The sequence below is a fragment of the Phenylobacterium sp. genome (assembly GCF_004297125.1).
Lineage (GTDB): Bacteria > Pseudomonadota > Alphaproteobacteria > Caulobacterales > Caulobacteraceae > Phenylobacterium.
The window spans coordinates 279,360-332,721 of sequence record NZ_SCVD01000039.1 but is presented as its reverse complement, the minus strand read 5'-3'; the positions used below and the strand labels follow the sequence as shown (position 1 = coordinate 332,721).

Below are 53,362 nucleotides of genomic sequence, written 5' to 3'. Positions count from 1 at the left end.
GACCACCTTGCCCATCGGGCGGATCCAGGCCCCGTCCTCGGCGAAGCGGCGGCAGAGGCCGCCCACGTCGACGGCCCGGTCGAACTCCACCACGCCGATGGCGCCCATGACGCGCACGTCGACGACGCCTGGGGCGCCGCGGCAGGGCTCCAGCCCGGCGCGCAGGCCCTGCTCGATCCGCGCCACGTCGACCTTCCACGCGCCGGTCTCGAAGAGGTCCAGGGAGGCGTTGGCGGCGGCGCAGGCCAGGGGGTTGGCCATGTAGGTGGGCCCGTGCATCAGGGCCGCGCCCGGATCGTCCGACCAGAAGGCCTCGAACACCTTGGCGCTGGCGACGGCGGCGGAGAGCGGCAGGGTCCCGCCGGTCAGGGCCTTCGACAGGGTGACGATGTCCGGGACCACGCCCGCGCCTTCGCAGGCGAACAGGTCGCCGGTCCGGCCGAAGCCCGTGAAGATCTCGTCGAAGATCAGCAGCACTTCGTGCCGGTCGGCCAGCCGCCGCAGGCGGCGGAGCACCTCGTCGTCGTGGAACAGCAAGCCGCCCGCCCCCTGCACCCGAGGCTCCACGACGATGGCGGCGATCTCGTGCGCGTGCCCGGCCAGCAGGGCGTCCAGCGCCGCCTCGGCCTCGGCGTCCACGGGCAGGCCGGCGATGTGCTGGGCCGGCATGACCCCGGCGAACAGGCTGTGCATGCCCTCCTCGGGATCGCAGACCGTCATCGTGGCCAGGGTGTCGCCGTGATAGCCGCCGCGGAAGGCCAGGAACCGGGTGCGCCCCGGCACGCCGCGATTGATCCAGAACTGCAGCGCCATCTTCATGGCGATCTCGACCGAGACCGAACCCGACTCCGCGAAGAAGACGTGGTCCAGGTCGCCCGGAAGCAGGGCCGCGAGCCGGGCCGCCAGCCGGTAGGCGGGTTCGTGCGCCAGGCCGCCGAACATCATGTGCGGCGCGGCGGCGAGCTGCGCCTCCACCGCCTGGCGGATATGCGGGTGGTTGTAGCCGTGGCAGGCGGTCCACCACGAGGCGATACCGTCGATCAGCTCGCGGCCGTCCGCCAGGATCAGACGCACCCCGTCGGTCCGCGCGACCGCCAGCGGCGGCGGGGCGGTCTTCATCTGGCAATAGGGACGCCACACGTGGGCGGCGCCGGCGGCGAACCAGGAGGGTTGAGCGGTCATGCCGCTCCCCTATCGGGACTCCCTTAGCGGCGCCTAGCGGCTCCCGCCGCGCTGGGGCATACGGCCCGCCGTGACCGACACCCTGACCGCCTTCGCCCGAGCCAAGACCGATCGGCTCGACGCCGAGCGACTGTTGCGGACGCTCATCCCCACCCGTCGCCTGGACGGCGTCCGGGTCGAGCGCGGCGGCCGGCGGCTGATCTCGTTCTCCTGCAACGACTATCTGGGCCTGACCCACCATCCGGCGGTGAAGGCCGCGGCGAAGGCGGCCATAGAGGTCCACGGCGCCGGCGCGGGCGCCTCGCGGCTGGTCACCGGCGACACGCCGCTGGTCTCCGAACTGGAGCGCCGGCTGGCGGCGAAGAAGGGCGCGGAGGCCGCCTGTGTCTTCGGGTCGGGCTATCTCGCCAACGCCGGCATCGTCCCCACCTTCGCCGGCCCCGGCGACCTGGTCCTTGTCGACGAGCTGGCGCATTCCTGCATCTGGGCCGGCGCGAAGCTCTCGGGCGCGCAGGTCCTGGCCTTCCGTCACAACGACCTGGCCGACCTGGAATCGAAGCTCGCCGCGGCCCGCGCCGGGGCCCGCCACGCGCTGGTCGCCACCGACGGCGTCTTCTCCATGGACGGCGACATCGCGCCGGTGGGCGACCTCAGCCGCCTCTGCCGCGCCCACGACGCCTGGCTGCTGGTGGACGACGCCCACGGCTTCGGGGTGGTGGGCGAGGGCGGGCTGGGTGTCCGCGGCCTGTTCCCCGACGCCCGGATCGACCTGCAGATGGGCACTCTGTCCAAGGCGCTCGGAGGTTACGGCGCCTATGTCTGCGCCACCGCGCCGGTGATCGCGCTGCTGAAGAGCCGCGCCCGGACCTTCGTCTACACCACGGGCTTGCCGCCCGCGAACGTCGCCGCCGCCCTCGCCGCGCTGGACGTGATCGAGGCCGAGCCCGAGCGGGTCGCGGCGCCCCTGGCCAAGGCCCGTCGGCTCACCCGCGCCCTGAACCTGCCGGAGGCCCGGAGCGCCATCGTCCCCATCGTCATCGGCCCGGCGGCGAAGGCCCTGGAGGCCGCCGCGGCGCTGGAGGCGCAGGGCCTGCTCGCCGTGCCGATCCGCCCGCCCACCGTGCCGGACGGCACGGCGCGGCTGCGGCTCGCCTTCACCGCCGGCCACCCCGACGAGGCGGTCGACCGCCTGGCCGCGGCCGTGCGGCCCTGGCTGGCCCCATGAACGCGGTCTTCGTCGCCGGCGCCCACACCGACGTGGGCAAGACCCATGTCGCCTGCGCCCTGATCGAAGCCGCGCGCGCCGGCGGGCGCTCGGTCGAGGCGTTGAAACCGGTGGTGAGCGGCTTCGATCCCGCGGACTGGGGCGGGAGCGATCCGGGGCGGCTGCTGGCCGCGCTCGGCCGTGCGCCGACCGAGGCGGCGCTCGCCGCGATCAGCCCCTGGCGCTTCGTGGCCCCGCTGGCTCCCCCGATGGCGGCCCGGCGCGAGGGCCGCGCGCTCGTGCTCGCTGGGATCGCCGCCTTCTGCCGGCGGCGGCTGGCGGAGGTCTCGGCCGACTTCGCGCTCGTGGAAGGCGTCGGCGGCCTGATGTCGCCGATCGCCGACGACGCCACGGGGCTCGAGCTGATGACGGCTCTGGGCCTGCCGGCCATCCTCGTCGGCGGCTCCTACCTGGGCGCCATCAGCCACACGCTGACCGCCCTCGACTCCGCGCGCGGCCGCGGCCTCGCCGTCCAGGCAGTGGTCGTCAGCCAGAGCGCCGAGCGGGAGGCGCCGGACTTCGCGGAGACCATGGCCGACGTGCGTCGCTTCGCGGCCGGCGTCCCGGTCATCGGCGCGCCGCGCACGGGCGCCGCCGATGGCTGGGCGGCGGCGACCCTCGCCCTTTTACGAGCGTGAGGGCCTAACGGCGCAGGCCGTGAATCTGGGCGGACTCTTCCGCCAGGCTCTTGATTTCCTTTATGGCCTCTTCGGTGGGGCCTTTCAGGGCGTTGAGCTGCTCCTCGCCCAGCGGACCGGTGGTCACGTTCAGCCAGGTCCGGTCTTCCTTCGCCACGATCTCGAAGGTGTCGGGGAAGGACCCGCCTTCGTCCGACGCGTATTCGAACTTGAGCAGCTTCTGCGGCTTGAAAGCGGCGACCCTGCCTTCGGCGCGGGTGTCGCCCTCCTGGGTCCTCCAGGCCACGGGCTCGCCCTCGCGCCACGAGGTGCGGATGTGCAGGCCATCCTGGTAGGCGGCCGCCCATTCGCGGACCAGTTCCGGCGAGGTCAGGACTCGCCAGACCTCGATCGCCGGGGCGTCGATCTCCAGGGAGCTTTTCAGGACCGGCATTTTTGGCATGGGCTCAACGACAACCCCCTGGGTTAAGCGATGTTCCCTACGTGCAGGCGCGTCATCGCCTTAGCGCAGAGGTTGAGCTGATTCTTTGTCGCTGCTGAAGAATTGCCCATCCGGAAGCGCGAGAACTCAACTCTCAGGGACATTGGGGCCGAACAAGGCGGGATTGCGGCAAAGGTTGCGGGTGCGACAGAATGCGCCTGACTGCAATTGATTCTAAGAAGCATTCGCAATATGGACGATCCAGCTTTGCCTTTGGAGATCGTCCCCCATGCGTCTGGCCCTGTTCGGCGTCGCTTCCGTCCTGACCCTCGCCGCGGCCGGTCCCGCCCTGGCGGAGGACGACGCGGCGCTCGCCACCGTCGATCCGGTGACGGTGCTGGGGTCGCGCACCGAGAAGGCGGCCAGCGAAGTCCCGGCCACGGTCAGCGTGATCACCGCCGAGGAGCTGGAGGACCGCCTGGCCGCCGACATCGAGGACGTGGTCAAGTTCGAGCCGGGCGTTTCGGTTCGGTCCAGCCCGACTCGGTTCGGTGCGGCTCTCGGCACGACGGGGCGCGACGGGAACGCCGGGTTCAACATCCGCGGCCTGGAGGGAAATCGCGTGCTGATCCAGGTGGACGGGGTGCGCGTCCCCGACGGCTTCACCTTCGGCGCCCAGTCGGTGGGCCGCGGCGACTACCAGGATCTGGACCTGATGAAGTCGGTGGAGATCCTGCGCGGCCCGGCCTCGGCCCTGTACGGCTCGGACGGTGTGGCGGGCGCGGTCAGCTTCACCACCAAGGACCCGGTGGACTTCCTGCGCGACGGCAAGGCCTATGGCGGGCGGGTGCGCGGCTTCCACGGCTCGGCCGACGACAGCGTGGGGACGACGGCGGTGGCGGCGGGCCGGCAGGGGCGGCTTTCCGGGATGGTCGCCTACACCTACCGCCAGGGCCACGAGACCGAGACGCAGGGGGCCAACGATGCGGCCAACTCCGACCGGACGACGGCCAATCCGCAAGACATCCTGACCCGCTCGGTGCTGGGCAAGCTGGTGTTCGACGTCTCCGACGCCAACCGGGTGCGGCTGACCGCCGAGCACTACGACCGCGACATCAAGGCCAATGTCCTGTCGGGTATCGCCAAGCCACCGTTGGCGGCGACCAGCGTGATCGGCCTCCGCGCCGCTGACGACATCGAGCGCGACCGGGTGATGCTGGACCAGAGGCTGAGCTTCGACGGCGGGCCCGTCGACCGCATCCTGTGGTCGGCCTACTGGCAGAGGAGCCGGACGGTCCAGTACACCGCCGAGGACCGCAACACCGCCGCCGACCGGACGCGGCGCAACACCTTCGACAACCGCGTCTACGGCGTGTCCGCCCAGCTGGAGAGCGGGTTCGGCCTGGCGGGCGTGGAGCACAGGCTGATCTACGGCTTCGACGCCTCGCGCACCCGCCAGACGGGGGTGCGGGACGGCACGGTTCCGCCGGCCGGCGAGGCGTTCCCGATGCGGGCGTTCCCGACCACCGACTACACCCTGGTGGGCGCGTTCGTGCAGGACGAGATCGCGCTGCTGGATGGCCGGCTGACGCTGTTCCCGGCCCTGCGGTTCGACCATTACAAGCTGTCGCCGAAGGCCGACGGCTTGTTGGGAGCGTTCGTCCCCACCTCGTCGGACGACAGCCGCGTGTCGCCGAAACTGGGCGTGGTGTTCAAGCCGGCGGAACAGGCGCGGCTGTTCCTCAACTACGCCCAGGGGTTCAAGGCGCCGTCGCCTTCCCAGGTGAACAACGCCTTCGCCAACCCGATCCAGAACTACCGCTCGATCTCCAACCCCGACCTGAAGGCCGAGACCAGCGAAGCCTTCGAGGGCGGGGCGCGGTGGGTGACGCCGGTCTGGAGCGCCGAGGTCGTGGCGTTTGCCGGCGAGTACGAGAACTTCATTGAGCAGGTCCAGGTGGCCGGGACCTTCACGCCCACCGACCCCGGCGTCTTCCAGTTCGTGAACCTGTCGAAGGTGAAGATCCGCGGGATCGAGGCCCGGGCGCGGGTGAAGCTGGACAACGGCTTCGCGGGCTTCGCCTCGGCGTCGTACGCCAAGGGGAACAGCTACACGCCGGCCAAGGCGCCGCTGGACAGCGTCGATCCCGTGAAGCTCAGCGCCGGGGTCAGCTATCGCGAGGCCCAGGGCCGCTGGGGCGGCGAGCTCACCGTGGTCCATTACGAGAGGAAGGACGCCGACCGGGTCGCCCAGGCCTGCACGCCCGCCTGCCACCGGTCGGGCGCCTCGACGGTGCTGGACCTCACCGCCTTCTGGCGCGTGGCCGACGGGCTGACCGCGCGCGGGGGTGTGTTCAACCTGACGGATGAGACGTACGCTTACTGGAACGACGTGCGGGGGCTTTCGGCCACCGCCGTCAGCCGGGACGCCTATACGCAACCGGGACGCAACGTCTCGCTTTCGCTCACCTACGACTTCTAACGATGACGGACAGCGCCATGACCACTCGCCGCAACTGCCTCGCAATCGCACTCACCCTCAGCGTCGCGCCCGCCCTGGCGCTCGCCGCCGAGAAGGCGCCGGAGAAGGACCGGGCCTCGATCCTGGCCATGGCGGGCGACTACCGGGTGCATTTCGACATGCGCGAGACCGTGCCGTTCGTGGCCGACTACAAGCCGCTGGAGGAGAAGCACAGCGGCGGCTACGAGGCCGTCCGCGTGGTCGAGGACCGCGGCGACTTCATCAGCCTGCAGCACCTGCTGGTGGTGGACGACGACGGCAAGCCGATGATCGTCAAGCACTGGCGGCAGGACTGGACCTACCAGCCGGCCAAGGTGCTGACCTACGAGACCGCGAACCGCTGGGTGCTGAAGGACGTGCCCGCCGAGGCGCGCAGGGGGGCCTGGTCCCAGACCGTCTGGCAGACCGACGACAGCCCGCGGTACGGCGGGGTCGGCAAGTGGGTCTACGAGGGCGGCGTGGCGAGCTGGCAGAGCGACAGGACGCTGCGCCCGCTGGCCCGGCGCGACGCGGTGCGCAAGCCGGTCTACGCCTGGTACGCCGGCGTGAACCGCCACGCGCTGACGCCCGACGGCTGGGTGCATGAGCAGGACAACGCCAAGCTGGGCCTGAAGGACGGCAAGCCGGTCACCTATGTCCACGAGGTGGTGCTGAACACCTATTCGAAGTCGGATAAGTTCCAGGTGAAGGCGGCCGACGACTACTGGAACGCCACCAAGGGCTACTGGGCCGAGGTGCGGACCGCCTGGGACCGGGCCATCGACAAGGACCGCGGCGTGACGGTCACCGAAGAGGCCCAGAACGGCTCGATCGTCGGGCCGAAGCTGATGGGCCTGGCCGACGAGATCGCCGAGGGCAAGACGGCCCCGGCAGCCGCCATCGCCGAGGCCAGGACCCTGATCGCCGGCCCGGCGAAGGCCCGCCCGCTGGCGTCGCTGAAGTAGTCACTCGGCCGCGATCGCCGGCCGCTCGGCGTCGGCCGGGGCCCGCCTGCGGAGCATGCCGGTGGCTTCCGGCGCCATCAGGGTCAGGGCCAGGGCGGCCAGGGCGACGTCCACGCCCCATGCGGCGGGGTCGATGTCGCGCCCGCTCCAGGCGACCACGTGCGCGCCGGCGGTGGCCGCGAGGGCCGCGGCGCCGGCCGATCGCAGGCCGCGCGAAATCCGCACGGGGGCGAGGACCGCCGCCGCGCCCAGCGCCGCCAGGGTCGCACCACCCCAGACCGCCACGGGCGGGAGGCCGGCGGCGACGACGCCGAGCATAGCCGCACCATAGGCGAAGGGTTGGCTCCAGACCGTGGCGATCCAGACGCGCTCCCAGCGCGGGGCCGGGCGGCCCTTGGCGCGGCGGCGGGCCAGCCAGATGGCGACCCCGCTGGAGGTCACGGCGGTGAGGCCTATGCCCAACAGGCCATAGGCGATCTTGGTCGGCCAGCCGCCGAACCAGCCGAAGTGCGCCGGGCCGATGGCGCTGTAGAGGCTCTCGCCGACATTGCGGGCGCCGTAGCCGGAGCCGCCGAGCAGCGCGCCGGTGCGGTCGAAGCTGTAGATCTCCCGCGCCAGCCGGCCCGGCGTCCGGGTCCCGAAGCTGATGTGCTGCTGGGCCTGGCGGGGGTCCTCGACGACGGCGTAGGTGACCGCCGCGTCCGGCGCGATCCGCTTGAGCGTCGCCAGCATGGCCGTGAGGTCCGGGGGCGGCGCGGCCCGCTGGTCGTGCGCCGGCTCGGGGGTGGCGAAGAGGGCGTAGGCCTTCTCGGTGTCGCCCTTGAAGACCACCATCGCCAGCACGCCCACGATCACCGTCGAGAGGCCCAGCAGGGCGCCGGTCAGCGACAGGGTCACATGGAAGGGCAGGGCCCAGATGCCGATGCGGTTGTGCAGATCGGCTTCCTGCAGGCGCTTGGAGCCGCCCCAGCGCAGGTGGAAGGCGTCGCGGAACACGCGGGGATGCGCCAGGATGCCGGAGACCAGCGAGGACAGCAGCGCCACCCCCGTTAGGCCGACGACGAAGATCCCCCAACTGCGCGGCAGGTGGAGGTAGATGTGCAGGTCCTGAACGAAGTCGGTCCATGGCTTGTCGAGGCGTTCGCCCGCGCGGCCCTGGGCGTCCAGCGCCCACATCTTGTAATCCTCGCCTGTCCAGGTGGTCAGGACGAAGCGGGGCAGGCCCTCGCCCGGCAGGTTGATCACCACGCGGTTGGTGTCGGGGGTCAGCCGCAGGCCCGTCTCGAACGCGGTCTGCAGGACGCTGGCGGTGGGGGCGACCACGACCGGGTCCTGCGGCCGTTCCCAGCGCTGGAACTCCTGGATGAAGACCGCCGCGGTCCCGGAGAAGCAGACGAGGAAGATCAGCGCCGCGAAGGCCAGGCCCAGGGCGGAGTGTCCGGCCAGGACCGCGCGGACGAAGCTGGCGGGGACCTTGGGCCAGATCGGCCGGCCGGAACGCGTGGCGGTGCGGCTCATACGGCGAACCCCTTCAGGGCGGAGGCTGCGAAGGTGACCAGGGCCACGCCCACGAGGACGGCGGTGGCGCGGAGGATCCTGTCGTCGGCGAGGGTCCAGGCCATGCCGGCCGCCCACAGGACGGGCACGAGCATGCCGCCCAGCACCATGCGGGTCTGAGGCGCGCCCGGAACCCAGACCACGAAGGCCAGGCCCACGCCCATGGCCGCGACGCCGCCGATGGGCCCGGCCAGCAGGCCGCGCAGCCAGCCGCGCCAGGCCTTGGACGCCCGGTCGGACGGCTCCAACGCCAGCTCGCGCGGCGCCCTGGTCCTGGCGTCGCGGACCTTCACGCCGGCGGTGACGAGGGCGAGCACGGCCACCGGGATCAGGGCCAGGGCCAGGAACGTTCCCGGCGCGGCGCCCGCCGACGCCACGGCGACGGCCACCGCCGCCGCGGCCACGCCCCAGCCGGTGATGATCAGCCAAGGCCGCCGTGCGCCGCCCGCGCGCCAGGCGTGGCGCAGGGCCACGCCGGCCGCCGCGCCGCCGGCCAGGACCAGGGCCACGGTCGCCCCGCTCACGACGCCGTCTCCGTCAGATTCGCACGCATAGAAGCCCACGCTCTCCCCAAGTCATGCAGATTGATAATGAGATTGACTCGCAATTGCAACACAACTAGCGACCGCGCCACCACCTCAGGGGAGCTTGTCCGATGCCTGTCCGCCGTCCCGCCTTGTTTGCGCTGCTGTTAGCCTCCGCAGCCTCGGGCGCCCTCGGGGCGGAGACGGAGGCGCCGGCCGCGCAACTGGACGAGCTGGTGGTCACCGGGGAGAAGACGGACCGCTCGATCCAGGACACCCCCACCAGCGTCGCGGTGGTGACCGGCAAGGAGATCGCCGAGCAGAACCTGGTCGACGTCTACGACCTCATCAACCGCACCGCGAACCTCAACTCGATCTTCGGGAAGCAGGGCTTCACGATCCGCGGCATCGCCAACAGCAACGTCACGGGCGTCGGCACGGGCGACCTGGCGACGGTCTACCTGGACGGCTCGCCGCTGCCGCGGGCGGCGGTCAACGGCGGCCCGCTGGACCTCTGGGACCTGGCGCAGGTGGAGATCCTGCGCGGGCCGCAGTCGACGCTGCAGGGCCGCAACGCGCTGGCCGGGGCGATCGTCCTCAAGACCGCCGACCCCACCTACGAATGGACCGGCAAGGCCCGGGCGATCCTCACCGACCAGGACGAGCAGCGCCGGTTCGCCGCGGCCATCGGCGGCCCGATCGTTGCCGACCAGCTGGCGTTTCGCCTGGCCGCCGAGCGGTCGCGGGCCGATGGCCTGATCGAGAATCCGAACCGGAACGACGACCGCGCCGGGTTCCGTGATTCCGACGCCGTGCGGGCGAAGCTCCTGTTCACCCCCACCGACCTTCCCGGGCTGCGCGTGGTCGCCGCCTACCTGCACGACGAGCACAGCAACGGCTCGACCTATTCGTTCACCGACACGCCCGACAGTTGGAAGAACCGTACGGTCCTTGGCGACCGCGCCACCGTCGACAAGGTCCGCAGCGACATCGGCACGCTGGACGTCGGCTACAGGCTGTCGCCGCACCTGACCCTGGCGGCGGTCACGACCTACAGCCAAATCCGCGCCAGCACCGTCTACGACGGCGACAACCTGCCCATCGACAGCGCCTACGGCGACTTCACCCAGGACCAGAAGACCTTCAGCGAGGAGCTGCGGCTGAACTTCGAGCGAGGCCCGTTCAAGGGCCTGGTCGGTGGCTATTATTCGCACCTGGACAACAAGCACGACCGTTCGCACAGCGTCTTCAAGTTGAGCCCGGTGGACGACCTGGGCCTGCCGGCGGCGATCAGCGGCTTCTATCCGGCGGCGCTGACCATCGACACGAGCCAGTTCTATCCACAGACCGTCGAGACCGCGGCGATCTTCGGGGACGCCACCTGGCAGGTCGCGCCGCGCATCAAGCTGCACGGCGGCTTCCGCTACGACTACGAGCATCAGGTCCGGGCCAACGAGAACACGGTCGTCCTCGCCACGCCCCTGCCGAACCCCGCCGACTTCGGCGCGCTCGGCCCCACGGTGGCGGCCGTCAACGCGCTGATCAACGCCCAACTCCTGGCGGCCAACTCGTCGTCGCCTCCGGCCAAGACCACCTACAAGGCGTTCCTGCCGAAGGTCGGCGTCACCTTCGAGGTGACCGACGACGCCTCGCTGAGCGCCACCGTGCAGCGAGGCTATCGCTCGGGCGGCTCGGGCGTGAACCCCGGCCGCGGGGGGCTCTACGCCTACGACCCGGAATACACCTGGAACTATGAGCTGGCGTTGCGCTCGCTATGGCTGGACCGCCGCCTGTCGCTGAACGCCAACGCCTTCTACGTCGATTGGAAGGACCAGCAGGTGAACGTCCAGCTCAGCAGCAACGTCTACGACTACGAAACCCGGAACGCCGGGTCGTCGCGGATCTACGGCTTTGAGGTCGAGAGCCGCTTCCAGGCGACGGCGGAGATCAGCGCCTATGCCTCGCTGGGCTACGCCAACACCCGCTTCAAGGAGTTCATGGTGACCGGCGCGACCGTCGCGGACCTGTCCGGGAACGAGTTCGCGAACGCGCCGCGCGTGACCTTCGCGGCCGGCGGCACGTGGAAGAGCGAGGCGGGCTGGTTCGTGAACCTCAACGCCAGCCACCGGTCGGCCGCTTACCAGGCGGTCCTGGACCAGAGCCGCCGAGAGCTGAAGGCGCGCACGCTGGTGAACGCCAAGGCCGGCTGGCGGAACGACCGCTACGGCGCCTACCTCACGGCCGCCAACATCTTCAACACCCACCACTTCGACTACCAGTACCTGAACGGCGGTCGTCGTCAGGCCCTGCTGGGCGAGCCGCGGCTGGTGGGCCTGACGCTGGAGGCAAGCCTCTAGGACCAGGGCCCCGTCCGGCGCGCCCGGGTGATCGGGACCGCCGTGCCGCGCGCGGGGCCGCGGACCTGGCCGGTCATGCCCAGCAGGGCCTCCACGCGGTTGTGCGTGGCCGGGTGGGTGGAGAACAGGCTGTCCCCCTTGCCGCCCGCCAGGGGATTGATGATGAACATGTGGGCGGTGGCCGGATTGCGCTCGGCGTCGGGATTGAAGTAGCCGCCCTTGGCGTAGGCCTCGATCTTCTGCAGGGCCGAGGCCAGGGCCTGCGGGTCGCCCGAGATCTCGGCGCCCGCGCGATCGGCCTCGTACTCTCGGCCGCGGCTGATGGCCATCTGCACCAGGCCCGCGGCGATCGGGCCGATGACGGCGATGACGATGGCGCCGATCAGGCCGGTGGGACGGCCCGCCTCGTCGCGGCCGCCGAAGAAGAAGGCGAAGTTGGCGAGCGCCCCGATCGCGCCGGCGATGGTGGCGGTGATGGTCATGGTGAGCGTGTCACGGTTCTTCACGTGCGCCAGCTCATGGGCCATGACGCCGCGGATCTCGCGGCGGTCCAGCATGGAGAGCAGGCCGCGAGTGGCCGCGACGGCGGCGTGCTGGGGGTCGCGGCCGGTGGCGAAGGCGTTCGGCTGGTCCTGGTCGATGACATAGACCCTGGGCGCGGGGATGTTCGCCCGCCCGGCCAGCTCCAGCACGTCGGCGACGTAATTCCGGATCAGCGGCTCGGGGTGCGAGGCGTCGACCTCGACCGCCCGGTACATGGAGAGCACGATCCTGTCGGCGTTCCAGTAGCTGACCAGGTTCATCGCGCCGGCGAACAGCAGGGCGATCAGCATGCCGGTGGGGCCGCCGACCATGTAGCCGGCGCCCACGAAGAGCGCGGTCAGGACGGCGAGCAGGGTGAAGGTGCGAAGGTGGTTGCGCATGGTTCCCATGTTGACGTTCGGAGGGCCCTGAAAGGACCCTTCCGCCATATGGGGACAGTTATACGCGTATGGAAGATCAGCCGACGGCGGCGAGGCGCGGAGCCGGGACGTTCTGCTCGCGAAGGATCGCCTCCATCGCGTCCGCCGGCATCGGGCGGGCGAAGAAATAGCCCTGCATGCGCTCGCAGCCGGCCGAACGCAGGAACAGCGCCTGGCCCTCGGTCTCGACGCCCTCGGCGACGATGCGCACGCCTAGCGAACGGGCCGCGTGCAGCAGCGAGGCCACCAGCTTCGAGACGCGGCTGTCGCGCCCCACGTCGTCGATCAGCGAGCGGTCCAGCTTCACCGTCTGGATCGGCAGGTGCATCAGCGCGCGCAGGTTGGAGTAGCCGGTGCCGAAGTCGTCGAGGGCGACGTTCACGCCCTTGGCGGCCAGCCGCTCGATGTGGCGGCGGGAGAGCGCCAGGTCCTGGAGCAGGAAGGTCTCGGTGATCTCGACGGTCAGGGCGGTGGCGGGCAGGGCGGTCTTCGCCAGCCGTCCGATCAGCTTGCGGGAGAAGGCGGGGTCCAGCAGGTCGCGGGGCGAGACGTTGCAGGCTACGGATTCGATCAGGCCCTCGGCGACCCAGGGCGCGGTGCGGGCGCAGGCGGCCTCGAACACCGCCTCGTCGATCACGCGGATCAGCCCCAGCTCTTCGGCCATCGGCACGAAGGCGGCGGGGGCGAGGAGGCCCTTCTCGGGATGGTTCCAGCGGGCGAGCACTTCCACGCCGACCATGCGGCCGGTCATGGAGTCGATGATCGGCTGAAACCAGGGCTCGATCTCGCCGGCGGGGATGGCGCGGCGCAGCTCGTCTTCCAGGGTCCGGCGCCGCTCGCTCTCCTCGCGGAGCCGGGCGTCGAAGCGCGACCAGCGACGGCCGCCGCCGGACTTGGCCCGGTAGAGCGCCATGTCGGCGAAGTGCTGCAGGTCGGCGGCGTCCTGGGCGTCGTCGGGGAACACCGCCACGCCCACCGAACCGCCGGGCGAAACGGCGCGGCCGTAGATGAAGTGCTGCTGGCCCAGCGCCGAGACCAGGCGTTCGGCGCGGGCGGCGGGATCGGGATCGTCGGACACCAGGGCGAATTCGTCGCCGCCCAGGCGGGCGATCAGCTCGCCGGGGGCGGCGTCGTCGCGCAGGCGCCGGCCCAGCTCGGCCAGCAGCAGGTCGCCGGCGTGGTGGCCCAGACTGTCGTTCAGGTGCTTGAAGCGGTCCAGGTCGATGACGAAGAGGGCGACCTTGGCGCCGGTCTCGCGCGCGGCATCCATCCGCTCGCAGAGGCCGGACGAGAAGGCGCCGCGGTTCACCAGGCCGGTCAGGGAATCCGTCTGCGCCAGCCGCAGGACCATGGCCCGCTCGGCTTCGAGCTCGGCCACGCGGGCGGCGAGTTCGGCATGGCTTTTCGGCGATTGCGGCACGGGCGTTCTGCGTGGGTCCTGGGTTGGACCACACCATCCCCCATACGAGGCGAACGCCGGGTTAAGCGATAGGGTTAGCGGACGTTAGGACGCAGGCTCGATAGCCCGCGTCCATGCCCCGGCCTCAGGCCTTGGCCGCTTCCGCCTCGGCCGGCGGTTCTTCGATCTGGTTCTCCCACTTGGCGACCACGGCGGCGGCCACCGAATTGCCGACCACGTTGGTGGCCGAACGGCCCATGTCGAGCAGGTGGTCGACGGCCAGGATCAGCAGCAGGCCGGCCTCGGGCAGGTCGAAGTAGGTGAGGGTGGCGGCGATCACCACCAGCGAGGCGCGAGGCACCCCGGCCATGCCCTTGGACGTGATCATCAGGAGCGCCAGCATGGTGATCTGCTGGGCGATGCTGAGTTCGATCCCATAGACCTGCGCGATGAACAGCGTCGCGAAGGTGCAGTACATCATCGAACCGTCGAGGTTGAACGAGTAGCCCAGGGGCAGCACGAAGCTGGCCACCTTGCGCGACACGCCCCACTTCTGGAGCTCTTCCAGGGTCCGGGGATAGGCCGCCTCGGACGAGGCGGTGGAGAAGGCCAGCAGGACCGGGCTGCGCAGCCGGCCGATCAGCTTGATCGCGCGGGGGCCGACGATCAGGACGGCCACCCCGATCAGCAGGGCCCAGAGGATGCCCAGCGACAGGTAGAAGCCGCCGACGAACTTGGCGTAGGTGGCCAGCACGTCGAGACCCTGGGTGGCGACGCTGGCGCAGAGCGCCGCGAAGATCGCCAGCGGGGCGGTCTTCATCACGTAGCCGGTCACCTTCAGCATGATGGTGGCGCCCTGCTCGACCAGGTTCAGCACCGCCGGCGCCTTGTCGTCGATGGCCGAGACGGCCGTGCCCACCAGAACCGAGAACACCACGATCTGCAGGATCTCGTTCCTGGCCATGGCGTCGACGATCGACGAGGGCACCAGATGGGTGACGAACTCGCGGAGCGTGAACTTGGTCGTCTCGATCCCCGCGGCGGCGTCGATCGGCGGCGCCACCAGCGACAGGCCCGAGCCCGGCTGGATCAGGTGGACCATCAGGAGGCCGATGGTGAGCGACGTGATCGAGGCCAGGATGAACCAGCCGATGGTCTTCACGCCGACCCGGCCCACTTCCGAGGCGTCGCCCATGTGCGCGATCCCGGCCACCAGGGTGGTGAAGACCAGGGGCGCGATGATCATCTTGATCAGGCGCAGGAAGAGGTCGGTGACGATCGAGAGGTTGGAGGCGATCTCTTTCGCGCCCTCGGCCGACATCGACTGGTTGATGACGTAGCCGACGAGGACGCCGAGCACCATGGCGCCCACGACGAAGGCGGTGAAGAGACGATTCATGCAGACCCCGAGGATATTCGGGGGCCTTTGTCGCCGGGATGAAGCCGTCCGTCCAGCACGCCGGATTCGCAAGCGTCACGGACCGGCGCTATAAGGCGGCGGATGAAGAAACAAGAAGCAGCCGGCATCGTCGATCGGCTCGAGAGCGAATATCGCCAAAGCGTCGAGGCTCTCCGCACCGCCCTAAAATCCTTCCTGTCCGGCGGACCGCCGCCCGAACCCGCCGTCCGGCGGAACGGCGCCTATGTCTATCCGGAGCTGCGGCTGACCTGGCCGCCGGGACAGCCGTATCCGCGCACCAGCCGCGCCTTCGCCCGCCTGCCGTCGGCGGGGCGCTATGCGATCACGGTGACCCGGCCCGAGCTCTACCGCGACTATCTGATCGAGCAGCTCAGCCTGCTGCAGGAGGACTTCGACATCACGCTGGAGGTGGGCCGCTCCAGCCAGGAGATCCCGTTCCCCTACGTGCTGGACCCGGCCGACATGGCCATGGCCGACATCAGCTCGGTGGAGATCGCCCGACACTTCCCGACCACGGAGCTTGCCGACATCGGCGACGAGATCGCCGACGGGTCCTGGATGGCCAAGGGCGACGCGCCGCGGCCGCTGGCGCTGTTCGACGGCCTGCGCACCGACTTCTCCCTCGCGCGCCTGGCGCACTACACGGGGGCGCCCGCCGAGCACACCCAGCAGTTCATCCTGTTCACCAACTACCATCGCTACGTGGACGAGTTCGTGGCCTGGGGCTGCCGCCAGCTCCAGGCGGGCGGACCCTACACGGCGCTGTCTGCGGCGGGCCATGTCTACGTCACGCCCGACACCCCCAATCCGGAGGCGGCCGTGGCCGCCGGGACCTGGCGCAAGCACCAGATGCCGGCCTATCACCTGATCGCGCCGGGCCGGGCGGGCATCACCCTGGTCAACATCGGCGTCGGTCCGTCCAACGCTAAGACGGTCTGTGACCATCTTGCGGTGCTCAGGCCCCAAGCCTGGCTGATGATCGGCCACTGCGGCGGCCTGCGCGGCAGCCAGAAGATCGGCGACTATGTCCTGGCCCACGCGTACCTGCGCGACGACCACGTCCTGGACAAGGTGCTGCCGCCCGAGATCCCGATCCCGCCGCTGGCGGAAATCCAGCTCGCGCTCAACGCCGCCGCCGAGCAGGTGACCGGCGAGACGGGCGACATCCTGAAACGGCGCCTGCGCACCGGCACGGTGGTCTCCACCGACGACCGGAACTGGGAGCTGAAGTATTCCTCCAGCGCGCTCAGGTTCAACCAGAGCCGGGCCGTCGCCATCGACATGGAAAGCGCCACCATCGCCGCCCAGGGCTATCGGTTCCGGGTCCCGTACGGGACGCTGCTCTGCGTGTCGGACAAGCCGCTGCACGGCGAGATCAAGCTGCCCGGCCAGGCCAACGCCTTCTACGACCGGGCCATCGGCCAGCACCTGCAGATCGGCCTGGCGGCCATCGACCTGCTCAAGCAGGAAGGCAACCGCCTGCACTCGCGCAAGCTGCGCAGCTTCGACGAGCCGCCGTTCCGGTAGGCCGCGACTCGCGAGATCGTGGCGCGATGACTCGGCACATCGACTTCGACGCCATCGAGAACTTCCGCGACTTCGGCGGCTATGCGACCGCCTGTGGGCGGGGGCTGGTTTCCGGGCGGCTGTACCGTTCGGGGCATCACGCGCATGCGACGGACGCGGACCTGGCCAAGCTCCAGGCCCTGGGCCTGGCGGCGATCGTCGACCTGCGCCAGCCGAACGAGCGGGAGCGGGAGCCGTCGCGGCGGTGGGCGGGGTTCGATGGCCTGGTCGTGGAGAACGACATCCTGTCGGGCCAGGACTGGGTGCGCGAGCTTGAGGGTTCGCCGCTGACGGCCGAGTCGCTCGTCGCCGACACCCTCCGGCACTATCGCGCGAACGTCTTCGAGCCCCGGCTGGTCGACCTGTTCGGGCGGTTCCTGCGTTCCGTGGGCGAGGCGGACGGCGCCGTCGTGGTCCACTGCGCGGCCGGCAAGGACCGCACCGGCCTGGCCTGCGCGTTCCTGCATCAGATCGCAGGGGTCCACCACGACGACATGATCGCCGACTATCTGATGACCAACGACGAGAGCCGGCTGGAGCGGAAGATGGCGCAGGCGGGTGGGTTCGTGGAGCGGCTGGTCGGACGGCGGCCGTCGGACGAGGCGCTCCGGGCCTGGGTGCAGGTCTATCCCGAGTTCCTGGACGCCGCCTTCGACGAGATCCGCGGCCGGTGCGGCTCGGTCGACCGCTACCTGGAAGAGGTGCTCGGCGTGGACGCGGCGCTGCGCGAGCGGATCCACGCCCGCATGTTGGGCGGTTGACGCCGCGGCCGCCTCGAATTCTTCGCGGAAGGTGGCTAGAACACGCGGAATGACCCGACATCTCCCCTTCGACGCCATCGAGAACTTCCGCGACTTCGGAGACTATGCGGCCGGGCAGAAGCGGCTGAAGCGGGGCCTGCTCTACCGCTCGGCGGGGCAGTCCAAGGCCACGGACGCCGACCTCGAGAAGCTGGCGGGCCTGGGCCTTTCGGTGATCGTCGACCTGCGGCGCGCCAACGAGCGCGAAAAGGAGCCGTCGCGGCGCTGGAACGGCTTCTCCGCCGAGGTGATCCAGAACGACATCGGCCAGGACACCGCCGACGAGTGGTCGACCTTCATCCAGAGCTCGGACCTGACGCCGGCCTCGTTCCACGCCTACATGATGGACTATTACCGCCACGCCCCGTTCCAGCAGCGCCACATCGACCTGTACGCACGCTACTTCCGCGCCCTGGCCGGCACGGAAGGCCCGATCCTGGTCCACTGCGCGGCGGGCAAGGACCGCACCGGCATCATCTGCGCGCTGACCCACCACGTGGCCGGCGTCCACGACGACGACATCCAGGCCGACTACCTGCTGACCAATGACCCGGCGCGGATGGAGAAGCGGCTGCCGATGATCCGCGAGGTGGTCCGGGAAGCCACCGGCCGCATCGCCTCGGACGAGGCGCTGATGACGGCCATGCGGGTGGAGGCCGAATATCTCGCCGAGGCGTTCCGGGTGATGCGCGAGGCGCACGGCTCGCTGGACGGCTACCTGGGCGAGGCCCTGGGCCTCGACGCGGCCCTGCGCGCCGCCATCCACGACCGCCTGCTGGCCTAGGTCCCGGCCGCTCAAGTAACCATCGACAACCTATCTCCGCGGTTTACGGTGGACCCAAGGCCGTCCCCGAGTGCGGCTATGCGGGATGCCAGAGTGAAAGACACCGACGCCGCCGACACCCGTGGCTCGTTCGCCGCCGACAACGGCCGATTGGACCGCGGCGGCGTGGCCTGGTCGATCTTCGAGGGCGGCCGCGACCCCTTCGTCATCCTGATCACGATCTATATCTTCATGCCCTACGTGGCCTCGTCGATGATCGGCGACCCGGTGCGGGGCCAGGAGGTCATCAGCCACGCCCAGCAACTGGCCGGCTGGACGGTAATGGCCACCGCGCCGTTCATCGGCGCCTCGATCGACAAGCTGGGACAGCGCAAGGGCTGGCTGGGCCTGATCGTCGCGCTGATGATCCCGCTGTGCGCCGCGCTGTGGTGGGCCAAGCCGGACGGCACGGGCCTGTCGGTCGGCATGACCATGCTGTTCGCCATGACGGTGCAGGTGCTGTTCGCCTACAACGAGATCTTCCACAACTCGCTGCTGGTCCGCGCGGCGGGATTGCAGGGCGCGCACAAGGCCTCGGGCCTGGCGCTGTCGCTGGGCAACCTGTTCTCGGTGCTGGCCCTGGTGTTCACCGCCTGGGCCTTCGCCCTGCCGGGCAAGGTGGATTGGAGCTGGGTGCCGTCGGCGCCGCTGTTCGGCCTGGACCCGGCGACGCACGAGCCGGAGCGGGTGGTCGCCCTGCTGGCCGCGGGCCTGTTGTTCTTTGGCTCGATCCCGCTGTTCCTCTGGACGCCCGATGCGCCGCGGACGGGTACGCCGGTGGGCCGCGCCTTCGCCCAGGGCGCGGCCGAACTCTGGCGGATGCTGAAGACCATCAGCCACTTCAAGGACGCGGCGGTCTACATCGGCTCGCGGATGTTCTTCGTCGACGGGATGAACGGGGTGCTGGTCTACGCCGGGGTCTATGCGGTGGGCGTGATGAAGTGGGGCGGGCTGGAGATGCTGGCCTATGGCATCCTGCTCTCCATCGTCGCCGTGCTGGGCGGGTTTGTCGGCCGCTGGCTGGACGCCGGGATAGGGCCGAAGAACGCGCTGCGGCTTGAGATCGTGATGACCATGGTGGCGATGACCGGCTTCCTGGGCATGCGACCGGACCTGATCCTGTTCTTCTGGCCGTACGATGCGGGGACGGCGGCGCCGGTGTGGGGCGGGCCGGTGTTCACGCACCTGCCGGACGTGGTCTTCGTGTTGGTGGGCTTCATCAGCGCCATCTTCATCACCGCCCAATACGCCTCCAGCCGCACCCTGCTGACGCGCATCACACCGCCGGCCCAGACCGGCGCGTTCTTCGGGGTCTACGCCCTGTCGGGAGTCGCCACGGCGTGGCTGGCGCCGACCCTGGTCAACCTCGGAACCCGCGCCACGGGCACGCAGCAGGGGGGCTTCGCCACCTTGCTGCTGCTGCTGGCGGTCGGCCTCGTCGGCTTGGCCTTCGTGCGCGGCGGCGGCCGCGGCTCAGCTTACGCGGCGTGACGACAGGTTGATTCCCTTGGGGAATCCGAAGCTTTGCCGGCATATGGTTTACGGATATCAACCTTTAACGCCCGGTAATCGTATACGGATATTAGGCATCCGGATTCATGCGCTCTTAAACGCGGTGGGGGACATTGGTCGTGTTCTTCGGGGCGAGCAGGCGAGAGCTTGGAGCCCCCCACAGTCTGCTCGCTGAATCTAGGAGAGAATTAAAATGACCAAGTTCATGACCCGCTTCCTGAAAGACGAATCCGGCGCGACCGCCATCGAGTATGGCCTGATCGCCGCCCTGATCGCCGTCGTCCTCGTGGGCGCCCTCGGCGCCCTGGGCACCGAGCTCAACACCACCTTCAAAACGATTGAGACCGCGCTCAAGGACGCGAACACCTAAGCGCTCGTCCAGATCGAGACAAAGGCCTCCGGCGGAAACGCCGGGGGCCTTTTTTCTTTTCAAGCTATGCTGCAACGGTCCGTTCATTCGCTGGAAGGCATAAGGACGATCAGAGAGGTCATGCCCCCGATGCTCGCGTTGCTCGCCGCCGTTCTTGTGCTGCTTTTTCCGGCCCTGGTCCTGGCCGCAGCCTTCAGCGACGCGATCTCGTTCACGATCCCCAACTGGATCTCGCTGGCGCTGCTGGCCCTGTTCCCTGTCGCCGGCCTCGCCGTGGGCCTGCCGCTTTCGACGCTGGGGCTGCACCTGGCCATCGGCGTCGCGGCCCTGCTGGCCGGCATGGTCATGTTCGCCCTGCGCTGGATGGGCGGGGGCGACGCCAAGCTGATCGCCGCCGCGGCGCTCTGGCTGGGCTGGCCGGCGCTCACCACATTCGTGCTTGGCACCGCCGTAGCGGGCGGCGGCCTGGCGATCCTGCTGCTGTCGCTGCGTTCCGCGAACCTGCGCCCGATCGTCGCGCTGGGCCCCCGCTGGGTGAACCGCCTGGCCGACGGGGAGCAGGGCATCCCCTATGGCCTGGCGATCGCCATCGGCGCCCTCACCGCCTTCGCGAGCTCCCCCTTCGCCGCAGCCGTGGGGCTCTGACCATGAGCGAGACGATCCTCGAGGCCTGGGACGGGCCGGTCACGCCGATCCACGCGATGACCGAGGCCGAAACGACCGCGGCCCTGGAGGCCGATGCGTTCGCCGCGGCGCTCGCCCGCACCGCCGAGTTCAAAGGCAAGCCGGGCCAGGTCCTGCTGATCCCCGACGCCACGGGCGCGCTCGATCGCGTCCTGTTCGGCGCGGGCGACGCCTGGACGACCTTCCGCGCCTTGCCCGCCAAGCTGCCGGGCGGCGTCTATCGGATCGCCCGCAAGCCCGACGCCGTCGGCGCCGACCAGGCCGCCCTGGCCTTCGCGCTGGGGGGCTACCGCTTCGACCGCTACAAGACACGAGAAGGCGAACGGCCCCGCCTGCTGGCGGAGGGCGCCGACGTCACCGAGGTCCGGCAGGTGGCCCACGCCTGCGCCCTGGCCCGCGACATGGTCAACACGCCGGCCAACGACATGGGGCCGCTGCAGATCGAGACCATCGCCCGCGAGATCGCCGAGCAGCACGGCGCCACGATCACGGTGATCGAGGGCGAGGGCCTGCTGGAGGCCAACTACCCGGCCATCCACGCCGTCGGCCGCGCGGCCGACCCCGCCCGCAGCCCGCGGTTCATCGAGATGAGCTGGGGCAAGCCGGGCAAGCCGCTGGTCTGCATCGTCGGCAAGGGCGTGGTGTTCGACACCGGCGGCCTGGACATCAAACCGTCGGCCGGCATGCGGCTGATGAAGAAGGACATGGGCGGCGCCGCCCACGCCCTCGCGCTGGGCCGCATGGTCATGGCCGCCGGCCTGCCGGTGCGCCTGGCGGTGCTGGTGCCGGCGGTGGAGAACGCCATCTCGGGCGACGCCATGCGGCCGGGCGACGTGCTGGCCTCCCGCAAGGGGCTCTCCATCGAGGTGGGCAACACCGACGCCGAGGGCCGCCTGATCCTGGCCGACGCCCTGACGCGGGCCGGCGAGCTGGAACCGGCCCTGACCATCGACATGGCCACCCTGACCGGCGCGGCCCGGATCGCGCTCGGACCGCAGCTTCCGCCGTTCTACACGGACGACGAGGAGCTGGCGGCGCAGATCGACTCGGCAGCCAAGGCGGAATCGGATCCCCTGTGGCGGATGCCGCTCTGGAAGCCCTACGCCGACGCGCTGGACAGCGACGTGGCCGAGATCAAGAACGACCCCGACGGCTGGGCCCAGGCGGGTTCGGTCACGGCGGCCCTGTTCCTGCAGCGGTTTGCGCCGCCGGGCCCGTGGGTCCATCTAGACATATTCGCGTGGAACCCCCGCGCCCGTCCCGGATTCCCCGGCGGCGGTGAAGCCCAGGCCATCCGTGGCCTCTACCGCATGATCCGCGAGCGTTTCGCATGAAGCATGATCCGCGCATCACGCCCTGGCGCGACGGCATCGCCGCCCGCAGCCTGGAAGGCGTGCTGGAAGCCGAGGTGTACCTCGATCCCAAGGCCATGGGCTGCATGGCGCCCGCCGCGGCGATCCGCTCGGCGCCCGACGCCAATTCCGAACAGATGGACCAGATTCTGTTCGGCGAGCGGTTCGAGGTCCTGGAGGAAGAGGGCGCGTGGCTGTTCGGCCAGGCCGCCCGCGACGGCTATGTGGGCTTCGTGGAGGCGGCGGCCCTGGCCCTTGCCGGCCCGATGCCCACGCACCGCGTCGCGGCCCTGCGCACCTACGCCTTCGCCGAAGCCAGCATCAAGTCGCGCGCGCTCGGCCCCTATTCGATCAACAGCCTGGTCACGGTGGAAGCCGTCGAGGGCAGGCTGGCCAAGGTCGCCGGCGCCGGCTGGATGACCGCGGCGCACCTGTCGCCCATCGGCCAGTTCGAGGACGATTGGGCCGCGGTGGCGGAGCGCTTCGTGGGCGCGCCCTACCTCTGGGGCGGCCGCGAGAGCCTGGGCCTCGACTGCTCGGGGCTGATCCAGCAGGCGCTGTTCGCCTGCGGCCGGGCCTGCCCGCGCGACACCGACCAGCAACAGGCGATCGGTGCGCCGATCGAGGCGGCCGACTTCGGCCGCGGCGACCTGGTGTTCTGGAAAGGCCATGTGGCGCTGGGGATCGGCGAGGGACGCATCGTCCACGCCAACGGCCATCACATGGCGACGGTCGTCGAAACGCTCGCCGAGGCCATCGCCCGCATCGACGGCGCGGGATCCGGCCAGCCGACAGGCTATCGGCGGGTCTGAAACGAAAATGGCCGGGACTGAGCCCGGCCATTCCGTAATCCAATTTTCCGCCGCCGCTATTTCTTCGCGGGGGCCGCAGCCGGCGCGCCGGGGGCGGCGGGAGCCTGGCCGGCCGGACCGCCGCTGGTGGAGGCCGGAGCGGCCGTCGTGGCGGTGGGCTGGCCTTCGGCGGCCACCGGAGCCGCGGCGCCTTCCGCGGCCGGAGCCGCGCCGGCCGCCGGGGCCGCCGCGCCGGGCGCACGCGACGGATCGGGCGCGGGGACGGCCAGGGTGCCGCCCTGCGACTTGAGGTAGGCGATCAGGTTGATGCGGTCTTCCGGCTTCTTGATGCCGACGAAGGTCATCTTGGTGCCGGGGATGTACTTCTGCGGGCCCTTGATGAACTCGTAGAGGTGATCGTAGTCCCAGGCCGGCTGCTTGCCGCCGAAGTCGGTCATGCCCGCCGAATAGGCGAAGCCGCCGTGCGTGCCGGGCTTGCGGCCCACGACGCCCCACAGGTCCGGGCCGGTGCCGTTCGGGCCGCCTTGCTGGATCGAGTGGCAGGACTTGCACTTGGCGAAGGTGGCTTCGCCCGCCGCCACATTGGCCGTCGGCAGGACCGTGCCCCAGTCCGGCGGCGTGTCCGCGACGGCGCCGCCTTCACCGCCCTCTTCGGCGACTTCGACCATGTAGCCGGGCTTGGAAGGATGCTCGGGGGTGAAGACACCCGCCGAAAGCTCACGAAGGCCGACAATGGCCAGACCCGTCGCCAGGACGGCGCCGGCGATCTTGTTGAACGTAAGGTCGCTCATAATCCCCTAGTCACGCCTCTATTCGGCCGTAGAGCAGAGCCCCCGGACGCGCGGGAATCCCGCCCCTTATTGCGTGCGGCTCTCTTACACGCTACCGGCGCTCGCGCAACCGCCCAAGACGTCCCAGCCCATACGGCATGAACCCGATTGTCCTCATCCCCGCGCGCATGGCCGCGACACGCCTGCCGGGGAAACCCCTGGCGGACATCGATGGCGTACCCATGATCGTGCGCGTCCTGCGCCAGGCGCAGGCGGCGAACGCCGGTCCGGTGGCCGTGGCGGCGGGCGATCCCGAGATCGTGGAGGCGGTGGCGAAGGCGGGCGGGACCGCGGTGCTCACCGATCCGGACCTGCCGTCGGGCTCGGACCGCATCCTGGCGGCGCTGGCGCAGCTCGACCCCGGGCGCGAGCATGACGTGGTGATCAACCTGCAGGGCGACATGCCGTTCGTTTCGCCGGCGGTGCTGGCCGCGTGCGCCGGCCTGCTGGAGCGGGAGGCGTCCTGCGACATCGCCACCGTGGTGGCGCCCGAAGCGTCGCCCCATGACCGGAGCAATCCGGACGTGGTGAAGGCGGTGCTGTCGATGCAGGCGGACGGCCGCAGCGGCCGGGCGCTCTACTTCACCCGCTCCACCCTGCATGGCGATCAGCCGGTGTGGCGGCATATCGGCATCTATGGCTACCGCCGCGCGGCCCTGGAGCGGTTCAACGCCGCGCCGCCGTCGCCGCTGGAGACCCGCGAGAAGCTGGAACAGCTCCGCGCCCTGGAACTGGGACTTTCGATCTGGGCCGCCGTGGCCGACGACGCGCCGATCTCCGTGGACAACCCGTCCGACCTGGAGCGCGCGCGACAGTATGCAAGGACACTCCATGAGTAAGGGACGCATCGCCTTCCAGGGCGAGCTGGGCGCCAACAGCCATGAGGCCTGCATGGCGGCGTTTCCCGAGATGGAGCCGGTTCCCAACGCCACCTTCGAGGAGGCGTTCGAGGCCGTGCAGTCCGGCGGCTGCCAACTGGGCATGATCCCGGTGGAGAATTCGATCGCCGGCCGGGTGGCCGACGTGCATCACCTGCTGCCGTCGTCGGGCCTGAAGATCATCGGCGAGCGGTTCAAGCCGATCCATTTCCAGCTGATGGCCAATCCGGGCACGAAGCTGGAGGACGTGGCCACGGTGCTGTCCATGCCGTTCGCCCTGGGCCAGTGCCGCAAGACGCTTAAACGCCTGAACCCGAACCTGAAGAGCGAGCCTACCGGCGACACGGCCGCATCCGCGAAGCTGCTGGCCGAGCACCCCGATCCGACCAAGGCGGCGCTGGCGCCGGCCCTGGCCGCCGAGATCTATGGCCTCGATATCCTGGCGCGCGACGTCGAGGACGAGCGCAACAACACGACCCGGTTCCTGATCATGACGGCGGACGCCAATCCGCCGCCGCCGCCGTTCACCGAGCCCTGCGTGACCAGCTTCATCTTCCGGGTCCGCAACCTGCCGGCGGCGCTCTACAAGGCGCTGGGCGGCTTCGCCACCAACGGCGTCAACATGACCAAGCTCGAGAGCTACATGGAGAACGGCGCCTTCACGGCCACCTTCTTCTACGCCGAGGTCGACGGGCGGCCCGAGGATAAGGGCCTGGCCCGCGCCTTCGAGGAACTTCGGTTCTTCTCCGAGCGGTTCGAGATCCTGGGCGTCTATCCGGCCGATCCGTTCCGCAGCCGCTAGACAAGGGGCGCCCCTCCCGGCGTCGGGGAGGGGCGCGATAGGCGGCGTCAGGCCAGAGCGGCCTGTCGGCGGCGCAGCATGGCTCCCGCGCCAAGGAAGCCCACGAGCATGATGGCCCAGGTGGAGGGCTCGGGCGCCGCAGAGACGGCCTTCTGCGTGCCTGTGGCGAGGATGTTGTCGAAGGTCACGCCCGAGGCGGTGATGCTGTGGTCGCTCGCAAAGCGCAGGCGCAGGTTGACCACCTCGCCGGCAAACGGCGTGAGGTCGTAGGTGGCCCGGCCGGAGGCGACGCCCGTCACGCCTGGGGCGAGGAGGGCCTGCACGACGCGGTTGTGGACGTTCGGCTGGGCGATGAGCGGAGCGCCCGGGTCGAAGGGCGAGCCTTCGGCGGCGCCCAGAAGGTTCCACCCGTCGAAGCCGAGCTCGGCGGAGCCGGCGAAGTCGAAGCTGAACAGGGCGTCGATCATGCCGGTGAGGTCGAGACTCACGTCGTAATAGGAATATTCGAGGTTCGAGTAGTAGCCAGCGACGTGGCCCATGCGGCCCCCGCCCACCGAGAAGTTTCCGAACAGCCGCTCGTTGGCGCCGAGTCCGCCGCTGAAGTTCTGGCTGAGCAGGACCGTCGTGGCGGCTTGGGCGGGAGCGGTGGCGAGGAGCGCAGCGGCGAGCGCGCCGAGTGCAAGGGTCTTAACGGGCATCGTCATCGAAGGTCCTTTCAGGGATTGGCCGGAGCCGGGGAGGCGGCAGCTGCCGTCGGGTGGGAATCGAGGTGGGCCAGGGCGACGGCGAGGGCGTCGTCGGCCGGGGCGGCGACGTCGGGCGCGACGCCACGTCCCTCCCAGCCCAGGCCGGTGTCGGGGTCGTAGGTGCGGCCGATCGGGACGAAGGCCGCGAAGCCGTGGGGCAGGTCCACGAAGCCGCCGAAGCGGCCGGCCCCGGCGGTGGTTTCGCCCACCACCACGGCGCGGTGCGTCCGTTTCAGGCCGAGCACCAGATGTTCGGCGGCCGAGGCCGTGCGGCGCGAGGTCAGCACGTAGAGGGGCGCATCGCGAAGCCGGGTCTCCGCCGGATCGGGCTGGATCACGTGGTCGCGCCGGATGATCCCGTCCGGACCGGGCTGGCGCACCATGGTGGGGCCGACCTCCAGCGGGGCCTCGGCCTCGGCCTCGGCGCGGGTGTCCATGCGCAGCAGCGTCGCGGGCTGGGCGTAGAAGAGCGGCAGGACGACGTCCATCGTCGCCTGCCCGCCGCCCCGGTGGGGGCGCAGGTCGAGGATCACCGCCCGGGCGTCGGCGTGGGCGAGAAGGAATGCCCGGGCGGCCTCGCCGGTGCGGGTGTCCTGGGGAAACTCGTTGAAGCGCAGGTAGGCGACGTCGCCGATCATCCGCGCCTCCTCCAGGCCGGGCGGACCGCTGGCGCGGGTGCTGGCGGGCAGGTCGGCCGGTGCGGGCCGGCGCACCTGCGGCCTGGCCTTGGGTGCGAGCCGCAGGTGCCCGTCGGGCGCGACGGCCTGCAGGTCGGCCGTCACCGCCTCCCCGAAGGCGACCGGGTCGCTCAGCTTGGCGTAGGCGCGGCGGGCCGCCTGCTCGCGCAGACGCGCGGCGTAGCGGCGGCCGGTGTCGGCGTCGGCGAACCGCCGGGCCAGCACGTCGGCGAACCGCTCGAGCACGTCGTGCTGATCGCGGGGCGACAGCGTGGCGGCCGAGGATCGGGCGGCCGCCGGGACGGTGGCGGGCGCCTCGGCGCCGATGGCCGGGGCGGCAATGGCGGCGAGGGCAAGGGAGGCGGCTAGCGCGGGGCGGCGGATGGACATCGAAGCTTCCAGGGAATGGCGGGGCCGCTGCGATCCCGCGCCGAGGCCCCGCCGTCGCGCCGTCTGCGACCAGGCGATGGCGGTGCGACGAAGCTGCGACGAAGCCCGGCGCCTGCCGCGGGCCGGGCGGCTATGCTATGGCCGCACACCCCCCGGAGGTCCTTTTTGGTCGCCACGTCTCCGTCGTCCGCCAGGCTCCCCAGATCGCCTCCGTCCTCGGTGTTGCGGCTGGCGGCGGGGCTGTGGGCCCTGGGTTTCTGCGCGATGGTGGCCAGCAGCATCGCCAACCGCTTCGAGCCCCTGACCGCCAACCTCCTGCGGGCCCTGCTGATGGCGCTGGCCGGCTGGGTGTTCAGCCTCGCGCTGTGGCGCCTCTCAACCCTGGCCGCGCGGCCGCGATGGGCGATCCTCAGCCTCGGCCTCGGCGTTCTGGCGGCCACCACGGCGCACACCCTGCTGGACCTGCAGGTCGAAGGTCGTCTGCAGGCCTGGCTGGATCCGGGTCCGCACGTGCGACGGATCGTGTCCGACAGCGTCCTGCGCGCGTGGGTGATGTCGCTGATCGCCGAGAGCCACGTGGTGATCTTCGCGACCCTCTACGCCTTCTTCGGCATGGCCTCGACGATCCTGCGATCCGCCGCGGAGACCCGCGAGCGCGAGGCGCAGCTGGCGGCCGCCCGGACGCTGGCGGTGAGCGCCCAGCTGGCCATGCTGCGCCATCAGCTCAACCCGCACTTCATCTTCAACACGCTCAATGCGATCTCCTCGCTCGTGGCCATCGGGCGGCGCGACGACGCCGAGGCGATGATCGGCCGGCTGTCGGACTTCCTGCGCGCATCGCTCGGGGCCGACGCCCAGCCGCTGGCGACGCTCGACGACGAACTGGCGACCCTGGAGAACTACCTGGACATCGAGGCGGTGCGCTTCGGCGCGCGGCTGCGGGTCGCCTACGATCACGAACCTGGACTGGGGCGCGCGCTAATCCCCAGCTTCCTGCTCCAGCCGCTGGTCGAGAACGCCATCAAGCACGCCGTCTCGCCCGCGCTCGGCCCGGTGGACGTCCGCCTGTCCGCGCGCCGCGAGGCGGACGACCTGCTGGTGAGCGTGGCGGACAGCGGGGCAGGCCACGCCTGCGGCCAGGCGCCCGGAACCGGCACCGGCCTGCGCAACGTCCGCGAACGCCTGGCGCTCCTCTACGGCGGTCGGGCGTCGCTGGAAGCAGGACGACAAGGCGAGGGCTACCTGGCGGAGGTGCGCGTGCCGCTCCAATGGGCGGAGGGCTGCATATGACCCCGCCTTTGCGCGTCGTCATCGCCGACGACGAGCCGCTGGCGCTCGAACGGCTGGCGCTGGCGTTCCGGGACATCGAGGACGCCGTGGTGGTGGGCGCGGCGGCCAACGGGCTCCAGGCGCTGGAGCTGATCACGGCGCTGCGGCCGGACCTCGCCGTGCTGGACATCCAGATGCCGGGGCGTACCGGCCTGGGCGTCGCCGGCGCGCTGCCGCCGCAGGACCGGCCCGAGATCGTCTTCCTCACCGCCTTCGACAGCCACGCCGTCGACGCCTTCGACGTCGAGGCGGCGGACTACGTGCTGAAGCCGCTGCGGCTGGAGCGGCTGCGCCAGGCGGTGGCTCGCGCACGCCGCCGTCGCCAGGGCGCGCAGACCGACGCCGCGGAGGCCCCGGCGCCGGCGGCCGGGGCGATCGACGGCTTCTGGGTCCAGGGTCGCGGAGGCCTGGTTCGCGTCAGCCTGGGGCAGATCTCCTGGATCGAGGCGGCGAAGGACTACGCCCTGCTGCACACCGCCAGCCGCTCGTACATCCTGCGTGCGACCATGGCGTCGATCGCCGCGCGGTTCCCGCCGCCGGCGCTCCTGCGCGTTCACCGCTCCGCCCTGGTGCGCCCGGACGCCGTCCAGGCCCTGCAGACGTCGGGCGGCGGCAGCCAGGTCCTGATCCTCGCGGACGGGACCGCCGTCCCGATCGGGCCCAGCTATCAGCGCCATACCCGCGAATGGCTCACGGGAGCCGCCTCTTCCAGGCCCTGAGGCGGCTCGCGCCTTACGTCTGCGCCTCGTGCGCCCAGGCCTTGATGAGCTGATGGGCGATGGCCAGGGGGGGCGGCGCGAAGACGCCCTCGATCTCGCCCTTCAGGAGCTGCCTCGCTTCCTCGCGGGTGAACCAGCGGACCTCCGACAGCTCGGTCTGGTCAGGCGTGCCCTCGTCGTCCTCGACCTCGGCGATCAGGCCGATCATCAGGGACGATGGATAGGGCCAGGGCTGGGTGGAGTGGTAGCGGACCTGGCGGGTGCGCAGGCCCGCCTCCTCGGCCAGTTCGCGGGCGCAGGCCTCCTCGATGCTCTCGCCCGGCTCCAGGAAGCCGGCGAGGGCCGAGAACATGCCGGGGGGCCAGGCCTCCTGGCGCCCCAGCATGCAGCGCTCCCCGTGGTAGGCCAGCATGATCACCACCGGGTCGGTGCGGGGGAAATGCTCCGCCTCGCACGCGGGGCACTGGCGCTTCCAGCCGCCGTCCTTGGCCGCGGACGGCTGGCCGCAGACGGCGCAGTACTGGTGGCGGCGGCGCCACTCGAACATCGACTTGGCCGTGGCGAGGATGGCCGCGTCGGTCGGCGGCAACTGCATCGCGACCTGGCGCAGGTCCTTGAACTCGCCCAGGCCCTGCAGCGGGCCGTGGCCGGGGTCGCTGGCGCCCTCGATGTCGAGGGCGAAGACGGCGGTCTCCTTCCAGAGGCCCATGAACAGCAGGCGCTCGGGCCCGCCCGACAGCTCCTCGACCATCTTGGCCGGCAGGTAGGCGATCTGGTGGGCGCCATCCTTCGTCTTCTCGACGAACGGCTTGCCGTTCCAGAGCGCGATGCCGAGCGATTCCGGCGAGGCCAATTGCTCGGCCAGCCAGGCGGCGTCGCCGCGTCGCTCGCTGGCGCGGTCCAGCGGGTTTCCGGCGAAGGTGTTCAGGAAGGATGTAAGCGGCATGGCGACCTACTTAGGGCGCAGCTCGGCGCGCGTCGAGGCGGGGCGGGACCTCTTGAAACCGGCCGCATGGATTCCAAATCATTTGCCGCGCCCGCCTGCTCCTCGGCGGGCGCGTGGAGAAAGGACAGACATCAGGAGAATCGCCATGAGGCTTGCGACCTCGGAGCATCTGATCCGCGAACAGGGGCTGGCCGCCGCGCTGGAGCGCTGGCTGAGGCCGGCCGTCGGCTACAACCACCCCCGCGACGTGCTGAAGGATCCCGACCTCGACGCCGACGAGAAGCGAGCGGTGCTCTCGTCCTGGGCGTCGGACGCCTCGGCCGTGCAGGACCAGCCCGCCATGCGGTGGCTGCTCGGGACCCCGGAGCCGGTCCCGTTCCGGGAGGTGCGGGACGCGCTGGAGCGCCTCGACTGGGCCCAGCGGTTCGAGGGCTGATCCCGCCGGGCCGAAGGAGATCGCCATGCAGATCATCGAGGTCGCGCCGCTCGGTTCGGGCTGGCGCGTGTCGCTCCCGGCGCTGGCCGGGGACATGGTCTTCGCCAGGGGAGGGGCCGCCGAGAGCACGGCCCGGCGGCTGGCCGCGCGGCTGGCCGGCCACGGCCTGGGCAGCGAACTGAGGATCCGCCTGCGGGACGGATCGCTGGCGGCCCGGCTGGTCTGGCCGGCGCATGCGGATCCGGGGCCCGTGGCGGCTCCCGAGGTGGCGGTCGCCGCCTGATCGCGGGTCCGACTGGCCAAACCCGACCCGGCGCCCCACATCCAGGCGGCGCCGGGTCGTGGGCGCGAGCGAGAACCGCATGGAGAACCGCGAGATGTCCGAACCGCCTCCGAACCACCCCGCCGGCTATGTCCCGGACACGGTCTGGCAGTGGAACAAGGAGAGCGGAGGCCGGTTCGCCGCCATCAACCGCCCGATCGCGGGCCCGACCCACGACAAGGAGCTGCCGGTCGGCAAGCACCCCTTCCAGCTCTATTCGCTGGCCACGCCCAACGGGGTGAAGGTGACGGTGATGTTCGAGGAGCTGCTGGCGCTGGGCCACACCGGCGCCGAGTACGACGCCTGGCTGATCAATATCGGCGACGGCGACCAGTTCGGCTCGGGCTTCGTCGAGGTGAACCCCAATTCCAAGATCCCGGCGTTGATGGACCGCAGCGGGCCCACCCCGATCCGGATCTTCGAGAGCGGCGCGATCCTGGTCCACCTGGCGGAGAAGTTCGGCGCCTTCCTGCCGACCGATCCGGCGAAGCGGGCCGAGGTGCTGTCCTGGCTGTTCTGGCAGATGGGCAGCGCCCCCTACCTGGGCGGCGGCTTCGGCCACTTCTACGCCTACGCCCCGTTCAAGATCGAATACGCCATCGACCGGTTCGCCATGGAGGTGAAGCGCCAGCTCGACGTGCTGGACCGGCGGCTGGCCGAAACCGAGTACCTGGGCGGGTCCGAGTACACGATCGCCGACATCGCGGTCTGGCCCTGGTACGGCCTGCTGGCCAAGGGCGGGGCCTATGGCGCCGGCGAGTTCCTGGACGTGCAGAGCTATAAGAACGTCCAGCGCTGGACCGACCTGATCGGCCAGCGGCCGGCGGTGAAGCGCGGCCGGCTGGTCAACCGCGCCCAGGGCGAGCCCTCGCTCCCGGAGCGGCACGATGCGGCGGAGCTCGACGCGGTGATGGCGGCCAAGTGAAGGCGTCGCGGGCCGCATAACTTGCTTTTTGCCGGTGAAGAGCCCATCTAGCGCAGCTCAAAATCGGTATTGGCCCGAGCGTGAACCTGCGGATCCTGGAATCCGTGGAACAGGCCGGCCCGCATCACGCCTTGCACACATAGGACCGCCCATTGGCCAAAGAAGATCTTGTCGAGTTCGAAGGTGAAGTCACCGAGCTGCTGCCCGAGGGCCGCTTCCGCGTGCGGCTGGAAAACGACCACGAAGTGCTGGCCTACACCGCCGGCAAGATGAAGAAGCACCGCATCCGCTCCATGGTGGGCGACAAGGTGACGGTGGAGATGACCCCCTACGACATGGACCGCGCGCGGATCATCTTCCGCCACCGCGACACCGGCCCCCGGGTCGGCGGCGGCCCGGCGCGGCCCCAGTTCCGCAAGCGCTAGGATACTGAGCGGGGCCATTCGGCCCCGCTTTCGCATCAGGCCGCGAGGACCTGCCGGCGGGCGCGGAGCGCGCAGCCGGCCAGGCCGAAGCCTGCGATCATCAAGGCGCCATTCTGCGGTCCTCCTCGCGATGAGAGGGGAACTTCGCGCCGCGCCGGGCGCTGACGATGATCAATGACCAACTGAGTGTGGGATGGCCCTGCTTAGGCGCCGCAGCCCGCGGCCAAGTCCGGAGATTCCCAATGCAGCTTCCCAAGGGCGCCACCGTCGCGGTCGCGGACGGCGAGAAATTCAATCTGTTCCGAAACGCCGGTGACGAAGCCGACCTCAAGCTGGAGCCCCTGGCTCACGAGCCTGTCGACGCCCATCACCAGGGATCGACCCCCGGCCGTCATGGCAGCTCCGCAAACCCCGATGGCGGGCAGGACAGGGAAGACGGCTTCTCCACCGGCGTCGCGGACCTACTCAACAAGAAGGTCCTGGCGGGTGGGATCTCCGCCCTCCTGGTCATCGCGGCCCCCCGCACCCTTGGGGCCATCCGTCCGCAGTACCATGCCAAATTGAAGGACATCCTGGTCGGCGAGATCCCCAAGGACCTCACCGGTCACGCGCTGCAGGACGTGGAAAAGGCGATCGCGGGAGCCTAGCCGACGAGGCGTGGCGGCGAGCTGGACTCCCGGCCATGGGGCCGGACCTTCGAGGGTCCGGCTCCCCTCCCCCTTGCCCCCGGGCCCCCGATCCGCCATATGCCGCGACGGAGATCGGCGGCGGACGGGCGCCTCGCCAACCTGGTCAGGTCCGGAAGGAAGCAGCCACAACGGGTCACGTCCCGGGTTGCCGTTCGGTCTCCACCTTCCCCACATCCCAGCTTTCGCCTGGCGGAACGCGAAACGCCCCGGCCTTGCGACCGGGGCGTCGTGCCGCGCCGTGAGGCTCGCCCGGGATCTGGGGTCAGGCGGCCGCCGGCAGGACAGTTCGAGACCGGCTGGTCCGGCGCAGGATCGCGCCCGCGCCGCCGAAGCCGACGATCAGCAGCGCCCAGGACGCCGGCTCGGGCACGGCGGCGGTGGGCATGAAGGTGATCACGCCGCTGTAGGAGGCGTTGCCGCCGCCGACGCCGGTCAGCACCAGGCGCTGCAGCTGGTCCTTGGTCACCGTGACCCCGTTCAGGAAGCTGAATTCGTTCCAGCCGACCGAGCCTGAGTCGAACTCGGTCCCGTTGAACGCGATGCTGGACCAGGTGATGTTCTGGCTGCCGCCGCTCATGGTCGAGGTGACCACGAAGTCCGCCCGGCCCGACGGCATCTGGAAGTCGAAGACGTCGTTGATGGCCGGGTCGGTGATCCCGGTGTTGCCGAAGGTGATGCTGAAGCCGCCGTCGGAACCGACCGGGCCGTAGTTGATGTAGGTGGCGGCATCGGCGGCCGAGGCCGTCAGGGCGACGGCGGCGATCGACGCGGCGATGGAAAACGCTAATCGTTTCATACTGATACTCCCGTGGGTGAGCGGCACGGGCCGCGCACGACCCCGCCGGCGCCATCGCCCGGTGTCGGGTGCGGGATCCGGGCCGGTGGGATCGTGCGGGACCTTGCCTCTCGGCTGCCGGACACTGCCTTCGGCGCGCGTGGGAGTCCAGTAAGTATGAAACAAGTAATAATGATTTTTCGATGACGGAGATTGACCGCCGGGCGCGGCTTTCCGCGCCGGGGCCGGCTTTCTTCTTCCCCGAGATGGGGCCGTCCCGTTAGATGCGGATATGGGCGACGACGACCTCCCGCAAGACGATTCCCTGCCCGAGCGCGATCCGAACACGGGCGACATGTTCGGCGAGGCGCCGGCCGCTGCGGCGCCTCCGCCGGCGTACGCCGAGGACTCCGGCGCCGCCTACACCGTCATCGCGCGGAAGTACCGGCCCCGTTCGTTCGAGGACCTCTACGGCCAGGAGGCCATGGTCCGGACGCTGCGCAACGCCTTCGCCACCGGGCGGATCGCCCACGCCTTCATGCTGACCGGCGTCCGCGGGGTGGGCAAGACCACCACCGCCCGGCTCCTGGCCCGGGCGCTGAACTACGAGACCGCCACCGTGCACGAGCCTTCGCTGGACCTGCGCGAGGAGGGGTTCCACTGCCGCTCGATCATCGAGGGGCGGCACATGGACGTCCTCGAGCTCGACGCCGCGTCGCGGACCGGGGTGGGCGACATCCGCGAGCTGCTGGAAGGCGTGCGGTATGCCCCGGTGGAGGCGCGCTACAAGGTCTACATCATCGACGAGGTGCATATGCTGTCGACGGGGGCGTTCAACGCGCTCCTGAAGACGCTGGAGGAGCCGCCGCCGCACGCCAAGTTCATCTTCGCCACCACCGAGATCCGCAAGGTGCCGGTGACCATCCTGTCCCGCACCCAGCGCTTCGACCTGCGGCGGGTGGAGCCGGAGGTGCTGGTCAAGAACCTGGAGATGATCTGCGAGAACGAGGGCGCGCGGGTCGAGGCCGAGGGCCTGATGCTGATCGCCCGCGCCGCCGAGGGGTCTGTCCGCGACGGCCAGTCCATGCTGGACCAGGCGATCGTGCAGGCCGAACCCGGCCAGACGGTCACGGCGGCCTCGATCCGCGACATGCTGGGCCTAGCCGACCGGGCGCAGACGATCACCTTGTTCGAGCAGGTGATGCGCGGCGAGGCGGGGGCGGCGATCGAGACCTTCCGCCAGCTCTACGGCTATGGCGCGGGGCCGGACCAGGTGGTGATGGACCTGCTGGACCACACCCACGGCGCCTCGGTGGCCAAGGCCATCGGCCCGCAGGCGCTGGTGATGCCCAAGGAGCAGGCGCAGCGCCTGGCCGCCGTGGGCGCGGCGGTCTCGGCCGGGACGCTCTCGCGGATCTGGCAGATGACCCTCAAGGCCTACGAGGAGGTCCGCCGCGCGCCCGATGCGGCGGCGGCGGTGGACATGGCGCTGGTGCGGCTGGCCTACGCCTCGGACCTGCCGGGGCCGGAGGAGGCCTTGAAGCGGCTGCAGTCGGGCGAGAACCCGGCCGGCGGCTCGGGTCCCGCCGGCGGCCCGCCGGGTGGTGGTGGTGGCGGCGCGCCGCGGGCGGGGCTCGCGACCAATGCGGTGGCGCGCCAGCAGATGGTCCCGGGGCTGCCCGCGACCGAGCCGGTGGCCAACCTGCAGACCTTCGAGGACATGCTGGCGCTGATCGACCGGCGCCGCGACATCCGGCTGAAGCTGGACGTGGAGCGCTTCATCCGGCCGATCAATTTCCGGCCGGGCGCGATCACCTACGAGCCGGCGCCCGGCGCGCCGAACGACCTGGCCCAGCGGCTGGTCACGCGGCTGAAGGAATGGACCGGTGAGCGCTGGCTGATCGCGGCCGAGGGCGGCGGCGGGGCCGAGAGCCTGTGGGAGAAGCAGAAGCGCGAGGAGCGCGAGGTCCGCGCCGAGATCGAGCAACACCCGTTCGTCCAGGGGGTGATGCAGGCCTTCCCCGGAACCGAGATCGTGGGCATACGCCACCTGCAGCAACCGGAGCCGGCCGAAGCGCCGCCTCCCGAAGAAGACGGTGACGAGGATTAAGCGATGAAGGACCTCGGTTCGATCATGAAGCAGGCCCAGGCCATGCAGCAGCGCATGGCCGAAGCACAGGAGCGGATCGCCGCGCTGGAGGTCGAGGGCACGTCCGGCGGCGGCATGGTGAAGCTGACACTGAAGGGCACGGGCGAACTGGCCCGCGTCGATCTGGACGAGAGCCTGATGGCGCCGGGCGAGGGCGAGGTGGTGGCCGACCTGATGGTGGCCGCCCACGCCGACGCCAAGCGCAAGCTGGACGAGAAACAGGCCGAGGTGATGCGCGAGGCGGCTGGCCCGCTGGCGGGCCTCAACATTCCGGGGATGCCGAAGTTCTGATGCTGATCGCCGCCCTCCTGGCCGCCGTTTCGGTGGCGCTCCCCGCCGACCTCGCCAAGGCCGCGCATGACTACGACCGGGCCCAGGTCGCCAGCGACAAGGCCGAGCTGGAGCGGCTGATCGCCGACGACTACGTGCTGCACAATTCCGGCGGCCAGGTGCAGGACAAGAAGAGCTTCATCGCCGACCAGGTGGCGCCCGGCTACAAGCTGGAGCCCTTCGTGGTCGAGGAGAAGGTCGAGAAGGTGATGGGGACGGCCGCGATCCTGGGCGGGGTGGCCCGCGCCAAGGGAACCTCGGGCGGCGAGCCCTACGACGTGAAGCTGCGCTTCATCGACGTCTGGCAGAAGCGCGGCGGCAAGTGGGTGGTGGTGATGAGCCAGGCCACGCGGGTCCCGAAGGGCTAGAGTGGCCGCCTCCGCCGGACCCGAGATCGAGCGCCTGATCGGCCTGCTGTCGAAGCTGCCGGGGCTTGGGCCCAGGTCGGCGCGGCGGGCGGCGCTGGCGTTGCTGAAGCGGCGCGACCAGCTGTTGCTGCCGCTGTCGGACGCGCTGGCCGAGGCCGCGGCGCGCGTGAAGACCTGCCAGGTCTGCGGCTCGCTGGACACCCAGGACCCCTGCGCCATCTGTTCGGACCGCAGCCGGGACCCGACCCTGGTCTGCGTGGTGGAGGAGGTCGGCGCGCTGTGGGCCATGGAGCGGGCCAGCGCCTTCCGGGGCCGCTACCACGTGCTGGGCGGGCTTCTGTCGGCCCTGGACGGGGTAGGGCCGGACGCCCTGCGCATCGGTCCGCTGGTCAGCCGCGCCTCGGACGAGGGCGTGCGCGAGGTGATCCTGGCGCTGCCGGCCACGGTGGACGGCCAGACCACGGCCCACTACCTCGCCGACCGCCTGGCGGGCGCGAACGTCAGCGTGACCATGCTGGCCCGCGGCGTGCCGGTGGGCGGCGAACTGGACTGGCTTGACGACGGGACGATCGCCCAGGCCATGCGCGCCCGCAGGCCGGCCTAGACGCGAGCTTCACGAACGACGACACCCCGCGCCGCCTGGCGGCCGTGAGGAAGGCCGTCGGCGACGCGGAGCGCCAGCACCCCTGCGGGGTCCGTGCGGGGGGGACGGTTCCCTCCACCGCTGCGCCAAGGGACCGCGAGAGACGGCCTCGACGCGGAGCCAGGACGACGCGGATGCTTGGGAGGAGCCTCCGCACCTGGCTCATTGCCTCGTTCAGCGGGCCATCACATGCCCGTCCTGCATGACGCCCGCGACCTGGACGCCCGGATCGCAGGGCCGCTCCAGGTGGTCGCTGCTGCAGGCCGTCGCGGGCCCCCCGGCGGCCGCCATGGCCACCGAGAAGGACGGATCCTGGAGCGCGACCAGCGAAACGCCGATCAGCGCGGCGACCGCGTAGAAGAGATGTTGCGCCAGCCGCATCGGAACCTCCTGCCGGGCGGCCTGCGACCGCCTCTTGTTGAAGATCACGTTATGCGGACGCCGGGGCCTCGCGGAGGTGCAGCAACATGCGGCGACGTGCGCCGAGAGGCGCAACGGTTGCGGGCGCCGCGTGCAACCCATCGTGCAACCGTTGCATGGAGGGGTTGCATTCTGCGGTCCTTAGGGAACTATGTTCCGCGATGTCTGCCTCGCCTCACTTCCACGAGAAGCTGACCCTGGTGCTGAAGGCGCTCTCGATGAGCCGCGGGCGCCTGGCGGCGGAACTCGCCGTCGACAAGTCGCTGGTGGGGCGCTGGGCGTCCGGCGTGGTCAGCCCCTCGGCGCACAATCTGGAGAACCTGACGCGGGTGGTCTCGCAGCGGTGCACGGGCTTCACCATGCTGGACTGGGACCGCGACATGTCGGGGTTGGCGGCCTTCCTGGGCGTCGCGGCGCCGGCGAACGGCCACGACGCCTCGGCCGAGGCGGGCGACGCCCTGCCGATGCCGGTGCTGCAGATGGCCAGGCTGACGACCGAGCGGCGGGGCGCGACCTACGAGGGCTTCTGGCGCACCACGCGGCCCTCGGTGATGATGCCGGGCCGGTTCTTCCACGACCACGGAATGATCCGCCGCGCCTCCAACGGCCTGCTCAGCTTCAAGGTGGGGGGCGCCGGCCTGCTGTTCGACGGCTGGCTGCTGCCGGCGGAGGGGCAGCTGTTCGCCATCCTGTTCGACACCGTGGGCCAGACGCCGATCTTCGTGATCTGGAACGGCGTGCCGCTGTCGAAGGCCTCGTTCCTGGACGGCATCGTCATGGCCGCGGCGCTGAACGCGGCGCGGACCCCCTCGGCCTATCCGATCGTCATGGAGCGGCTGGGCGACTTGACCGGCGACCGCGAGGCGGACGACGCCAAGTGCGCCGAGCTGCTCGCCCGCGACCCGCTGGCGCCGGAGGGCAGCATCTCCGACGAGCTGCGCCACCACCTGATCCGCGACGTGGGACCGGCGGCGGCGGCGGCCGGGATCGGCGACATGTTCCTGCTGGCCCCCATCACCTCCACCCTGTCGCGCGGCGAGACCATCGGCGGGCGGCTGGTGGGTTAGGCTCCGGCCTTCGCGGTCCAGTCGACCGGCGCGATCTTGCGGATCATCAGGCCCCAGCCCACGACGCCCAGCAGGCTGAGCGCCGCCGTCATGATGAAGGCCGCGTGGAAGCCTCCGGTGCGGTCGATGATCACGCCGGTCGCGATCGGCCCCAGGATCCCGGCCATGTTGCTGAAGCAGTTCTGGACGCCCATCCACTTCCCCGCCGCGCGCGGGCCGGCGAGGGTCTGACCGGTGGCGAAGATGTGCGGACCCACCGTCCCGAACGCCACCCCGGTCACGAACAGGCTGGCCAGGGCCGCGTCGGGGGTTCCGAAGGCGCAGGCCATGAGGGCGGTCGCGGCCAGCAGGTGGCTGCCGACGAAGAAGGTCTTGCGGACGAGGTTCGGCGTGCCGCCGGCCCCGATCCAGCGGTCCGAGATCCAGCCGCTGGCCAGCGAGGCCGCCGCATAGGCCAGGTAGACCAGCCCGCCGATGCCGGCCATCTCGGCCAGCGAATAGCCCTGCTCCTGGACCAGGTAGAGCGGCATCCAGGAGATCACGAAGTAGAAGCCGAAATTCACCGAAAAGTGGCCCAGGCTGGCGCCCCAGAGCTCGGGCCGGACCAGGATGGTGAGGAACGACGGACAGCGCCCCTCTTCGAGCGTGGCCGCGGCGGCGGAGAGCTTGCGGGTCGCGGCGAGCCAGGGCCATAACCACAGGACCGACAGCGCGCCGAACAGGATGAACACGCCGCGCCAGCCGAGCTCGGCCATCAGCAGGCCGCCGAAGAAGATGCCGACCGCGGGGCCCAGAGACAGGCCCATGATGATCAGGCCGTTGGCGCCGCCGAGCTTATGGGCGGGCACATGCTGGGCGATCAGCTTGGAGCTGCACGGGAAGGCCGCGCTCTCGCCGACGCCGAGCAGCAGCCGCAGCACGAACAGGCCGACGAAGCCGGTGGCGAAGCCGCTGAGCAAGGTCGCCAGCGACCAGAGCGCGAGGCCCACGGCCAGGGTGCGGTAGGCGTTGATCCGCTCGGTCAGCCAGCCGGCCAGGATCTGTCCCGGCGTGTAGGTCCAGAAGAAGGCCGAGATCAGGAAGCCGACCTGGGTGGAGCTGAGCGCCAGCTCGCCCTTGATCAGCGGTGCGGCCGTGGCGAGGTTTCCGCGGTCCACGTAGTTGATGAACACCGCCAGCGCGAGCAGCGGCACCACCAGGGGGCCGAACGCAGCGCGCACCGGCGCGACCGCAGCCGTCGTGGTCATGGCGTTCCTCCCGTTCTTGGAGATCACGGTTACACAATCGGATGCGAAGCGCCATTCGCCGCGGCCCTGGCCCCGACTCAGCTAACCCGCTAAGAACACAGCATGAACGGCTTGCTCATCCTTGCGGTCCTCTGCGCGCTGGTCGCCGTGGCCGCCATCGCCTGGGCGCTGCGCGAGCGCGGCCGGGCTTCGCACGCGGAGCTGCGGCTGACCCTGATGGCCGAGCAGGGCGAGATGCTGCGGACCCAGGTCACCCAGTCGGCGACCGGCGTCGCCGAGGAGATCCTGCGCCGCAACGAGGAGGCGGTGCGCAACCGCGAGCAACTGGCCCAGGCCCGCCTGGAGGCGCAGCTCAAGCCGGTGGCCGAGAGCCTGCAGAAGTTCCAGGAGCAGGTGACCGCCGTCGAGAAGCAACGCGCCGAGGAACAGGGCGGCCTGAAGGAACAGATCGCCCAGATGCTGGCCGCCTCGGCCGCGACCCAGGACGAGGCGCGCAAGCTGTCGGCGGCGCTGCGCCGGGGCGCGGGCGTTCAGGGCCGCTGGGGCGAGCAGACCCTGCGCAACGTGCTGGAGGCCGCGGGCCTCTCCGGCCGCTTCGACTTCGACGAGCAGACCTCCACCGACACCGAGGAGGGCCGCCGCCGGCCCGACGTCACCATCCGCCTCCCGGGCGGCGGGCTGTTCGTGATCGACGCCAAGTGCTCGCTGAACGCCTTCCTGGAGCTGCAGGACGCCCAGGACGATTTCAGCCGCGACGCCGCGGGCCTGCGCCACGTGCAGAGCGTGCGCGGCCACATCCAGGGGCTCTCGGCCAAGGCCTATTGGGACCAGTTCGAGAACTCGCCCGACTTCGTGGCCATGTTCGTGCCGCTGGACTCGGCCCTGGCCGCCGCCCTGGACCGCGCGCCGGAGCTGATGAACGACGCCATGGACCGCCGCGTGGTGATCGTCACGCCCACCACCCTGTTCGCGCTGTGCAAGGCGGTGGTCTATGGCTGGCGGGTCGAGGAGCAGGCGGCCAACGCCCAGAAGATCGCCGACCTGGGCAAGGAGCTCTACAAGCGCATCGCGGTGATGGGCGCCCACGCGGGCGGCGTGGGTCGGGCGCTGGAGCAGGCGGTCGGCAAGTACAACCAGTTCGTGGGCTCGCTGGAGACCCAGGTGCTGACCCAGGCCCGCCGGTTCGAGGAGCTGAAGGTCGACCACCAGGGCAAGGACGTGGTCGAGCTCACCCCCGTGGACGTGGCGGTTCGCCCGCTGGCCAAGCTGACCGCCGACGAGACGCCGCCCGTGCGCCTGGCGGCCGGCGGCGAGGCCTGACGCCGCGCCATGCTTCTCCTACCTTGACGCTCAACAATCCGGCCCTTACCTGCCGCTCATGGCCCTTCGTGAGATCCTTGTCGTCCCGCACCCCGTCCTGAAGCAGGTGTCCGCCAACGTGGATGTCGTGGACGACGACCTGCGCGCGCTGATGGATGACATGCTGGAGACGATGTACGACGCGCCCGGCATCGGCCTGGCCGCGATCCAGATCGGCGTGCCCAAGCGCGTGATCGTCATGGACCTTGCCCGCCCGGACGAGGAGCCGCAGCCGCGCTACTACGTGAACCCGGAAATCCTCTGGGCCTCGGAAGAGACCGCCCCTTACGAGGAGGGCTGCCTGTCGGTGCCCGAGATCTTCGACGAGGTCGAGCGGCCGGCGCGGGTGAAATTGCGCTACCTGAACTACCAGGGCGAACAGGTCGAGGAAGACGCCGAGGGCCTCTTCGCGGTCTGCATCCAGCATGAGATGGACCACCTGAACGGCGTCCTCTTCATTGACCACCTGTCGCGGCTGAAGCGCGAGCAGGCGGTGAAGAAGGTCAAGAAGCTGGTGAAGGCGGCCTAGGCGATCATCCCTCCTCCTCAGGGGAGGGAAAAGTCAGTGCTTCTCTTCCGCGTCCTTGCCCTCAGCCTTGGCCATGCCTTCCTTGGCCCCGCTCACCGCGCCCTTGCCGGCTTCCTTCAGGATCGTGCCCGTGTCCTTGGCGGCTTCCTTGAGGCTGTCGCCGGCCTTCTCGACGGCTGGGCTGTTGGCGACGTCCTTGGCGGCCTCGGAGACCTTGTCCCCCACCTCCGCGGCCGAGCGCGACACGTCGGAAGCGGCCTGGTCGACGTTCTGGTCGGTCTTGGCCTGTTCGGCCTTGGTGCAGGCGGCCAGCATCAGGCCGGCGCTCGCCAGGCTGGCAACGATCAACTTGTTCATGGGGAGAGGCTCCATTCCTCGACCCTCATCAACGGCCACGCTTGCCGCGAAGTTCCCTTCCTGAAGCGCGCCCGCTAAGACCCGCCCATGCGTCTCGCCTTCCTTGGCACTCCTGACTTCGCCGTCTCGGCCCTCAGCGCCATCGTCGCGGCGGGCCACGAGATCGCGTGTGTCTATTCCCAGCCCCCGGCGCCGCGCGGCCGCGGACATGAGCTGAAGCCCTCGCCCGTGCAGGCCTTCGCCGAGGCCCACGGCATTGCGGTGCGCACGCCCGTCTCGATGCGCGACCCCGCGGAGATCGAGGCCTTCGCGGCCCTGCGGCTGGACGCCGCCGTGGTGGTCGCGTTCGGGCAGATCCTGCCGGGCGCGGTGCTCGAGGCGCCCCGGCTGGGCTCGTATAACGTCCACGCCTCGCTGTTGCCGCGCTGGCGGGGCGCGGCGCCGATTCAGCGGGCGATCATGGCCGGCGACAAGGTCACCGGGGTGCAGGTGATGCGGATGACCGAGGGGCTGGACGAGGGGCCTGTCCTGGCCACGGCTACCCTGCGCATCGACGCCCTGGAGACCGCCGGGACCCTGCACGACCGGCTGGCCGCGGCGGGGGCGGAGCTGATCGTCCGGACTCTCGCCGACATCGAGGCCGGCCGCGCCGTGGCGACGCCGCAGGCCGAGGTGGGCGTGACCTACGCGAAGAAGATCAATGCGAAGTTCGCCCGCCTGGACTGGACCAGGCCCGGCCCGGTGCTGGACGGCAAGATCCGCGGCATGTCGCCGTCCCCCGGCGCCTGGTTCGAGCTGCCGACCGACAAGGGTCCGGTCCGGGTGAAGGCGCTGCTGTCGGCGTTCGAGGACGAGGCTGGCGAGCCGGGCGTCACCCTGGACGACCGGCTGCTGGTGGCGACCGGCGAGGGCGCCGTGCGGCTGCTCAGGGTGCAGCGCGAGGGCAAGGGCCCACAGGAGGCCGACGTCTTCCTGCGCGGCAATCCCGTGCCGGCCGGGACGAAGCTCGGCTGATGCCCCGCTATCGCCTTCTCGTCGAGTACGACGGCCGGCCGTACCGTGGCTTCCAGCTCCAGGCCGGGCTGCCGTCGGTGCAGGGCTCCCTCGAGAGGGCCGTGAAGGCCTTCTGCGGCGAGGACGTCCGCGTGGGCGCCGCGGGGCGCACCGACACCGGTGTCCACGCCACCGGCCAGGTGGTCCACGTGGACCTCGCCAAGGATTGGCCGGCCGAGACGGTGCGCAACGCCGTGAACGCCCACCTCTATCCCGAACCCATCGCCATCCTGGCCGCCGAGCGGGCGGTCGGCGACTGGCATAGCCGGTTTTCGGCGACGGGGCGGCGTTATCGTTATCGCATCCTGAACCGCCGGGCGCCGCCGGCGCTGGACCAGGGCCGGGTCTGGCACGTGAAGAAGCCGTTGGACGCCGAGGCCATGCACGCGGCCGCCCAGGTGCTGGTGGGCCACCATGACTTCACCACCTTCCGCGACCTGGCCTGTCAGGCGAAATCGCCCGTGAAGACCCTGGACGTGGCCAAGGTGTTCCGCGATGGCGAGGAAGTGATCCTGGAGTTCGCCTCGCGCTCGTTCCTGCACCGCCAGGTCCGCTCGATGACCGGGACCCTGGCCGAGGTGGGCGTGGGCCGCTGGACCAAGGCCGACGTGCAGGCCGCGCTGGACGCCCGCGACCGCAAGGCCTGCGGGCCGGTGGCCCCGGCCGAGGGGCTGTACCTGACGGGCGTGACCTATGACTGACCGGTCTGCGGGCTGGCCCACGACGCGGCGCCGGACGTAGATAGGGGCCGATTCGAGAGGAGCATTTCCATGTCCCAAGGCCCCTGGAGCCACCACAGCCGCAACGCCAGCGTCGCCGACGACATCGACTTCGAGGTCAAGGGCCAGGAGCTGCAGTTCCTGGAGATCGAGCTGGATCCCGGCGAGAGCGCCGTGGCCGAGGCGGGCGCCCTGGTCTGGAAGGACGCGAGCGTCGAGATGACCACGGTGTTCGGCGACGGCTCGGGCGGCGCCGGCGGTGGCTTCATGGGCAAGCTTCTGGGGGCCGGCAAGCGCCTGGTCACCGGTGAGAGCCTGTTCACCACGGTCTTCACCCACCAGGGGCAGGGCAAGGCGCGGGTGGCCTTCGCCTCGCCGACGCCCGGCGCGATCCTGCCGCTGAAGCTGAGCGACGTGGGCGGCACGCTGGTCTGCCAGAAGGACAGTTTCCTGGCCGCGGCCCGCGGGGTCTCCATCGGCATCGCCTTCCAGCGCAAGGTGATGACAGGCTTGTTCGGCGGCGAGGGCTTCATCATGCAGAAGCTGGACGGCGACGGCTGGGTGTTCGTCCAGATGGGCGGCACGATCGTCGAGCGGGAGCTGAAGGCCGGCGAGGAACTGCACGTGGATACCGGCTGCCTGGCCGCCTACACGCCCAGCGTCGACTTCGACCTGATCATGGCCGGCGGGGTGAAGACCGCGCTGTTCGGCGGCGAGGGCCTGTTCTTCGCCCGGCTGCGCGGGCCGGGCAAGGTCTGGATCCAGTCGCTGCCGTTCTCGCGCCTGGCCGGACGGATGATGGCGGCGGCCGGCGGCGGCGGCCAGAACCGCGGCGAGGGCTCGGTGCTGGGCGGCCTGGGCGACCTGATCGGCGGGAACAACTAGGCGAAGTAGCGCTCGATGATCCGGGCGTAGACCCGCTGCAGCGTCCGGATCTCCTCGACGGGCGCGCGCTCGTCCACCTGGTGCATGGTCTTGCCGACCAGGCCCACCTCGATCACCGGGCACAGGGCGCGGATGAAGCGGGCGTCCGAGGTGCCGCCGGAGGTGGAGAGCTCGGGCGGGGCGCCGGTGACGTCGGCCACCGCGGCGGCGACCAGGTCGGTGAACGGGCCCCGCTCGGTCAGGAAGGCCTCGCCGCTGATCTGCGGTGTGACGGTGACCGTGCCCTTGAAGCCCTCGGCGGCCTTCGCGGCTTCGGCGTTGAACCAGTCCGCCAGCGCCTGGCCGGTGTGGTTGGGATTGAAGCGGATGTTGAGCCGCGCGCGGGCCACGCCGGGGATGACGTTGGTGGCTGTGTTGGGCACGTCGATCCAGGTGACCTCGAGGTTCGAGGGCTGGAACTCGGCGTAGCCGTCGTCCAGCTTGCGGCCCTGGAGCGCGGCCAATAGCCGGATCAGCACGGGGGCGGGATTGGCGGCGCGGTGGGGATAGGCCACGTGGCCCTGGATGCCTTCGACCACGATCTCGGCGTTGATCGAGCCGCGGCGGCCCACCTTGACCATGTCGCCGAAGGTCTCGGCCGAGGTGGGTTCGCCCACCACGCAATGGTCGATCACTTCGCCCTCGGCCGCCAGGGCCTCGACCACGAGCTTGGTGCCGTGGGTGGCCACGCCCTCCTCGTCGCCGGTGATCAGGAACGAGATCGAACCGGTGACCTTTCCCGCCGCGATGGCGTCCGCGCAGGCGGCGGCGAAGGCGGCGATGGCGCTCTTCATGTCCACCGAGCCCCGGCCGATCAGCACGCCGTCCACCACGTCCGCGGCGAAGGCGTCCTTGGTCCAGGCGGCGGCGTCGCCCACGGGCACCACGTCGGTGTGGCCGGCGAAGCAGAGGTTGGGCCGGGCGGTCCCGTAGCGGGCGTAGAGGTTCTCGATCTCGCCGAACCTCATCCGGCGGCAGGCGAAGCCCAGGGCCGACAGCATCTGCTCGACGATCGCCATGGCGCCGGCGTCGGCGGGCGTCACCGAGGGGCGGCGGATCAGGTCGCGGGCAAGTTCGACGGCGTCTATGGCGGCGGGCATGTGATCGCCATACCTAGCAATGACGCCAGACGCGAGAGGGACCATGCCCAAGATCGACATCGACGCCCTGGAGCTCCGCTCGGGCTGCAGCTATCCGGATCCATTCAAGCAGATCTGCCTCGGCCCGACGTGGCGCAAGCTGGGCGACGCCGCGGGCCTGACCGACTTTGGGGTCAACCTGGTGCGCCTGACGCCCGGCAAGTGGTCCAGCCAGCGCCACTGGCATACGGTCGAGGACGAGCTCGTCTACATGCTCGAGGGCGAGGTGGTGTGCGTCGAGGACGACGGCGACCACGTGCTGCGGGCGGGCGACTGCGTGGCGTGGAAGGCCGGGGTCGCCAACGGCCACTGCCTGCAGAACCGGAGCGACCGCGACGCCGTCTATCTGGAGATCGGCTCGCGCCGGCCCGAGACCGACGCCTGCGACTATCCCGACATCGACATGGTCGCGAAGCCGGGCGAGAGCTTCTACCGCCATCGCGACGGGACGCCGTATCCGGAGTAGCGCCTCGCGCCCCGGGCGAGCGGCGTTGCGCGGCGTGGCGCCGGGGCGGAGAGTGGCGGCCTCACCCGCAAGAGGCCGACGCGCCATGGCTGTCAGACCGATCCTGCCGATGCTTCTCACGCTCGGTGCGCTGGCGCTATCGGGCTGTGCGTCGGCGAACTACGGCTATGCCTACTGCTACGATCCCTATCGCGGCCCGGTCGGCTATTACACCGGCCGGTTCGATTCCAAGCCGCCCTGCGCGCGGAGCGCCGGGCAGGCAGGTGTCTTCGCGACCCAGGAAGGCGAGGGCCGACGCGGATCCTACGTCAGCGGCCCCTATCCGGGGCCCGTGGCCCCGGCGGCGGCCGACGCGGCTACTCCCGCAGCAGCTCGTTGATCGAGGTCTTGGACCGGGTCCGCTCGTCGACGGTCTTCATGATCACGGCGCAGTAGGTCGACGGCAGGCTCGGGTCGTGGGGATTGGGCCGGTTGCCGGACACCACGACGGAGTAGGGCGGGACCTCGCCGGTGAAGGTCTCGCCGGTGCGGCGGTCGATGATCGGGGTGGTGGCGGTGATGAAGGTGCCCATGGAGAGCACGCTGCCCTCGCGCACGATCACGCCCTCGGCCACCTCGGCGCGGGCGCCGATGAAGCAGTTGTCCTCGATGATGGTCGGGTTGGCCTGCAGCGGCTCCAGCACCCCGCCGATGCCGGCGCCCCCGGAGATATGCACGTTCTTGCCGATCTGGGCGCAGGAGCCGACCGTGGCCCAGGTGTCGACCATGGTCCCCTCGTCGACATAGGCGCCGATGTTCACGAAGGAGGGCGTCATCACCACGTTGCGGCCGACGAAGGCGCCCTTGCGCACCACGCAGCCGGGGACGGCGCGGAAGCCGGCGGCCTCGAAGCGGGCGGCGTCCCAGCCGGTGAACTTCAGGGGGACCTTGTCCCAGTAGGGATGCGGCGCGTCGGCGTCGATCAGCCGGTTCGCGGTCAGGCGGAAGAACAGCAGGATCGCCTGCTTGGCCCACTGATGCGTCACCCAGGTCCCGTCGGCCTGGCGCTCGGCCACGCGGATCTTGCCGGAATCGAGCAGCTCGATGGTCTCGGCGACCGCGTCGCGCACCTGGCCGGTCGTGGAGGTGTTGATCCCGTCGCGCGCCTCCCAGGCCGCCTCGATCACGGGCTTCAGGTCGTCGAACATCAGGCGGCCTCTCTCAGCTTCGCGTCCATCAGGAACGGTGCGAGCTTGTCGGTTCGGTGGTGGATGAAGGGCGCGGTGGACTGGGCGGCGTAGGCCCCCACCAGCACGGTGGTCATGCCGAGGTCGGCGGCGGGCGCCAGGTTGCGTTCGCTATCCTCGAAGAAGGCGGTCGCGGCGGGGTCGATGGCGTGGGCGGCGCCGATCCGGGCGAAAGCTTCCGCGCTGGGCTTGGGCTCGTAGCCGGCCGAGCCGATGTGGAAGACGTCGTCGAACAGGTGGCCGAGGCCCAGGCGCTCCAGCACCCGCTCGGCATGGATGTCGTCGGCGTTGGTGAAGATCAGCCGCCGGCCGGGCAGCCGCTCCAGGGCGGCCAGCAGGTCGGGGTCGTGGGCCAGGGCCTCCAGCGACATGTCGTGGAAGATGGCGTGGAAGTCCCTCGGGTCGACGCCGTGGTTCAGCATCATGCCCTTCAGCGTCAGGCCGTGCTCCGACAGGTAGGACTTCTGGAGCTTGAACGCCTCCTCGCGGGGCAGGCCGGTGACCTTCTCCACGAAGTCGGTCATCCGGTCGACGATCGCGGCCATGAAGCCGGACTCGGCCGGGTAGAGGGTGTTGTCCAAGTCGAACAGCCAGGTGTCGATGTGGCGGAGGTCGGCCCGGAAGAGGTTTGCGCTCATCGGCAGACGAGGGTGCCGGACCCGTGCTCCGTGAACAGCTCCACCAGCATGGCGTGCGGTCGCCGGCCATCCAGGATCACGACGGCCTCCACGCCGGCTTCCACCGCGTCGATGGCGGTCTCGAGCTTGGGGATCATCCCGCCTGTCGCGACCCCATCGGCGATCGCGGCCTTGGCCTCCGCCACGGTGAGCTGGCGGATGAGCTGGCCGTCCTTGTCCAGCACGCCCGCCACGTCGGTCAGCAGCAGCATGCGCTTGGCGTCCAGGGCGCCGGCCATGGCGCCGGCGACCGTGTCGGCGTTGATATTGTAGGTCTGGCCCTCGGCGGAGACGCCGATCGGCGCGATCACCGGAATGTAGTCCTCGTCGGCGCCGATCAGGGCCTCGATCAGGGTGGTGTCGATGGCCTTGGGTTCGCCCACGAAACCCAGGTCGACGATCTGTTCGATCAGGCTGTCCGGGTCCTTGCGGGTCCGGGTGGCCTTCTCGACGGTGATCAGCCGGGCGTCCTTGCCGGACAGGCCCACGCCGCGGACCTTGGCCTCGGCGCCGGCCAGGGTGATCCAGTTGGCGATCTCCTTGTTGATCGCGCCGGAGAGGACCATCTCGGCCACTTCCATGGTGGCGGCGTCGGTGACACGCAGGCCGTCGATGAAGGTCGACTTCACGCCGGCCCGCTCCAGCATGGCCGAGATCTGCGGCCCGCCGCCATGCACCACGACAGGATGGAGCCCGAGCATCTTCAGCAGGACGACGTCGGCGGCGAACAGCTTGGCCACCGACTCCTCGCCCATGGCGTGGCCGCCGTATTTGATGACCACGGTCTCGCGGTCGTAGATCTGGATATAGGGCAGCGCCTCGGCCAGCGTCTTCGCCGTCGCCCAGCCCTGCTCTTCCGTATCCTGGCTCACATCACCGTCCTCGAAACCCGGGCGTCCCGATAGCGGACGGGGGCGCCCCTGTCACTCGGTGAAGCGTTCTCGCCCTTCGCTGGAGCCAGGAGGGGCGAGGCGGCTCAGACGTCCACCTCCGGCAGCAGCCGCGCGAAGTGCTCCTCGACCGCGCGGTAGCACTCGCAGGCGGCGCGCTCGAGGCCGGGGCGGTTCAGGACCTCGACCCGGCCGCGATGGGTGCGGATCAGGCCGCGTTCCTGGAGGACGCCGGTCACGGCGGTGACGGTGGTGCGTTGGACGCCCAGCATCTCGGCCAGCGCTTCCTGGGTCAGGTGGATCATCTTGTCGCCCGCCCGGTCGTGGGTGGCGAGCAGCCAGCGGGCGCAACGCTCCTCGGTGCGGTGCAGGGCGTTGCACGCCACAGACTGCATCATCTGGGCGAGGAGGGCGTCCGCGTACCGCGAGAACAGGTCCCCGAACCGGGGCGAGCCGGTCTTGGCGGCCTCCAGGTGGCTGGTGTTGATGGCCAGGGCGTCGCCGCCGACCTGGACGAGGGCGCGACCGAACGCCGGCTTATGGCCCTCGCTGACGATGCCGCCGACCGCGCCTTCGCGCCCGATGGTGGCCGCCTCGACCTCGCGGCCGTCGCGGGTGACGATCAGCAGGGACGCCATCGTGCGGTGGCAGGGGAAATAGGTGGTGGTGACCTCGTCGCCGGGCTCGAACAGCACCTTGCCGCGCTGCAGGGTCACCAACTCCAGGTGCGGCTCCAGCACGGCGAAATCGCGAGCCGACAGGGCGGCCAGCAGGCGATTGGCGCGGCGGACGGTGGAGCGCGATCCGGCCTCGCGCTCCGGGGCGACAGTGGACGAGTTCATGTGCGCTGGCTCCCTGACTTGACGACAGGAGAACGCCGCACGGCCCCGCTTGTTGCGTCGGGCTTCGGACTTTTGCGTCGCTACAGGGTCCGGGCGACGACTTCCTTCATGATCTCGCTGGTGCCGCCGTAGATCCGCTGCACGCGCGCGTCGCGCCACAGCCGCGCGATCGGATACTCGTTCATGTATCCGGCGCCGCCGTGGAGCTGCAGGGCCGCGTCGCAGACCTCCCATTGCAGCTCCGTGTGGAACAGCTTGGCGGCGGAGCCCTCGGCGGCGGTGAGCTTGCCTTCCAGGTGACGGGCGATGCACCAGTCCAGGTGCGCCCAGCCGGCCTGCATCTTGGCCTTGAGGCCGGCCAGGGTGAAGCGGGTGTTCTGGAAGTCGAACACCGACTGGCCGAACGCCTTGCGCTCCTTGGTGAACTTCACGCCCTCGTCGAAGGCGCGCTGGGCGGCGGCCTGGGCCTGGACGGCGATGCCCAGGCGCTCCTGCGGAAGCTGGCTCATCAGATAGGCGAAGCCCTTGCCTTCCTCGCCCAGGCAGTTGGTCAGAGGCACCCGGACGTCCTCGAAGAACAGCTCCGAGGTGTCGGCCGAGTGCTGGCCGATCTTGTCCAGGTTGCGGCCGCGCTTGAAGCCCTCGCGCGTGGCCTCGACCAGGATGAGCGAGATGCCCTTGGCGCGGGCGTCGGGATCGGTCTTGGCGACGACGATGATCAGGTCGGCGTTCTGGCCGTTGGTGATGTAGGTCTTCGAGCCGTTGACGACGTAGTGGTCGCCGTCCTTCTTCGCGGTGGTGCGCACGGCCTGAAGGTCGGACCCCGTGCCCGGCTCGGTCATGGCGATGGCGGTGATCGCCTCGCCGGAGACCATCTTCGGCAGCCACTCCTGCTTCTGCTCTTCCGAGCCGTAGTTGGCGATGTAGTCAGCGACGATGTCCGACTGCAGCGTGATCCCGGCGCTGGAGCCCGCGTAGAACAGCTCTTCGGAGATCACGGCGTTGTAGCGGAAGTCCAGGCCCAGGCCGCCGTACTCGGCCGGCACGGTGGGGCACAGGATCCCGGCCTCGCCGCAGGCCCGCCAGAAGTCGCGGTCGACGATGCCCTCGGCCTCCCAGCGGTCCAGGTTGGGGATGAGCGCACGGTCGTAGAACTTCCGCACCTGGTCGCGGAACAGGTTCAGCTCCTCGTCGAAGACGGCGCGGGAGTCGGTCTGGATCATGGCGGCCTCTAGGGTTTGTCGGCCAGTTAGCCGGGTGACGCTGCGGATGCCTAGCCGCCGATCGACGCGGAGCCCGGCGAGAGGCCGCGCAGCGCCTCGGCGACCTGGTCGATCACCGGCGCCCAGGCTCCGGGCTCGCCCTGGCGAAACAGGCGTACGGCGCCGTACCAGGGCATGGTCTCGCCGCGGGCCCCGTACCGCCATTCCGGATTGTGCGGGACCAGGGTCAGGCAGGACTTGCCGAGGGCGCCTGCGAGATGGACCAGGGCGGTCTGCACCGAGACCACCACGTCGAGGTTGGCGACGAGACCGGCGAGGTCCTCGAAGTCGTCGATGTCCGCCGGGGGAAAGGCGCGGATCGGCGCGCCGGATCCGGCGACCTCGGCCTCGACCTCGCCGTACTGCAGGCTGACGAACTCGCAGGCGGGCAGGGCGAGCAAGGGCCGCAACTGCTCCAGCGACAGGGACCGCTCGTTGCGCCGCGTGCTGGGCAACCCGCCTCGCCAGGATAGACCGACCCGCAGGCGTCCCGACGCCGGGCCGAGCCGCTGGGCCCAGGCGTCGCGGATCGCCGGGCGCGGCCGCAGGTAGGGCGAGCCCGGGAAATCCGCCTTCCGGGTGCGGAACATCCCGCCCAGGCTGCCCATGGCCAAGACGGCGTCGATCTCGTTGCGGCGGATCTGCGCCGTCAGGGGGCCGTCGAACCGGACCTGATCGAACGAGTTCGCGAACAGCCGCACCAGGCGCGGGTCGCAGACGCAGCTCACTGCGGCCGCCGTGCGGGCGACGTCGGGGATCATGCTGGCGAACATGAGCTGGTCGCCGATCCCCTGCTCGCCCAACAGCAGCACCCGGCGGTCCGCGAGGACTTCGGCGCCGGCCGCGCTGCGGGTCAACTGGCCGGCGATGGCCGGGGTGATGATGCCCCCCGACCGCGTCAGGAAGCGGCGCAGGTCGAGGCGCGCTTCGTAGTCGGTCCAGCCGCCGAAGTCTCCGAGTTGCAGGCGCAGGGCGCCGCGGCGGGATCGCGCGAAGGGGTCGTCGGGCCGCAGCGCAACGGCCCGGTCCAGGGCCTCGAGAGCGGCGCCATACTGCTGAAGCGCCGCTTGCGCGAGGCCGAGCTGGGTCAGCGCCTCGTGATCGTCGGGGCGGGCGGCGAGCACCCGCCCGTAGGCTCCGACGGCCTCCTCGACCTGTCCCGCGCCGGCGAGCGCGGCGCCGCGCAACAACAGCGCCTGGCGATGGTTCTGCTCTCGCGCCAGGACGGCGTCCGCCAAGGCCAGGCCGTCGGCGTGGCGCGACTGCTCCATCAGCAGAACGCCAAGGTTCTTCAACGCCATCGGGTGAGCCGGGCGGGCGACCAGCGCCTCACGGAAGGCCGCCTCCGCCTCGGCGGATCGGCCGAGCGAGAGCAACGCCACGCCCAGATCGACCCGCCCTTCGAAATGCTCCGGCGCGATCTGCAGGAGCCGCCGGAAGGTCTCCGCCGCCTCCGCCGGCCGCTGCTCGCGCAGTTGCCGCAGTCCGGCTGCGTAGAGAGCCGCCCGGTCCATCGGCTCAGGCCGTCGTGGCGTCGCCGATAGGCGGCGCGAGCTTGCCCAGGGCGGCGGTCGCCCGGGCCTCCGCCGCGCGCCATTCATCGGCGTAGTCGCAGTCGGCATAGGCCTCGAAATAGGGGCCGCCGCGGGTGAAGTGGGCGATCCTGGCGTCGGCGTTGAAGTCGTACTCCCCGACCAG

Annotated in this window: 57 protein-coding genes and 1 other RNA gene (2 of these 58 only partly in view); 35 read left to right on the top strand and 23 right to left on the bottom strand. The window is 70.5% G+C overall.

The window, feature by feature from the left end; all coding sequences use genetic code 11:
• A protein-coding gene (locus tag EPO51_RS26325; RefSeq protein ID WP_293356940.1) for an adenosylmethionine--8-amino-7-oxononanoate transaminase crosses the window boundary here: on the bottom strand, positions 1-1,182 show its 5' portion. It extends 90 nt beyond the left edge of the window; 1,182 of the gene's 1,272 nt are visible here — the first part of the coding sequence; the start codon lies at positions 1,180-1,182; the stop codon falls past the left edge of the window.
• 70 nt (positions 1,183-1,252) lie between these two features.
• Here EPO51_RS26325 and bioF point away from each other — a divergent pair, with 70 nt between their 5' ends.
• Positions 1,253-2,407: an 8-amino-7-oxononanoate synthase gene (gene bioF / locus EPO51_RS26320; protein WP_293356938.1), complete on the top strand. Its 1,155-nt coding sequence runs from the start codon at positions 1,253-1,255 to the stop codon at positions 2,405-2,407.
• Positions 2,404-3,084, top strand: coding sequence for a dethiobiotin synthase (gene bioD / locus EPO51_RS26315; RefSeq protein WP_293356936.1), 681 nt, complete (start codon positions 2,404-2,406; stop codon positions 3,082-3,084). Before bioF ends, bioD begins: the two co-directional genes overlap by 4 nt.
• A gap of 4 nt (positions 3,085-3,088) precedes the next feature.
• On the opposite strand, the gene EPO51_RS26310 is transcribed toward bioD, so the two are convergent.
• The gene (locus tag EPO51_RS26310; protein ID WP_293356934.1) at positions 3,089-3,517 is read right to left on the bottom strand and encodes an SRPBCC family protein; all 429 of its coding nucleotides are present in this window, start codon (positions 3,515-3,517) and stop codon (positions 3,089-3,091) included.
• A 277-nt stretch (positions 3,518-3,794) separates the two neighbouring features.
• On the opposite strand from EPO51_RS26310, the gene EPO51_RS26305 reads away from it, so the two are divergent.
• Positions 3,795-5,987 (top strand): TonB-dependent hemoglobin/transferrin/lactoferrin family receptor, encoded by a 2,193-nt coding sequence (locus EPO51_RS26305; protein ID WP_293356932.1) that lies wholly within the window; start codon positions 3,795-3,797, stop codon positions 5,985-5,987.
• 17 nt (positions 5,988-6,004) lie between these two features.
• Positions 6,005-6,970: a DUF6607 family protein gene (locus EPO51_RS26300; protein WP_293356931.1), complete on the top strand. Its 966-nt coding sequence runs from the start codon at positions 6,005-6,007 to the stop codon at positions 6,968-6,970.
• Here the strand turns inward: EPO51_RS26300 and EPO51_RS26295 are convergent, their stop codons facing one another.
• Both EPO51_RS26295 and EPO51_RS26290 read right to left on the bottom strand, forming a co-directional pair.
• Complete coding sequence (locus EPO51_RS26295) at positions 6,971-8,488, bottom strand: PepSY-associated TM helix domain-containing protein (RefSeq protein ID WP_293356929.1); 1,518 nt, start codon at positions 8,486-8,488, stop codon at positions 6,971-6,973.
• A complete protein-coding gene (locus EPO51_RS26290; RefSeq protein ID WP_293356927.1) occupies positions 8,485-9,051 on the bottom strand; it encodes a hypothetical protein in 567 nt (188 codons plus the stop codon). Before EPO51_RS26290 ends, EPO51_RS26295 begins: the two co-directional genes overlap by 4 nt.
• A 131-nt stretch (positions 9,052-9,182) precedes the next feature.
• On the opposite strand from EPO51_RS26290, the gene EPO51_RS26285 reads away from it, so the two are divergent.
• On the top strand, positions 9,183-11,408 hold the full coding sequence (locus tag EPO51_RS26285; protein WP_293356925.1) for a TonB-dependent receptor: 2,226 nt from the start codon (positions 9,183-9,185) through the stop codon (positions 11,406-11,408).
• Here EPO51_RS26285 and htpX read toward each other — a convergent pair.
• The 3 genes from htpX to EPO51_RS26270 form a co-directional block, all read right to left on the bottom strand.
• Positions 11,405-12,331: a zinc metalloprotease HtpX gene (htpX, locus tag EPO51_RS26280; protein WP_293356923.1), complete on the bottom strand. Its 927-nt coding sequence runs from the start codon at positions 12,329-12,331 to the stop codon at positions 11,405-11,407. The genes EPO51_RS26285 and htpX overlap by 4 nt on opposite strands.
• A 76-nt stretch (positions 12,332-12,407) precedes the next feature.
• Positions 12,408-13,790 (bottom strand): putative bifunctional diguanylate cyclase/phosphodiesterase, encoded by a 1,383-nt coding sequence (locus EPO51_RS26275; RefSeq protein ID WP_293356921.1) that lies wholly within the window; start codon positions 13,788-13,790, stop codon positions 12,408-12,410.
• 124 nt (positions 13,791-13,914) lie between these two features.
• Positions 13,915-15,168, bottom strand: coding sequence for a dicarboxylate/amino acid:cation symporter (locus EPO51_RS26270; RefSeq protein WP_293356919.1), 1,254 nt, complete (start codon positions 15,166-15,168; stop codon positions 13,915-13,917).
• Positions 15,169-15,270: 102 nt separating this feature from the next.
• On the opposite strand from EPO51_RS26270, the gene EPO51_RS26265 reads away from it, so the two are divergent.
• The 8 genes from EPO51_RS26265 to EPO51_RS26230 all read left to right on the top strand — a co-directional run bounded on the left by EPO51_RS26265 (position 15,271) and on the right by EPO51_RS26230 (position 23,108).
• On the top strand, positions 15,271-16,716 hold the full coding sequence (locus tag EPO51_RS26265) for an AMP nucleosidase (protein ID WP_293356917.1): 1,446 nt from the start codon (positions 15,271-15,273) through the stop codon (positions 16,714-16,716).
• Positions 16,717-16,742: 26 nt separating this feature from the next.
• Positions 16,743-17,516, top strand: coding sequence for a tyrosine-protein phosphatase (locus EPO51_RS26260; RefSeq protein WP_293356915.1), 774 nt, complete (start codon positions 16,743-16,745; stop codon positions 17,514-17,516).
• A 49-nt stretch (positions 17,517-17,565) separates the two neighbouring features.
• Positions 17,566-18,339 carry a tyrosine-protein phosphatase gene (locus EPO51_RS26255; protein WP_293356913.1) on the top strand — a complete coding sequence of 258 codons (774 nt, stop codon included), beginning with the start codon at positions 17,566-17,568 and terminating at the stop codon, positions 18,337-18,339.
• A 93-nt stretch (positions 18,340-18,432) separates the two neighbouring features.
• Positions 18,433-19,869 carry an MFS transporter gene (locus EPO51_RS26250; RefSeq protein ID WP_293356911.1) on the top strand — a complete coding sequence of 479 codons (1,437 nt, stop codon included), beginning with the start codon at positions 18,433-18,435 and terminating at the stop codon, positions 19,867-19,869.
• Positions 19,870-20,083: 214 nt separating this feature from the next.
• Positions 20,084-20,260 (top strand): Flp family type IVb pilin, encoded by a 177-nt coding sequence (locus tag EPO51_RS26245; RefSeq protein ID WP_293356909.1) that lies wholly within the window; start codon positions 20,084-20,086, stop codon positions 20,258-20,260.
• Positions 20,261-20,380: 120 nt separating this feature from the next.
• Positions 20,381-20,905 carry an A24 family peptidase gene (locus EPO51_RS26240; RefSeq protein ID WP_363201459.1) on the top strand — a complete coding sequence of 175 codons (525 nt, stop codon included), beginning with the start codon at positions 20,381-20,383 and terminating at the stop codon, positions 20,903-20,905.
• A 2-nt stretch (positions 20,906-20,907) separates the two neighbouring features.
• Positions 20,908-22,278 (top strand): leucyl aminopeptidase family protein, encoded by a 1,371-nt coding sequence (locus EPO51_RS26235; RefSeq protein ID WP_293356907.1) that lies wholly within the window; start codon positions 20,908-20,910, stop codon positions 22,276-22,278.
• A complete protein-coding gene (locus tag EPO51_RS26230) occupies positions 22,275-23,108 on the top strand; it encodes a C40 family peptidase (protein ID WP_293356905.1) in 834 nt (277 codons plus the stop codon). The genes EPO51_RS26235 and EPO51_RS26230 overlap by 4 nt, the downstream gene beginning before the upstream one ends.
• 56 nt (positions 23,109-23,164) lie before the next feature.
• Here EPO51_RS26230 and EPO51_RS26225 read toward each other — a convergent pair whose 3' ends face one another.
• The gene (locus EPO51_RS26225; RefSeq protein WP_293356903.1) at positions 23,165-23,899 is read right to left on the bottom strand and encodes a c-type cytochrome; all 735 of its coding nucleotides are present in this window, start codon (positions 23,897-23,899) and stop codon (positions 23,165-23,167) included.
• 137 nt (positions 23,900-24,036) lie between these two features.
• On the opposite strand from EPO51_RS26225, the gene EPO51_RS26220 reads away from it, so the two are divergent.
• Both EPO51_RS26220 and EPO51_RS26215 read left to right on the top strand, forming a co-directional pair.
• Complete coding sequence (locus tag EPO51_RS26220) at positions 24,037-24,777, top strand: 3-deoxy-manno-octulosonate cytidylyltransferase (RefSeq protein WP_293356901.1); 741 nt, start codon at positions 24,037-24,039, stop codon at positions 24,775-24,777.
• A complete protein-coding gene (locus EPO51_RS26215; protein ID WP_465246640.1) occupies positions 24,770-25,618 on the top strand; it encodes a prephenate dehydratase in 849 nt (282 codons plus the stop codon). The genes EPO51_RS26220 and EPO51_RS26215 overlap by 8 nt, the downstream gene beginning before the upstream one ends.
• A gap of 47 nt (positions 25,619-25,665) precedes the next feature.
• Here the strand turns inward: EPO51_RS26215 and EPO51_RS26210 are convergent, their stop codons facing one another.
• Both EPO51_RS26210 and EPO51_RS26205 read right to left on the bottom strand, forming a co-directional pair.
• Entirely contained in the window at positions 25,666-26,322 is a 657-nt protein-coding gene (locus EPO51_RS26210) for a PEP-CTERM sorting domain-containing protein (RefSeq protein ID WP_293356897.1), read from the bottom strand.
• An 11-nt stretch (positions 26,323-26,333) separates the two neighbouring features.
• Complete coding sequence (locus tag EPO51_RS26205) at positions 26,334-27,431, bottom strand: S41 family peptidase (RefSeq protein WP_293356895.1); 1,098 nt, start codon at positions 27,429-27,431, stop codon at positions 26,334-26,336.
• A gap of 219 nt (positions 27,432-27,650) precedes the next feature.
• On the opposite strand from EPO51_RS26205, the gene EPO51_RS26200 reads away from it, so the two are divergent.
• Positions 27,651-28,721: a sensor histidine kinase gene (locus EPO51_RS26200; RefSeq protein WP_293356893.1), complete on the top strand. Its 1,071-nt coding sequence runs from the start codon at positions 27,651-27,653 to the stop codon at positions 28,719-28,721.
• Positions 28,718-29,479 carry a LytR/AlgR family response regulator transcription factor gene (locus EPO51_RS26195; protein ID WP_293356891.1) on the top strand — a complete coding sequence of 254 codons (762 nt, stop codon included), beginning with the start codon at positions 28,718-28,720 and terminating at the stop codon, positions 29,477-29,479. The genes EPO51_RS26200 and EPO51_RS26195 overlap by 4 nt, the downstream gene beginning before the upstream one ends.
• A gap of 13 nt (positions 29,480-29,492) precedes the next feature.
• Here EPO51_RS26195 and nudC read toward each other — a convergent pair whose 3' ends face one another.
• Positions 29,493-30,425 carry an NAD(+) diphosphatase gene (gene nudC / locus EPO51_RS26190; protein WP_293356889.1) on the bottom strand — a complete coding sequence of 311 codons (933 nt, stop codon included), beginning with the start codon at positions 30,423-30,425 and terminating at the stop codon, positions 29,493-29,495.
• Between the two features lie 145 nt (positions 30,426-30,570).
• On the opposite strand from nudC, the gene EPO51_RS26185 reads away from it, so the two are divergent.
• The 6 genes from EPO51_RS26185 (at position 30,571) to ffs (ending at position 33,387) form a co-directional block, all read left to right on the top strand.
• Complete coding sequence (locus EPO51_RS26185; protein ID WP_293356887.1) at positions 30,571-30,861, top strand: hypothetical protein; 291 nt, start codon at positions 30,571-30,573, stop codon at positions 30,859-30,861.
• A gap of 25 nt (positions 30,862-30,886) precedes the next feature.
• Positions 30,887-31,144 carry a hypothetical protein gene (locus tag EPO51_RS26180; RefSeq protein ID WP_293356885.1) on the top strand — a complete coding sequence of 86 codons (258 nt, stop codon included), beginning with the start codon at positions 30,887-30,889 and terminating at the stop codon, positions 31,142-31,144.
• Positions 31,145-31,238: 94 nt separating this feature from the next.
• Positions 31,239-32,108: a glutathione-dependent disulfide-bond oxidoreductase gene (yghU, locus tag EPO51_RS26175; RefSeq protein WP_293356883.1), complete on the top strand. Its 870-nt coding sequence runs from the start codon at positions 31,239-31,241 to the stop codon at positions 32,106-32,108.
• Between the two features lie 152 nt (positions 32,109-32,260).
• Positions 32,261-32,533, top strand: coding sequence for a translation initiation factor IF-1 (gene infA / locus EPO51_RS26170; protein ID WP_465246639.1), 273 nt, complete (start codon positions 32,261-32,263; stop codon positions 32,531-32,533).
• Between the two features lie 242 nt (positions 32,534-32,775).
• Positions 32,776-33,180, top strand: a complete 405-nt coding sequence (locus EPO51_RS26165; protein ID WP_293356881.1) for a host attachment family protein — start codon at positions 32,776-32,778, stop codon at positions 33,178-33,180.
• 108 nt (positions 33,181-33,288) lie between these two features.
• Positions 33,289-33,387: signal recognition particle sRNA small type (ffs, locus tag EPO51_RS26160), an RNA gene on the top strand.
• A gap of 97 nt (positions 33,388-33,484) precedes the next feature.
• Here ffs and EPO51_RS26155 read toward each other — a convergent pair.
• A complete protein-coding gene (locus EPO51_RS26155; RefSeq protein WP_293356879.1) occupies positions 33,485-34,018 on the bottom strand; it encodes an FxDxF family PEP-CTERM protein in 534 nt (177 codons plus the stop codon).
• A gap of 271 nt (positions 34,019-34,289) precedes the next feature.
• Between EPO51_RS26155 and EPO51_RS26150 the strand changes: the two genes are divergently transcribed.
• From EPO51_RS26150 to recR, 4 genes are read left to right on the top strand one after another with little or no spacing between them, the layout of a single operon-like run.
• On the top strand, positions 34,290-36,107 hold the full coding sequence (locus EPO51_RS26150) for a DNA polymerase III subunit gamma/tau (protein WP_293356877.1): 1,818 nt from the start codon (positions 34,290-34,292) through the stop codon (positions 36,105-36,107).
• A gap of 3 nt (positions 36,108-36,110) precedes the next feature.
• Positions 36,111-36,437: a YbaB/EbfC family nucleoid-associated protein gene (locus EPO51_RS26145; RefSeq protein ID WP_293356875.1), complete on the top strand. Its 327-nt coding sequence runs from the start codon at positions 36,111-36,113 to the stop codon at positions 36,435-36,437.
• On the top strand, positions 36,437-36,844 hold the full coding sequence (locus EPO51_RS26140) for a nuclear transport factor 2 family protein (protein WP_293356873.1): 408 nt from the start codon (positions 36,437-36,439) through the stop codon (positions 36,842-36,844). The genes EPO51_RS26145 and EPO51_RS26140 overlap by 1 nt, the downstream gene beginning before the upstream one ends.
• Before the next feature lies 1 nt (position 36,845).
• Entirely contained in the window at positions 36,846-37,448 is a 603-nt protein-coding gene (gene recR, locus EPO51_RS26135; RefSeq protein ID WP_293356871.1) for a recombination mediator RecR, read from the top strand.
• A 213-nt stretch (positions 37,449-37,661) separates the two neighbouring features.
• On the opposite strand, the gene EPO51_RS26130 is transcribed toward recR, so the two are convergent.
• Complete coding sequence (locus EPO51_RS26130; protein ID WP_293356869.1) at positions 37,662-37,868, bottom strand: hypothetical protein; 207 nt, start codon at positions 37,866-37,868, stop codon at positions 37,662-37,664.
• A gap of 200 nt (positions 37,869-38,068) precedes the next feature.
• Here EPO51_RS26130 and EPO51_RS26125 point away from each other — a divergent pair, with 200 nt between their 5' ends.
• Positions 38,069-38,974: a helix-turn-helix domain-containing protein gene (locus EPO51_RS26125; protein ID WP_293356867.1), complete on the top strand. Its 906-nt coding sequence runs from the start codon at positions 38,069-38,071 to the stop codon at positions 38,972-38,974.
• On the opposite strand, the gene EPO51_RS26120 is transcribed toward EPO51_RS26125, so the two are convergent.
• Complete coding sequence (locus EPO51_RS26120; RefSeq protein WP_293356865.1) at positions 38,971-40,221, bottom strand: MFS transporter; 1,251 nt, start codon at positions 40,219-40,221, stop codon at positions 38,971-38,973. The two genes, EPO51_RS26125 and EPO51_RS26120, sit on opposite strands and share 4 nt — an antisense overlap.
• Positions 40,222-40,323: 102 nt before the next feature.
• Between EPO51_RS26120 and EPO51_RS26115 the strand changes: the two genes are divergently transcribed.
• Together EPO51_RS26115 and def are read left to right on the top strand one after the other, a co-directional pair.
• Positions 40,324-41,541, top strand: coding sequence for a DNA recombination protein RmuC (locus EPO51_RS26115; protein ID WP_293356863.1), 1,218 nt, complete (start codon positions 40,324-40,326; stop codon positions 41,539-41,541).
• Positions 41,542-41,599: 58 nt separating this feature from the next.
• The gene (gene def, locus EPO51_RS26110; RefSeq protein WP_293356861.1) at positions 41,600-42,109 is read left to right on the top strand and encodes a peptide deformylase; all 510 of its coding nucleotides are present in this window, start codon (positions 41,600-41,602) and stop codon (positions 42,107-42,109) included.
• 33 nt (positions 42,110-42,142) lie between these two features.
• On the opposite strand, the gene EPO51_RS26105 is transcribed toward def, so the two are convergent.
• On the bottom strand, positions 42,143-42,466 hold the full coding sequence (locus EPO51_RS26105; protein ID WP_293356859.1) for a hypothetical protein: 324 nt from the start codon (positions 42,464-42,466) through the stop codon (positions 42,143-42,145).
• 87 nt (positions 42,467-42,553) lie between these two features.
• Here EPO51_RS26105 and fmt point away from each other — a divergent pair, with 87 nt between their 5' ends.
• The 3 genes from fmt to EPO51_RS26090 all read left to right on the top strand — a co-directional run bounded on the left by fmt (position 42,554) and on the right by EPO51_RS26090 (position 45,123).
• Complete coding sequence (fmt, locus tag EPO51_RS26100; RefSeq protein WP_293356857.1) at positions 42,554-43,480, top strand: methionyl-tRNA formyltransferase; 927 nt, start codon at positions 42,554-42,556, stop codon at positions 43,478-43,480.
• On the top strand, positions 43,480-44,220 hold the full coding sequence (gene truA / locus EPO51_RS26095; protein WP_293356855.1) for a tRNA pseudouridine(38-40) synthase TruA: 741 nt from the start codon (positions 43,480-43,482) through the stop codon (positions 44,218-44,220). The genes fmt and truA overlap by 1 nt, the downstream gene beginning before the upstream one ends.
• A gap of 69 nt (positions 44,221-44,289) precedes the next feature.
• Positions 44,290-45,123 (top strand): TIGR00266 family protein, encoded by an 834-nt coding sequence (locus tag EPO51_RS26090; protein ID WP_293356853.1) that lies wholly within the window; start codon positions 44,290-44,292, stop codon positions 45,121-45,123.
• On the opposite strand, the gene dapE is transcribed toward EPO51_RS26090, so the two are convergent.
• Positions 45,120-46,262 carry a succinyl-diaminopimelate desuccinylase gene (dapE, locus tag EPO51_RS26085; RefSeq protein WP_293356851.1) on the bottom strand — a complete coding sequence of 381 codons (1,143 nt, stop codon included), beginning with the start codon at positions 46,260-46,262 and terminating at the stop codon, positions 45,120-45,122. The genes EPO51_RS26090 and dapE overlap by 4 nt on opposite strands.
• Before the next feature lie 43 nt (positions 46,263-46,305).
• Here dapE and EPO51_RS26080 point away from each other — a divergent pair, with 43 nt between their 5' ends.
• Complete coding sequence (locus tag EPO51_RS26080; RefSeq protein ID WP_293356849.1) at positions 46,306-46,767, top strand: cupin domain-containing protein; 462 nt, start codon at positions 46,306-46,308, stop codon at positions 46,765-46,767.
• A gap of 85 nt (positions 46,768-46,852) precedes the next feature.
• The gene (locus EPO51_RS26075; RefSeq protein ID WP_293356847.1) at positions 46,853-47,146 is read left to right on the top strand and encodes a hypothetical protein; all 294 of its coding nucleotides are present in this window, start codon (positions 46,853-46,855) and stop codon (positions 47,144-47,146) included.
• Here the strand turns inward: EPO51_RS26075 and dapD are convergent.
• The 7 genes from dapD to EPO51_RS26040 form a co-directional block, all read right to left on the bottom strand.
• Positions 47,124-47,954, bottom strand: coding sequence for a 2,3,4,5-tetrahydropyridine-2,6-dicarboxylate N-succinyltransferase (dapD, locus tag EPO51_RS26070; protein WP_293356845.1), 831 nt, complete (start codon positions 47,952-47,954; stop codon positions 47,124-47,126). The two genes, EPO51_RS26075 and dapD, sit on opposite strands and share 23 nt — an antisense overlap.
• A complete protein-coding gene (locus tag EPO51_RS26065) occupies positions 47,954-48,631 on the bottom strand; it encodes a pyrimidine 5'-nucleotidase (protein WP_293356843.1) in 678 nt (225 codons plus the stop codon). The genes dapD and EPO51_RS26065 overlap by 1 nt, the downstream gene beginning before the upstream one ends.
• Positions 48,628-49,542: an acetylglutamate kinase gene (gene argB, locus EPO51_RS26060; protein ID WP_293356841.1), complete on the bottom strand. Its 915-nt coding sequence runs from the start codon at positions 49,540-49,542 to the stop codon at positions 48,628-48,630. Before argB ends, EPO51_RS26065 begins: the two co-directional genes overlap by 4 nt.
• 104 nt (positions 49,543-49,646) lie before the next feature.
• Positions 49,647-50,402, bottom strand: a complete 756-nt coding sequence (locus tag EPO51_RS26055; RefSeq protein ID WP_293356839.1) for a Crp/Fnr family transcriptional regulator — start codon at positions 50,400-50,402, stop codon at positions 49,647-49,649.
• An 80-nt stretch (positions 50,403-50,482) separates the two neighbouring features.
• A complete protein-coding gene (locus EPO51_RS26050) occupies positions 50,483-51,625 on the bottom strand; it encodes an acyl-CoA dehydrogenase family protein (RefSeq protein ID WP_293356837.1) in 1,143 nt (380 codons plus the stop codon).
• Between the two features lie 50 nt (positions 51,626-51,675).
• A complete protein-coding gene (locus EPO51_RS26045; RefSeq protein WP_293356835.1) occupies positions 51,676-53,178 on the bottom strand; it encodes a tetratricopeptide repeat protein in 1,503 nt (500 codons plus the stop codon).
• Between the two features lie 4 nt (positions 53,179-53,182).
• Positions 53,183-53,362 carry the final stretch of a glycosyltransferase family protein gene (locus EPO51_RS26040; protein WP_293356833.1) on the bottom strand. 528 nt of this gene lie beyond the right edge of the window, so the window shows 180 of its 708 coding nt (coding positions 529-708); its start codon lies beyond the right edge, outside the window — the gene reads right to left on this strand; its stop codon occupies positions 53,183-53,185.

Coding starts and splice junctions, on each gene's coding strand:
- bioD (WP_293356936.1), top strand. CDS start 2,404: ATGAACGCGGTCTTCGTCGCCGGCGCCCACACCGACGTGGGCAAGACC.
- EPO51_RS26310 (WP_293356934.1), bottom strand. CDS start 3,517: ATGCCGGTCCTGAAAAGCTCCCTGGAGATCGACGCCCCGGCGATCGAG.
- EPO51_RS26305 (WP_293356932.1), top strand. CDS start 3,795: ATGCGTCTGGCCCTGTTCGGCGTCGCTTCCGTCCTGACCCTCGCCGCG.
- EPO51_RS26300 (WP_293356931.1), top strand. CDS start 6,005: ATGACCACTCGCCGCAACTGCCTCGCAATCGCACTCACCCTCAGCGTC.
- EPO51_RS26295 (WP_293356929.1), bottom strand. CDS start 8,488: ATGAGCCGCACCGCCACGCGTTCCGGCCGGCCGATCTGGCCCAAGGTC.
- EPO51_RS26285 (WP_293356925.1), top strand. CDS start 9,183: ATGCCTGTCCGCCGTCCCGCCTTGTTTGCGCTGCTGTTAGCCTCCGCA.
- htpX (WP_293356923.1), bottom strand. CDS start 12,331: ATGCGCAACCACCTTCGCACCTTCACCCTGCTCGCCGTCCTGACCGCG.
- EPO51_RS26270 (WP_293356919.1), bottom strand. CDS start 15,168: ATGAATCGTCTCTTCACCGCCTTCGTCGTGGGCGCCATGGTGCTCGGC.
- EPO51_RS26265 (WP_293356917.1), top strand. CDS start 15,271: ATGAAGAAACAAGAAGCAGCCGGCATCGTCGATCGGCTCGAGAGCGAA.
- EPO51_RS26260 (WP_293356915.1), top strand. CDS start 16,743: ATGACTCGGCACATCGACTTCGACGCCATCGAGAACTTCCGCGACTTC.
- EPO51_RS26255 (WP_293356913.1), top strand. CDS start 17,566: ATGACCCGACATCTCCCCTTCGACGCCATCGAGAACTTCCGCGACTTC.
- EPO51_RS26245 (WP_293356909.1), top strand. CDS start 20,084: ATGACCAAGTTCATGACCCGCTTCCTGAAAGACGAATCCGGCGCGACC.
- EPO51_RS26240 (WP_363201459.1), top strand. CDS start 20,381: ATGCCCCCGATGCTCGCGTTGCTCGCCGCCGTTCTTGTGCTGCTTTTT.
- EPO51_RS26235 (WP_293356907.1), top strand. CDS start 20,908: ATGAGCGAGACGATCCTCGAGGCCTGGGACGGGCCGGTCACGCCGATC.
- EPO51_RS26230 (WP_293356905.1), top strand. CDS start 22,275: ATGAAGCATGATCCGCGCATCACGCCCTGGCGCGACGGCATCGCCGCC.
- EPO51_RS26225 (WP_293356903.1), bottom strand. CDS start 23,899: ATGAGCGACCTTACGTTCAACAAGATCGCCGGCGCCGTCCTGGCGACG.
- EPO51_RS26220 (WP_293356901.1), top strand. CDS start 24,037: ATGAACCCGATTGTCCTCATCCCCGCGCGCATGGCCGCGACACGCCTG.
- EPO51_RS26215 (WP_465246640.1), top strand. CDS start 24,770: ATGAGTAAGGGACGCATCGCCTTCCAGGGCGAGCTGGGCGCCAACAGC.
- EPO51_RS26210 (WP_293356897.1), bottom strand. CDS start 26,322: ATGACGATGCCCGTTAAGACCCTTGCACTCGGCGCGCTCGCCGCTGCG.
- EPO51_RS26205 (WP_293356895.1), bottom strand. CDS start 27,431: ATGTCCATCCGCCGCCCCGCGCTAGCCGCCTCCCTTGCCCTCGCCGCC.
- EPO51_RS26195 (WP_293356891.1), top strand. CDS start 28,718: ATGACCCCGCCTTTGCGCGTCGTCATCGCCGACGACGAGCCGCTGGCG.
- nudC (WP_293356889.1), bottom strand. CDS start 30,425: ATGCCGCTTACATCCTTCCTGAACACCTTCGCCGGAAACCCGCTGGAC.
- EPO51_RS26185 (WP_293356887.1), top strand. CDS start 30,571: ATGAGGCTTGCGACCTCGGAGCATCTGATCCGCGAACAGGGGCTGGCC.
- EPO51_RS26180 (WP_293356885.1), top strand. CDS start 30,887: ATGCAGATCATCGAGGTCGCGCCGCTCGGTTCGGGCTGGCGCGTGTCG.
- yghU (WP_293356883.1), top strand. CDS start 31,239: ATGTCCGAACCGCCTCCGAACCACCCCGCCGGCTATGTCCCGGACACG.
- EPO51_RS26165 (WP_293356881.1), top strand. CDS start 32,776: ATGCAGCTTCCCAAGGGCGCCACCGTCGCGGTCGCGGACGGCGAGAAA.
- EPO51_RS26155 (WP_293356879.1), bottom strand. CDS start 34,018: ATGAAACGATTAGCGTTTTCCATCGCCGCGTCGATCGCCGCCGTCGCC.
- EPO51_RS26150 (WP_293356877.1), top strand. CDS start 34,290: ATGGGCGACGACGACCTCCCGCAAGACGATTCCCTGCCCGAGCGCGAT.
- EPO51_RS26145 (WP_293356875.1), top strand. CDS start 36,111: ATGAAGGACCTCGGTTCGATCATGAAGCAGGCCCAGGCCATGCAGCAG.
- EPO51_RS26140 (WP_293356873.1), top strand. CDS start 36,437: ATGCTGATCGCCGCCCTCCTGGCCGCCGTTTCGGTGGCGCTCCCCGCC.
- EPO51_RS26130 (WP_293356869.1), bottom strand. CDS start 37,868: ATGCGGCTGGCGCAACATCTCTTCTACGCGGTCGCCGCGCTGATCGGC.
- EPO51_RS26125 (WP_293356867.1), top strand. CDS start 38,069: ATGTCTGCCTCGCCTCACTTCCACGAGAAGCTGACCCTGGTGCTGAAG.
- EPO51_RS26120 (WP_293356865.1), bottom strand. CDS start 40,221: ATGACCACGACGGCTGCGGTCGCGCCGGTGCGCGCTGCGTTCGGCCCC.
- EPO51_RS26115 (WP_293356863.1), top strand. CDS start 40,324: ATGAACGGCTTGCTCATCCTTGCGGTCCTCTGCGCGCTGGTCGCCGTG.
- def (WP_293356861.1), top strand. CDS start 41,600: ATGGCCCTTCGTGAGATCCTTGTCGTCCCGCACCCCGTCCTGAAGCAG.
- EPO51_RS26105 (WP_293356859.1), bottom strand. CDS start 42,466: ATGAACAAGTTGATCGTTGCCAGCCTGGCGAGCGCCGGCCTGATGCTG.
- fmt (WP_293356857.1), top strand. CDS start 42,554: ATGCGTCTCGCCTTCCTTGGCACTCCTGACTTCGCCGTCTCGGCCCTC.
- truA (WP_293356855.1), top strand. CDS start 43,480: ATGCCCCGCTATCGCCTTCTCGTCGAGTACGACGGCCGGCCGTACCGT.
- EPO51_RS26090 (WP_293356853.1), top strand. CDS start 44,290: ATGTCCCAAGGCCCCTGGAGCCACCACAGCCGCAACGCCAGCGTCGCC.
- dapE (WP_293356851.1), bottom strand. CDS start 46,262: ATGCCCGCCGCCATAGACGCCGTCGAACTTGCCCGCGACCTGATCCGC.
- EPO51_RS26080 (WP_293356849.1), top strand. CDS start 46,306: ATGCCCAAGATCGACATCGACGCCCTGGAGCTCCGCTCGGGCTGCAGC.
- EPO51_RS26075 (WP_293356847.1), top strand. CDS start 46,853: ATGGCTGTCAGACCGATCCTGCCGATGCTTCTCACGCTCGGTGCGCTG.
- dapD (WP_293356845.1), bottom strand. CDS start 47,954: ATGTTCGACGACCTGAAGCCCGTGATCGAGGCGGCCTGGGAGGCGCGC.
- EPO51_RS26065 (WP_293356843.1), bottom strand. CDS start 48,631: ATGAGCGCAAACCTCTTCCGGGCCGACCTCCGCCACATCGACACCTGG.
- EPO51_RS26055 (WP_293356839.1), bottom strand. CDS start 50,402: ATGAACTCGTCCACTGTCGCCCCGGAGCGCGAGGCCGGATCGCGCTCC.
- EPO51_RS26050 (WP_293356837.1), bottom strand. CDS start 51,625: ATGATCCAGACCGACTCCCGCGCCGTCTTCGACGAGGAGCTGAACCTG.
- EPO51_RS26045 (WP_293356835.1), bottom strand. CDS start 53,178: ATGGACCGGGCGGCTCTCTACGCAGCCGGACTGCGGCAACTGCGCGAG.